General features: G+C 68.0%; 50 protein-coding genes and 3 pseudogenes (2 of these 53 only partly in view). 26 read left to right on the top strand and 27 right to left on the bottom strand.

Annotated elements, in window-relative coordinates:
* On the bottom strand, positions 1-1,006 hold the 5' portion of the coding sequence (locus ACQY4O_RS17415) for a carbohydrate porin (RefSeq protein WP_428377614.1). 449 nt of this gene lie to the left of the window's left edge; the window shows 1,006 of its 1,455 coding nt (coding positions 1-1,006); it begins with the start codon at positions 1,004-1,006; its stop codon lies beyond the left edge, outside the window.
* 224 nt (positions 1,007-1,230) lie between these two features.
* Between ACQY4O_RS17415 and ACQY4O_RS17410 the strand changes: the two genes are divergently transcribed.
* A complete protein-coding gene (locus ACQY4O_RS17410) occupies positions 1,231-1,758 on the top strand; it encodes a GNAT family N-acetyltransferase (protein WP_428377613.1) in 528 nt (175 codons plus the stop codon).
* On the opposite strand, the gene gndA is transcribed toward ACQY4O_RS17410, so the two are convergent.
* Positions 1,759-3,192, bottom strand: a complete 1,434-nt coding sequence (gene gndA / locus ACQY4O_RS17405) for an NADP-dependent phosphogluconate dehydrogenase (RefSeq protein WP_428377612.1) — start codon at positions 3,190-3,192, stop codon at positions 1,759-1,761.
* Positions 3,193-3,509: 317 nt separating this feature from the next.
* On the opposite strand from gndA, the gene ACQY4O_RS17400 reads away from it, so the two are divergent.
* On the top strand, positions 3,510-4,595 hold the full coding sequence (locus ACQY4O_RS17400; protein WP_428377610.1) for a glycosyltransferase family 2 protein: 1,086 nt from the start codon (positions 3,510-3,512) through the stop codon (positions 4,593-4,595).
* Complete coding sequence (locus ACQY4O_RS17395) at positions 4,589-5,632, top strand: glycosyltransferase (RefSeq protein ID WP_428377608.1); 1,044 nt, start codon at positions 4,589-4,591, stop codon at positions 5,630-5,632. The genes ACQY4O_RS17400 and ACQY4O_RS17395 overlap by 7 nt, the downstream gene beginning before the upstream one ends.
* Here ACQY4O_RS17395 and ACQY4O_RS17390 read toward each other — a convergent pair.
* The gene (locus ACQY4O_RS17390; RefSeq protein ID WP_428377606.1) at positions 5,602-7,182 is read right to left on the bottom strand and encodes an AAA family ATPase; all 1,581 of its coding nucleotides are present in this window, start codon (positions 7,180-7,182) and stop codon (positions 5,602-5,604) included. The genes ACQY4O_RS17395 and ACQY4O_RS17390 overlap by 31 nt on opposite strands.
* Positions 7,183-7,955: 773 nt before the next feature.
* On the opposite strand from ACQY4O_RS17390, the gene ACQY4O_RS17385 reads away from it, so the two are divergent.
* The 3 genes and pseudogenes from ACQY4O_RS17385 to ACQY4O_RS17375 all read left to right on the top strand — a co-directional run.
* Positions 7,956-9,449 carry an undecaprenyl-phosphate glucose phosphotransferase gene (locus tag ACQY4O_RS17385; RefSeq protein WP_428377605.1) on the top strand — a complete coding sequence of 498 codons (1,494 nt, stop codon included), beginning with the start codon at positions 7,956-7,958 and terminating at the stop codon, positions 9,447-9,449.
* A gap of 197 nt (positions 9,450-9,646) precedes the next feature.
* Complete coding sequence (locus ACQY4O_RS17380; RefSeq protein WP_428377603.1) at positions 9,647-10,063, top strand: transposase; 417 nt, start codon at positions 9,647-9,649, stop codon at positions 10,061-10,063.
* Positions 9,997-10,416: pseudogene (locus ACQY4O_RS17375) on the top strand (transposase); the annotation flags it as partial. The gene ACQY4O_RS17380 and the pseudogene ACQY4O_RS17375, both read left to right, overlap by 67 nt.
* 140 nt (positions 10,417-10,556) lie before the next feature.
* On the opposite strand, the gene ACQY4O_RS17370 reads toward ACQY4O_RS17375, so the two are convergent.
* Complete coding sequence (locus tag ACQY4O_RS17370) at positions 10,557-11,504, bottom strand: glycosyltransferase family 2 protein (protein WP_428377602.1); 948 nt, start codon at positions 11,502-11,504, stop codon at positions 10,557-10,559.
* Positions 11,505-11,613: 109 nt separating this feature from the next.
* Here ACQY4O_RS17370 and ACQY4O_RS17365 point away from each other — a divergent pair, with 109 nt between their 5' ends.
* The 6 genes and pseudogenes from ACQY4O_RS17365 (at position 11,614) to ACQY4O_RS17340 (ending at position 18,121) form a co-directional block, all read left to right on the top strand.
* Complete coding sequence (locus ACQY4O_RS17365; protein WP_428377600.1) at positions 11,614-12,669, top strand: glycosyltransferase family 2 protein; 1,056 nt, start codon at positions 11,614-11,616, stop codon at positions 12,667-12,669.
* Between the two features lie 326 nt (positions 12,670-12,995).
* The gene (locus ACQY4O_RS17360; protein WP_428377598.1) at positions 12,996-13,571 is read left to right on the top strand and encodes a polysaccharide biosynthesis/export family protein; all 576 of its coding nucleotides are present in this window, start codon (positions 12,996-12,998) and stop codon (positions 13,569-13,571) included.
* Between the two features lie 211 nt (positions 13,572-13,782).
* Entirely contained in the window at positions 13,783-14,199 is a 417-nt protein-coding gene (locus ACQY4O_RS17355) for a transposase (protein WP_428377596.1), read from the top strand.
* Positions 14,133-14,552 (top strand): annotated as a pseudogene (locus ACQY4O_RS17350) (transposase); the annotation flags it as partial. The gene ACQY4O_RS17355 and the pseudogene ACQY4O_RS17350, both read left to right, overlap by 67 nt.
* Before the next feature lie 633 nt (positions 14,553-15,185).
* Positions 15,186-16,973 carry a family 16 glycosylhydrolase gene (locus ACQY4O_RS17345; RefSeq protein WP_428377594.1) on the top strand — a complete coding sequence of 596 codons (1,788 nt, stop codon included), beginning with the start codon at positions 15,186-15,188 and terminating at the stop codon, positions 16,971-16,973.
* Between the two features lie 422 nt (positions 16,974-17,395).
* On the top strand, positions 17,396-18,121 hold the full coding sequence (locus ACQY4O_RS17340) for a metallophosphoesterase family protein (protein WP_428377593.1): 726 nt from the start codon (positions 17,396-17,398) through the stop codon (positions 18,119-18,121).
* 153 nt (positions 18,122-18,274) lie between these two features.
* Here ACQY4O_RS17340 and ACQY4O_RS17335 read toward each other — a convergent pair whose 3' ends face one another.
* Positions 18,275-18,871 (bottom strand): phosphatase PAP2 family protein, encoded by a 597-nt coding sequence (locus ACQY4O_RS17335; protein ID WP_428377591.1) that lies wholly within the window; start codon positions 18,869-18,871, stop codon positions 18,275-18,277.
* Positions 18,868-20,343: an oligosaccharide flippase family protein gene (locus ACQY4O_RS17330; protein ID WP_428377590.1), complete on the bottom strand. Its 1,476-nt coding sequence runs from the start codon at positions 20,341-20,343 to the stop codon at positions 18,868-18,870. Before ACQY4O_RS17330 ends, ACQY4O_RS17335 begins: the two co-directional genes overlap by 4 nt.
* A 281-nt stretch (positions 20,344-20,624) precedes the next feature.
* Here ACQY4O_RS17330 and ACQY4O_RS17325 point away from each other — a divergent pair.
* A pseudogene (locus ACQY4O_RS17325) lies at positions 20,625-20,870 on the top strand (glycosyl transferase); the annotation flags it as partial.
* A 621-nt stretch (positions 20,871-21,491) separates the two neighbouring features.
* On the opposite strand, the gene ACQY4O_RS17320 reads toward ACQY4O_RS17325, so the two are convergent.
* The gene (locus tag ACQY4O_RS17320) at positions 21,492-23,759 is read right to left on the bottom strand and encodes a GumC family protein (RefSeq protein WP_428377589.1); all 2,268 of its coding nucleotides are present in this window, start codon (positions 23,757-23,759) and stop codon (positions 21,492-21,494) included.
* 515 nt (positions 23,760-24,274) lie between these two features.
* Positions 24,275-25,108: a WecB/TagA/CpsF family glycosyltransferase gene (locus tag ACQY4O_RS17315; protein ID WP_428377587.1), complete on the bottom strand. Its 834-nt coding sequence runs from the start codon at positions 25,106-25,108 to the stop codon at positions 24,275-24,277.
* 124 nt (positions 25,109-25,232) lie between these two features.
* Between ACQY4O_RS17315 and ACQY4O_RS17310 the strand changes: the two genes are divergently transcribed.
* Positions 25,233-26,795 (top strand): hypothetical protein, encoded by a 1,563-nt coding sequence (locus ACQY4O_RS17310; RefSeq protein ID WP_428377586.1) that lies wholly within the window; start codon positions 25,233-25,235, stop codon positions 26,793-26,795.
* Positions 26,796-26,830: 35 nt separating this feature from the next.
* Positions 26,831-27,826 (top strand): glycosyltransferase family 2 protein, encoded by a 996-nt coding sequence (locus ACQY4O_RS17305; RefSeq protein WP_428377584.1) that lies wholly within the window; start codon positions 26,831-26,833, stop codon positions 27,824-27,826.
* Positions 27,827-27,894: 68 nt separating this feature from the next.
* Here ACQY4O_RS17305 and ACQY4O_RS17300 read toward each other — a convergent pair whose 3' ends face one another.
* A complete protein-coding gene (locus ACQY4O_RS17300; protein WP_428377582.1) occupies positions 27,895-29,103 on the bottom strand; it encodes an outer membrane beta-barrel protein in 1,209 nt (402 codons plus the stop codon).
* A 723-nt stretch (positions 29,104-29,826) separates the two neighbouring features.
* Here ACQY4O_RS17300 and ACQY4O_RS17295 point away from each other — a divergent pair.
* Positions 29,827-32,331 (top strand): TonB-dependent receptor plug domain-containing protein, encoded by a 2,505-nt coding sequence (locus tag ACQY4O_RS17295; protein WP_428377581.1) that lies wholly within the window; start codon positions 29,827-29,829, stop codon positions 32,329-32,331.
* Positions 32,332-32,372: 41 nt separating this feature from the next.
* Here ACQY4O_RS17295 and ACQY4O_RS17290 read toward each other — a convergent pair whose 3' ends face one another.
* From ACQY4O_RS17290 to ACQY4O_RS17265, 6 genes are all read right to left on the bottom strand, one after another.
* Positions 32,373-33,866, bottom strand: coding sequence for a CoA-acylating methylmalonate-semialdehyde dehydrogenase (locus ACQY4O_RS17290; protein ID WP_428377579.1), 1,494 nt, complete (start codon positions 33,864-33,866; stop codon positions 32,373-32,375).
* Positions 33,867-33,905: 39 nt separating this feature from the next.
* Positions 33,906-34,703: a 5-deoxy-glucuronate isomerase gene (iolB, locus tag ACQY4O_RS17285; protein ID WP_428377578.1), complete on the bottom strand. Its 798-nt coding sequence runs from the start codon at positions 34,701-34,703 to the stop codon at positions 33,906-33,908.
* On the bottom strand, positions 34,703-35,587 hold the full coding sequence (gene iolE / locus ACQY4O_RS17280) for a myo-inosose-2 dehydratase (RefSeq protein WP_428377577.1): 885 nt from the start codon (positions 35,585-35,587) through the stop codon (positions 34,703-34,705). The genes iolB and iolE overlap by 1 nt, the downstream gene beginning before the upstream one ends.
* A gap of 10 nt (positions 35,588-35,597) precedes the next feature.
* A complete protein-coding gene (iolD, locus tag ACQY4O_RS17275; protein WP_428377576.1) occupies positions 35,598-37,445 on the bottom strand; it encodes a 3D-(3,5/4)-trihydroxycyclohexane-1,2-dione acylhydrolase (decyclizing) in 1,848 nt (615 codons plus the stop codon).
* A 13-nt stretch (positions 37,446-37,458) separates the two neighbouring features.
* A complete protein-coding gene (locus tag ACQY4O_RS17270; protein ID WP_428377574.1) occupies positions 37,459-39,411 on the bottom strand; it encodes a bifunctional 5-dehydro-2-deoxygluconokinase/5-dehydro-2-deoxyphosphogluconate aldolase in 1,953 nt (650 codons plus the stop codon).
* A gap of 206 nt (positions 39,412-39,617) precedes the next feature.
* The gene (locus ACQY4O_RS17265) at positions 39,618-39,842 is read right to left on the bottom strand and encodes a DUF1127 domain-containing protein (RefSeq protein WP_428377573.1); all 225 of its coding nucleotides are present in this window, start codon (positions 39,840-39,842) and stop codon (positions 39,618-39,620) included.
* A 242-nt stretch (positions 39,843-40,084) separates the two neighbouring features.
* On the opposite strand from ACQY4O_RS17265, the gene ACQY4O_RS17260 reads away from it, so the two are divergent.
* Entirely contained in the window at positions 40,085-40,588 is a 504-nt protein-coding gene (locus tag ACQY4O_RS17260) for a hypothetical protein (protein WP_428377571.1), read from the top strand.
* Entirely contained in the window at positions 40,585-40,836 is a 252-nt protein-coding gene (locus ACQY4O_RS17255) for a hypothetical protein (protein WP_428377569.1), read from the top strand. Before ACQY4O_RS17260 ends, ACQY4O_RS17255 begins: the two co-directional genes overlap by 4 nt.
* Positions 40,837-40,877: 41 nt before the next feature.
* Here the strand turns inward: ACQY4O_RS17255 and ACQY4O_RS17250 are convergent, their stop codons facing one another.
* The 3 genes from ACQY4O_RS17250 to ACQY4O_RS17240 all read right to left on the bottom strand — a co-directional run bounded on the left by ACQY4O_RS17250 (position 40,878) and on the right by ACQY4O_RS17240 (position 43,814).
* The gene (locus ACQY4O_RS17250; RefSeq protein ID WP_428377568.1) at positions 40,878-41,927 is read right to left on the bottom strand and encodes a YeiH family protein; all 1,050 of its coding nucleotides are present in this window, start codon (positions 41,925-41,927) and stop codon (positions 40,878-40,880) included.
* Positions 41,928-42,012: 85 nt separating this feature from the next.
* The gene (locus ACQY4O_RS17245; protein ID WP_428377566.1) at positions 42,013-42,906 is read right to left on the bottom strand and encodes a LysR substrate-binding domain-containing protein; all 894 of its coding nucleotides are present in this window, start codon (positions 42,904-42,906) and stop codon (positions 42,013-42,015) included.
* Positions 42,903-43,814, bottom strand: a complete 912-nt coding sequence (locus ACQY4O_RS17240) for a MurR/RpiR family transcriptional regulator (protein WP_428377564.1) — start codon at positions 43,812-43,814, stop codon at positions 42,903-42,905. The genes ACQY4O_RS17245 and ACQY4O_RS17240 overlap by 4 nt, the downstream gene beginning before the upstream one ends.
* A 150-nt stretch (positions 43,815-43,964) precedes the next feature.
* On the opposite strand from ACQY4O_RS17240, the gene iolG reads away from it, so the two are divergent.
* Both iolG and ACQY4O_RS17230 read left to right on the top strand, forming a co-directional pair.
* A complete protein-coding gene (gene iolG, locus ACQY4O_RS17235) occupies positions 43,965-44,963 on the top strand; it encodes an inositol 2-dehydrogenase (RefSeq protein WP_428377562.1) in 999 nt (332 codons plus the stop codon).
* A gap of 95 nt (positions 44,964-45,058) precedes the next feature.
* A complete protein-coding gene (locus tag ACQY4O_RS17230) occupies positions 45,059-45,517 on the top strand; it encodes a periplasmic heavy metal sensor (protein WP_428377560.1) in 459 nt (152 codons plus the stop codon).
* A 59-nt stretch (positions 45,518-45,576) separates the two neighbouring features.
* Here the strand turns inward: ACQY4O_RS17230 and ACQY4O_RS17225 are convergent, their stop codons facing one another.
* The 4 genes from ACQY4O_RS17225 to ACQY4O_RS17210 all read right to left on the bottom strand — a co-directional run bounded on the left by ACQY4O_RS17225 (position 45,577) and on the right by ACQY4O_RS17210 (position 48,165).
* Positions 45,577-46,074: an FAD-dependent oxidoreductase gene (locus ACQY4O_RS17225; protein WP_428377559.1), complete on the bottom strand. Its 498-nt coding sequence runs from the start codon at positions 46,072-46,074 to the stop codon at positions 45,577-45,579.
* Positions 46,074-46,400: a MocE family 2Fe-2S type ferredoxin gene (locus ACQY4O_RS17220; RefSeq protein WP_428377557.1), complete on the bottom strand. Its 327-nt coding sequence runs from the start codon at positions 46,398-46,400 to the stop codon at positions 46,074-46,076. The genes ACQY4O_RS17225 and ACQY4O_RS17220 overlap by 1 nt, the downstream gene beginning before the upstream one ends.
* On the bottom strand, positions 46,400-47,062 hold the full coding sequence (locus ACQY4O_RS17215; protein WP_428377556.1) for a fatty acid desaturase: 663 nt from the start codon (positions 47,060-47,062) through the stop codon (positions 46,400-46,402). Before ACQY4O_RS17215 ends, ACQY4O_RS17220 begins: the two co-directional genes overlap by 1 nt.
* 257 nt (positions 47,063-47,319) lie before the next feature.
* Positions 47,320-48,165: an oxidoreductase gene (locus ACQY4O_RS17210; protein WP_428377555.1), complete on the bottom strand. Its 846-nt coding sequence runs from the start codon at positions 48,163-48,165 to the stop codon at positions 47,320-47,322.
* Positions 48,166-48,318: 153 nt separating this feature from the next.
* On the opposite strand from ACQY4O_RS17210, the gene ACQY4O_RS17205 reads away from it, so the two are divergent.
* From ACQY4O_RS17205 to ACQY4O_RS17180, 6 genes are all read left to right on the top strand, one after another.
* Positions 48,319-48,792: a molybdopterin-dependent oxidoreductase gene (locus ACQY4O_RS17205; RefSeq protein WP_428377554.1), complete on the top strand. Its 474-nt coding sequence runs from the start codon at positions 48,319-48,321 to the stop codon at positions 48,790-48,792.
* Positions 48,793-48,802: 10 nt separating this feature from the next.
* Positions 48,803-49,654: an extracellular solute-binding protein gene (locus ACQY4O_RS17200; RefSeq protein ID WP_428377552.1), complete on the top strand. Its 852-nt coding sequence runs from the start codon at positions 48,803-48,805 to the stop codon at positions 49,652-49,654.
* Entirely contained in the window at positions 49,581-51,506 is a 1,926-nt protein-coding gene (locus ACQY4O_RS17195) for an ATP-binding cassette domain-containing protein (RefSeq protein WP_428377551.1), read from the top strand. The genes ACQY4O_RS17200 and ACQY4O_RS17195 overlap by 74 nt, the downstream gene beginning before the upstream one ends.
* Before the next feature lie 110 nt (positions 51,507-51,616).
* Entirely contained in the window at positions 51,617-51,862 is a 246-nt protein-coding gene (locus ACQY4O_RS17190) for a ribbon-helix-helix domain-containing protein (protein ID WP_428377550.1), read from the top strand.
* Between the two features lie 3 nt (positions 51,863-51,865).
* Positions 51,866-52,285 (top strand): putative toxin-antitoxin system toxin component, PIN family, encoded by a 420-nt coding sequence (locus ACQY4O_RS17185; RefSeq protein WP_428377549.1) that lies wholly within the window; start codon positions 51,866-51,868, stop codon positions 52,283-52,285.
* Between the two features lie 115 nt (positions 52,286-52,400).
* Positions 52,401-52,607: a TOBE domain-containing protein gene (locus tag ACQY4O_RS17180; RefSeq protein ID WP_428378234.1), complete on the top strand. Its 207-nt coding sequence runs from the start codon at positions 52,401-52,403 to the stop codon at positions 52,605-52,607.
* A gap of 6 nt (positions 52,608-52,613) precedes the next feature.
* On the opposite strand, the gene ACQY4O_RS17175 is transcribed toward ACQY4O_RS17180, so the two are convergent.
* The 5 genes in view from ACQY4O_RS17175 to sthA are tightly spaced (at most 28 nt apart) and all read right to left on the bottom strand, a layout consistent with a single transcriptional unit that may run on beyond the window.
* Positions 52,614-53,174: a PqiC family protein gene (locus tag ACQY4O_RS17175; protein ID WP_428377547.1), complete on the bottom strand. Its 561-nt coding sequence runs from the start codon at positions 53,172-53,174 to the stop codon at positions 52,614-52,616.
* Positions 53,171-54,139, bottom strand: coding sequence for an MlaD family protein (locus ACQY4O_RS17170; RefSeq protein ID WP_428377546.1), 969 nt, complete (start codon positions 54,137-54,139; stop codon positions 53,171-53,173). The genes ACQY4O_RS17175 and ACQY4O_RS17170 overlap by 4 nt, the downstream gene beginning before the upstream one ends.
* 24 nt (positions 54,140-54,163) lie before the next feature.
* Positions 54,164-54,955 carry an ABC transporter ATP-binding protein gene (locus ACQY4O_RS17165; RefSeq protein ID WP_428377544.1) on the bottom strand — a complete coding sequence of 264 codons (792 nt, stop codon included), beginning with the start codon at positions 54,953-54,955 and terminating at the stop codon, positions 54,164-54,166.
* The gene (locus ACQY4O_RS17160) at positions 54,939-56,084 is read right to left on the bottom strand and encodes an MlaE family ABC transporter permease (protein ID WP_428377542.1); all 1,146 of its coding nucleotides are present in this window, start codon (positions 56,082-56,084) and stop codon (positions 54,939-54,941) included. The genes ACQY4O_RS17165 and ACQY4O_RS17160 overlap by 17 nt, the downstream gene beginning before the upstream one ends.
* A gap of 28 nt (positions 56,085-56,112) precedes the next feature.
* Positions 56,113-56,629: the 3' end of a Si-specific NAD(P)(+) transhydrogenase gene (sthA, locus tag ACQY4O_RS17155; protein ID WP_428377541.1), read on the bottom strand. The gene runs 890 nt beyond the window's last position; the window shows 517 of its 1,407 coding nt (coding positions 891-1,407); its start codon lies beyond the right edge, outside the window; it ends in the stop codon at positions 56,113-56,115.

Below are 56,629 nucleotides of genomic sequence, written 5' to 3'. Positions count from 1 at the left end.
TATAGAGGGCGAAGTCGTGCCGCAACAGGCGGGTCTGACCGTCGCCGGACGGATCGGCCAGGGACAGCCCGTCCGCACCAGTGCGCTGGTCGGGAAAGCCGCCGCTGTCGAACCAGGCTCCGATCCGGTAGGTGCCGGGCAGGCCGGCCGGTGGCGTCCCGGGCGCCACGTTCTGCCCCGTCGAGGGCTGGTTCAAGGCGAACTGCACCTCGCCGATGACCAGGGCGCCGGTATTGAAGTTGAAATCCACCCCTTCCCGCTCGGCTCCGCGAAGCTGGTCGTCATCGGAGAAGCTGCCGCCCGGCGGGTTGTCGTCATACACGCCGAGCAGACCGGTGAATGGCCCGCGCGTGCCACGCACCCGGACCCCGAGCGAGGACAGCGGATAGGCCGGGCCGCCGGCATACATGTCGTACGAGGGCAATGCCGGCCAGCCCATCATCGTGTTCATGAACAGCGTGGTGTAGGTGCTGGTGATGAATTCCTGGTCGAGGCTCTGCTGGCCGATCTTGATGTCGGCGTTGCCACTGGAGGTTGCCTGGTCGAACCACGCTTCCCAGAGCCGGAAGCTGCGCTCCGCCTCGATGCCGCTCGGGGTCTGGATGATGCGGCCGTCGGCGACGCCGAGATTATCCAGGCTGAGATTGCGGCCATGGATCCAGAGCGCGCTGACATTGAAGGTGCCGCCGTGCCAGCCGAAGGCCTTGTCGGTGTCGAGCCCCACGCTGAGCAGCGTCAGCCCGTCATAGTCGGGCCCGGTCTTCAGGCCGCCGGTCACGTTGGCGAGGACCTCGCTGGTCTCGTTGATGCCGTAGCTGATGCCGACCGCAGCCAGTCCGGAACGCAGACCGCCCATGTCGCCCAGGAGGTTGTTACGTGTCTCCAGCGCATCCAGCAGCCCGGGCGCCGGATGCGTCGATGCAGTCGAGGTCGATGCAGTCGGGGTCGGTGCGGAGGCGATCGGAGAGGATTGCCCGCCGCCCGAAGCGGGCTGGGCAGCCGGCATTGCGGACTGGGCCCGGCCTGGCGGTGTGGCCGCGAGCCACGCAATGTTGCCGGCGAGCAGGGCAAGACCTACCGCGCTGCCGCCTCGTCCCCCTCCCACTGACCTGAATAGTCGGACCAAATGCATGCGCCACTCCCACGGCTCGACACAGCCTATCGCGATTGCGAAGCGTTCTCAAGTCTTGGTCGTGTCGTGGACCTGTATGCGCGGCTCTGGTTAACGAAATGCTGGAAGAGCTCTCTCATCGCCTGGCGACACCGGACGATCTGGATTCGCTTCGTGGCCTGATGGCGGCGGCCATCGGCAAACTTCAACGCGGCTTCCTGGACGAGCGCCAGATCGCGGCCAGCCGGATGATCATGGGCATGGACCGCCAGCTGATCCTCGACGGCACCTATTTCGTGGCGTTGCGGGACGGTGCGATCGCCGGCTGCGGTGGCTGGAGCCGGCGCGCCACGCTGTTCGGCGGCGACCACAGCGGCGGCCGCAACCCGGCCATGCTCGATCCGGTGACGGATGCCGCGCGAATCCGGGCCATGTACACCCATCCCGATCACGCCCGCCGCGGGGTCGGCCGCTTCATCCTGTCGCTCTGCGAGGCGCAAGCGCGCCAGGCCGGCTTCAGGCGCGTCGAGCTCGCCGGCACACTGGCCGGCGAGCCGCTCTACCACACCTGCGGCTACTCGGTGATCGAACGCTTCACCGCCGGTGACGGCGTGCCGCTGCTGCGCATGGGCAAGCCGCTCGCGTGATCAGCTCTTCACCTCGGTGCCGTCCTGCGACCAGCGGATGTGATAGCTGCCCTCCTTGTCGGTGCGCCGGTAGGTGTGCGCGCCGAAATAGTCGCGCAGGCCCTGCAGCAGGTTGGCCGGTCCGCGGGCGCGCCGCAGCCCGTCATAGTAGGCAAGCGATGAGGCGAAGGCCGGCACCGCGACGCCGCTCTGCACGGCGAGCACCACAACGTCGCGCCAGGCCTGCTCTGCCTTCAGAACGGCATCGCGGAAATAGTCCTGCAGCAGCAGGCTCGGCGCGTCGGGATGGCTCTCGTAGCCTTCACGGATGCGGTCCAGGAAAGCCGCCCGGATGATGCAGCCGCCACGCCAGATGGTGGCGATCAGCCCGGGATCGAGGTTCCAGTCGTACTGCTTGGAGGCCACCGCGAGCTGCTCGAAGCCCTGCGCGTAGGCCACGATCTTCGAGGCGTAGAGGGCGTCGCGTATCTTGTCGATCTCGGCCTGTCCGGCCTGACGCGGCTCGATCTTGATCCCGCCCAGCCCCTGCTCTGCCGCCCGGCGCTGGGCCGGCCGGCCCGACAGGGCGCGCGCGAACACCGCCTCGGTGATCGCGGTGATCGGCACCCCGAGTTCGAGGGCCGACTGCGCCGTCCAGCGCCCGGTGCCCTTCTGTTCGGCCTCGTCGACAATCATGTCGACCAGCGCGGCACGGCTGCCGGGGTCCCGCTTGGCCAGCACGGCGGCGGTGATCTCGATCAGGTAGGAGTCCAGGTCGCCGCTCTTCCAGCCGGCGAAGATCTCGCCGATCTCGGCGGCACTCCGGCCATAGACCGTCCGTAGCAGGTCGTAGGCCTCGGTGATGAGCTGCATGTCGGCATATTCGATCCCGTTATGCACCATCTTGACGTAGTGCCCGGCGCCATCGGGGCCCATGTAGGCGCAGCAGGGGGTGCCATCGACGCTGACCGCCATGCGGGTCACCATCGGCGCGATCCGCTCCCAGGCCTCCTTGGAGCCGCCGGGCATCATCGAGGGGCCTTCGAGCGCCCCCTCCTCGCCGCCGGAGATGCCCATGCCGACGAAGTGCAACTGGCGGGCGGCAAGTGCTGTCGCCCGTCTGCGGGTGTCCTCGAACAGCGAATTGCCGCCATCGACGATGATGTCGCCGGGCTGCATGTGCTGGACCAGGTCGTCGATGACGGCATCCACCGGGCGGCCGGCCTTGACCATGATGATGACCACGCGCGGCGCGGCGAGGCTGGCCACGAAGTCGGCCACGCTGTGCGCCGGGCGGAAATCGCCCTCGTCGCCGTGCTCGGCGACCAGCCGGTCGGTCTTCTCGTCGGTGCGGTTGTGCAGGGCCACGCGCAAGCCCTTGCGCGCCGCGTTGCGCGCCAGATTGGCGCCCATCACCGCAAGGCCGGTGACCCCGAGATCTGCCAGTTCCGTCATGTGTTCCTCCGGTTGCAGCGGTGCGACGCGGGCAGCCCGGCACCCGGGCTGATCGTGCCTCCTGCTGCCTCAATAGGGGCCCGCACGCGGGTTGGCCAGACGGCGGGCGATTGACGAGGTGCCCGACGCCATCGGCAAGAAATCCCACGCGCAGTGCGGGATCTCTATTTTGCTACTGCCGATGTTCTGACAAACTGGCGTGCAACAATATCAATTCGCTCACCATTAACCTCCGACATGTAGTAGCGATGCGATGTTGTTGATGATCATCTGGTCGAAACCTGTCTAAGATGCGACGGGTGAGTGACGGAAGCGACATGGAATCGGAAGCATCCCTGGCCTCGATGGAACCGGAAGCGGGCGCGGGCAAGTCGTCGCCTGGCTCGTTCAGTCTTGACGGCCTGGCTGCGACTGCAACGATACCTCCGAACCGGCCGAGCGTCTCCGTCGTGGTGTGCAGCCATGACCGGCTGGCCTACGTCACAGCATGCATGGAATCGCTGTCGCGGCAGACCGTCGGCAGCGACGGCTTCGAGATCGTGCTGGTCGATAGCGGCTCGCCGCCCGCCGTGGCGGCGCAGATGCGCAGGCTGGCCGAGGCCGCGCCCAATGCCACGCTGATCCGCGTCGATGCGTCCGGCGTGAGCCGGGCGCGCAACGAGGGCGCCCGTGCCGCCGCCGGGGACTACGTCGCCTATATCGACGACGACGCGACCGCGGCGCCGGACTGGATCGAGCAGATCCAGACGGTTGCCGCCGAGAACCAGGGCCAGCCCGCGGTCATCGGCGGCAAGGTGCTGCCGGAATGGGAGGCACCGCTGCCCGACTGGTGGCCGCCTTCGCTGCGCGGCGTGCTGTCGATCATCGAGTACGAGGGCGCCGGGGAGTACCGATCGGGCGAGGTTCCCGACACGCTCGAGCCGTATGGCGTCAACATGATCCTGCGACGGGACGCCATGTTCGAGGTCGGCGGCTTCGAGGAGGCGCTCGGACGGCTCGGCCTGGTGCTGCAGTCCGACGAGGAGGTCCAGCTGGCCTGGCGCCTGCAGGATGCCGGCTACTCCGCCCGCTACGACAGCCGCATCGAGGTCAGGCACTCGATCCAGGCGCGCCGCTTCAACCCGGAATGGCTGCTGGCGCGGCTGTACTGGCAGGGTGCCTCCACGGTCCGGACCCGGCGCTCGCTCGGAAGCCCGGAACTGGTGCGACGCGAGTTCCTGCGCCGCATGGTCGTCGAGGCGATCACGCTGCCCGTCACCTGGCTGCTCCCGCGCGACAGCACCCGGCTGATGGAGCTGCGCTGGCGGCACGCCTACGCCAGCGGGTTCACCCGCGAGGCGACCGGGTGCGGCGCCGGCAAGCGGGCAACCCTGTTCGGACGGGCCAGGCGCCGCCCGTGCTAGGTTCGGACCGGACCCGACGCCGTCTGACCGTGCTGTTCTCGACGCGCAACCGCGGCGGCGCCCTGGCGCCGGTGCTGGACAGCTTCACATCCCTCGAGGCGCCCCCCGAGGGCTGGAAACTGGTCGTTGTCGACAATGGCAGCACCGACAATACCGCCGGACTTCTGCAATCCTATCTGGACCGCCTGCCGCTGACGATCATGCGCGAGCCGCGCCCCGGCAAGAACCGGGCGCTGAACGCGGCCCTGCCGCAGCTCGAGGGCAGCCTCGTCGTCCTGACCGACGACGACGTGCTGCCGCGGCCGGACTGGCTCGTGCAGCTCTGCCGCGCGGCCGAGGAACATCCGGAAGCGGCGCTGTTCGGCGGGTGCGTGCTGCCGCACTGGAGCTGCCCGCGGCCGCCCTGGCTGCTCGAGACCGCGGTGCCGTTCAGCGTGCTATACGCCCAGCAGCGTCGCGACACCGGCCCATGCTCGTATGCGGCGATCTTCGGCCCGAACATGGCGGTTCGGGCGAGCGTCTTTGCCGCCGGGTTCCGCTTCTCCGAATCGGTGGGACCGGACGAGACTCGCCGGATGTATGCCATGGGCGGCGAGACCGAGTTCCTGCGGCGCCTCGATGCGGCCGGCTACAGAGGCCACTTCGTCGCCGACGCGGTGGTCGGTCATATCATCCGGCCGGAACAGCTCGACGAGCAGTGGATCCTGCATCGCGCCTACCGCTACGGCATCGGCGAGGGACGGCATTATGCCTCGCGGGCGATGCAGCTGCATATCCGGTCGCTGGTGTACGGCCTCGCGGCGCGCATCGTGGCGCTGTTGCGGCCCTCGCCGCTTCGCCTGAAGATCCGCTACAAGGCAAGCACCCTGTCGGGAATCATGGCCGGGCTGCGCAACGAAAAGGCGATCGCCGGGGCGCGTTCCGCTCAGGCAGATGCCGCCGCGCGCAAGCTGCAGCGTCTGGCCCTGCAGGGTAGCGGTGACCAGGGCCGGGAGCCGGCCGACGGTCAGGGGGGAGCGAGGCGGATGGCCCCCTGAATCGCTCCGGCGGGCGCCTGCAGGTAGCCCGGTGGCGGCGACTGCGCGTCCGGGGCCGGCGGCGACTGCTCCGGTATCGGCGCCGGTGCGCGCCCGTGGTGCGGCTCCACCGAAACCAGCCGCACTGCATCCAGCCGTCGCCCGCCTGGACCGCCATCAGCCAGCCGGCCGTCCACGATCAGGTCCAGGCTGCCCTCGCGCAGCCGCTGCACGGTCGCCGGCGGCAAGCCGAGACGGGTCGGATTGAAGCCGGCAAAGCTGCGCGACTGCCGGTTCAGGTCCAGCACCGCCCAGCGCGGGCATACGCCGTGATGGCAGGCCCCGACATTGTAGAGCCGATACCGGGTGAGATCGGCCGCGGGCGCTAGCGTCGCAGGACGGGGGGCGACGGAAGGCGGCGCCGGGACAGGTGCCGAGGTCGGCGGCGCGACGGAAGCAACCGCCGGCCCGGGAGGCGGCGCCGGGGGAGCCGCGGCCGGGGGAGCCGGGATTGGGAGAGCCGCCGCCGGGGGAGCCGGCAAGGTCTCGGTCACGATGGCCGGACTATGGTCGGACCCGGGCGGCGCGCCCGGAGCGGGAGCCGTGTCGCGAGGCGGCGTGGCCTGACCTGCCGGGACGGTCACCGGTGCGGGAGCGTTCACAGGTGCGGGAGCCGGTGCGGGCGGCGGAGCTGCCGGTGGGGTCGCCGGGACCGCGCTCGCGACAGTGGCGTCTGGGGCCTGTTCGGGATGTACCGCATCGCCCTCGTGACGAATGACACCGTAGCCCGCGACCAGCACCGCAATCAGCGCGGGCAGCGCCATCCAGGCCTGCAGACGCATGCGCGAGCGGGCCTTTCGCGACTGCGGTCGCGCCCCTGCCGCTACCTGCACCATCTCGAAACTCAGGCGCTTGCGGCCGCTGCGCTGGGCTTCCTCCGCACAGGCGCGGACCAGGCTGTCGATCCTGCGGAGATTGCCCTGCGCGTGCTGGACGATCTCGCGCACCGCATCGTCGGCTGCCGGCAAGCTCTGCGCCGCCAGCATGCGCTCCACCGTCTGCCGCGCCGCGTCGGGATGCATCGCATCGAGGGTCGCCTGCACCGTGATCGGCTGGCGCAGGGTGAACCCCGGCCGGCCGGCCAGCACGATCCTGAACAAGGGAAGACCGCCATCCCGCAGGCCGGCCAGCAGGCACAGATACCGCAAGGTCTCGGGCAGCAGGGACTGCGCGTCATCGATTGCCAGGACCGGCGGCTCCTGGCGCCCGGTCGCGGCGAGTGCCTTGCGGAGCACGGGTTCGAGTTCGTCGACGGAGAGTCCGCCGGCATCTGCCACCCCGAGGGAATGGGCGATCACCCGATGCAGGCTGAGCGGACCGGCCACGAAATTGCTGATGCGGATGACCCGGTCGCCGAGGCTTTCTCGCTGCGACAGTGCCGCCGCCAGCGTGACGCTCTTCCCAGTGCCGGCCGCGCCGGAAAGTGCTGCGATCGGGGCCATGTCCCGGCAGCAGGCATCGATGAAGGCAAGGGCCTCCACCTGCGTCGGCGCCAGGAGGCCGTTGGACATCCCGACGCGACCCGGACTGGCTCCGGTGCGGTCCTGTTGATCGACGTGAATGTCCACCCTCCCGTGGTGACGCGAGCCGCAGATCAAAATAAAGCCGATGCGCGTGCGCCGCAACCACACACCCGTAGGCGCTTGACAACAGAATAATAAACCAACCGAGGAGGCGTGATGTCGCTGTTGCAACGACGCCATCGCCGGTGAGCGAAAGGTCACTGCAGGCGGGACGGGCAACCGAAACAAAGTGTCATGAACAACATCTAAGACATCTTGTTCTAGACCCTGCAACAGGGAGCAACTTCTTCCGGTCTTGTGCCCTTAGCCTACCGCCTGGAGGGGGTTTAGCGAAGCACATCCAGCGCGAAGCGGGCTGGTGCGGGGCTGCCGGTTCAAGATTGTGTTAATATGAACCTCGGTAAAGGTACGTTAGCACGCGTTCGTGTATGGCTTTACCTGTTCGGAACCAACAGATTGTTTGCAGATCGCGACCGAGTGAGAGACCGTTTGAGACTGCGCTACGCCGAGCATGAGTGACGCGCAGCGGCACGCTGGGCGTGGCCTTCGAGACCCGGAGCGGAGCCGCCGTCCGGCGGTGAGCGCCGGAAGCGCGGAAGGCCGCGACGGATTGCCGGTGAAGTAGCATTCTCAACCGGTCTCTGACGACCTGCCTTGGGATTTGCGTTGCTACTATATCGGGTGACGCCTCTTGGATATCAAGCCGGCGTCGTGCTTCCTGACTGACGCTTTGCGGCTGCCTTGATTTGGAGTTGACTGGAATGATGACTGCAGAGGCAGGCGTGGTGCCGGCGGTCGGCGTCTCAGCCGACACGCATGAACGGGCCCACCGGATCGTGCGTCGGGGGCGGCGCGCGGCACGGGTGCCCCTGACGGTCTTCAGCGGTGCCGGCCGGCTGATCGATCTGCTGGTGTTGCTCGTGTCCGGGTTTGCCGCATGCGCGGTGATCGGTCTGGTGCGGCTGCATTACGGTGCTCACCTCCTGTCGGTCTTCGTCGGCGACTGGATGACGATCACCGCCCTCACCTATTCCGGTGCCTACAAGATCACGCGCCTGCGCCAGCCGGTGCCGCAACTGTTCTGCATCCTGCTGGCGGTGATGCTCGGCATGGCCGCGGTCGATCTGTGCCTGTTCCTCGAGAACAACATGACCCTGCCGCTGGAGCCGTTCCCGGAGATCTGGGCGGCCTGCACCGCGACACTGCTCTGCCTCTCGCACGGCATCGGCGGCTGGCTGGTGGTCCGGTGGTCCGCGAGCGGCAGGCTACGCCGCAACGTCGCCATCATCGGCGTCTCGGAGCTGAGCCGCCGGCTGATCGAGGGCGTGCGACGCGCCCAGAACACGGACATGCACCTGGTCGGGATCTATGACGACATCATCCCCGCCAACAGCGTCCATGCCGGAGTGCCGGTGCTCGGCCGTGTGTCGGACCTCCTGGAGCATGGCAGGGAGAACTCGTTCGACACCATCGTCGTCGCCGGGTCGGTGCAGGAAGCCAGTCACCTGCAGAATGTCTGCTCGCAGCTCAGCAGCGCGATTGCCGACGTCTATCTGATGACCGACGTTGCCGGCCACAATCTCGGATCGCCGATCTTCGGGGCGGTCTGTGACCGGGTGGTCGTGCAGATCCGCCGGCGTCCGCTCGATGACTGGCAGATCGTGCAGAAGCTGCTGTTTGACCGCCTGGGAAGCCTGCTGGCGATCGCAGCTCTGTCGCCGGTGCTGCTCGGGATCGCCCTGCTGGTCCGGATCAGCGGTCCCGGCCCGATCGTCTTTCGCCAGGTTCGCGTCGGCTTCAACAACAAGACCTTCATCTGCTTCAAGTTCCGGACGATGCACGACAACCGGTGCGACGAGGGCGAGATCTCGCAGGCAACCCGGCACGATCCGAGGGTCACCTGGATCGGACGTTGGCTGCGCAAGCTCAGCCTCGACGAGCTGCCGCAGCTGTTCAACGTGCTGCGTGGCGACATGTCGCTGGTCGGGCCGCGGCCACACGCGCCCGCGACCAAGGCGGGCGATCGCTACTTCCAGGATGTCGTGGCCGACTACGCGGTGCGCCACCGGGTCAAGCCGGGCATTACCGGCTGGGCCCAGGTCAACGGATGGCGCGGCGAGACCCGCACCGTGGAGCAGCTGCAGTCGCGCATCGACCACGATTTCCACTACATCGAGAACTGGTCGATGTTCCTCGACCTCAAGATCCTGCTCCTGACCGTCGCTCGCGAACTGAAGAGCAAGACCGCCTACTAGAGCAAGACCGGCTCAAGTTGAGCCGGTAAACTTGCTCTACCAGATCGATCTAGAGACTGATTCACGTCTCAGGCTGGTTCAGCCTAAGACGATCAGGCTCTAGGTCATGTGGACGGAATCGGCCAGGGATTCACAAGACGGTCGATCAGTGATTCATAGCGGGTCGGCAGAAGTGGACCTGTTTGATGCTGACGCGGATGAGCGAGGAGGATTGGGAGATCGTTCTGGAGGTCTTCCGGGGCTGTCTTCCGAGGCGGGGCGACAAGGCTCGTGATGACAGACGCTTTCTCGAGGCGCTGCATTTCTTCACGCTGCAGAACGTCTCGTGGCGGGCGCTGCCAGCCGAATACGGGCTCTGGAACACGGTCTGGAAGCGGTTCTCGCGGCTGAGCAACAGCGGTATCTTCGAGGCATTCTTTCAGTCGCTGGCCGAACTCAGCCCCAGAGCGCACCTCGTGCGGATGTTCGACAGCACTACGGTTCGCGCTCATGTCTCGGCCGCAGGTGCAAAAGGGGGCAGCAAAATCAGGCGCTTGGCCGGTCGCGCGGCGGCTTCTCGACCAAAATCCACCTCAAGACCGACTTCGATGGGCAGCCACTCGCCTTCCATCTGACCGGCGGCGAGGCCAACGACAGCCCGCAGTTCCCCCTGTTGCTCGGCATCGGTCCCGACATCAAGCCGCGTGCCGTGCTGACTGACAAAGGCTACGACGCCAAGAGCAACCGAAGCGCAGCACGAGAGCTTGGCATCGTCCCACTGATTCCGGTCCGCAAGATCACCGTCCACAGCCCCAGGCACTTCCCGAGGCTGCTCTACAAAACTCGCGCCCGTATCGAGCAGGCAGTCGGCAAGCTCAAGCGCTTCAAGCGAGTAACATTGCGATGCGAGAAAACCCGGCAGAACTACGAGTCAATCGTGGCCTTCGCCTGCGGCCTCATCTTGTCCAAATCCGTCCACATGACCTAGAGCAGCATCCGATCAGTTTGAAATCGCTTCGCGATGCCAAGTGTCGGATAAAGCTGCTCTCTCAAACGACAAGCTGAGTATGATCGATCGGATCATGCTCTGGTCCGGGTCATGCGCCGGCTTCCGAGGGTCGGACCGGCTCAACCGGCATACGGCCTGAAGGGTCCGGCGATGCGCCGGGCTGCGATCGGCGGCAGCAGCGGCAGCAGATGCGCGATCAGCAGCAGGACGGCACGCCTGGCCAGCGGGCGGCGGCCGAACGAGCGCCGCAGCGCCCGCAGGCCGGGATGGCGCCTGCCATGCCGGATCAGTTCGCGGCCCACGATCCAGCCATTTTCGGCATCGGTCCGGCGGCGCAGCGCCGGCACCCTGGCTGTGCCGAAGCGGGCTACCAGCGCCGGGTTGCCGAAGATCGCGGCGGTGCACGGGCCGAAGGCATCGGGATCGGTCGCCATGCGCAGATAGGCACCGGTCCCACGCTGGCGCACAAAGAGCAGAGGCTCTGCGCCCGGAACGGTGGCGATAGGGCCGGAGGCAGCCAGGCGACACCAGTATTCCCAGTCCTCGCCGAAGCGCAGGTCGGCCCTGAACAAGCCGACCTGGCGGATCGCGCTGGCGCGTATCAGCAGGTGCCCGCCATTCGCGAACAGGTTCTCCACCAGCAGTCTCTCGATGATGTCGCCGGCCGGGAACGGTCCCGGCTTCGTCGCCACGACCCGGCTGCCATCCTCGGTGACGAAGCAGAAAGCGCCATAGGCGGCCTGCGCGGAGCCTGTCTCGAGACAGGCGGTCATGCGCGCGAGCGCATCCGCAGCCAGCCAGTCGTCCGCGTCGAGGAACAGGATTGCCTCGCCGCCGGCCAGGGCGATGCCATGGTTGCGGGCCGCGGAGACCCCCTGGTTGGCCTGGCGGACAAGCCTTATTCTTGGGTCCATATAGTCGCGGACCAGGTCGGCGGTGCCGTCCGTGGAGCCGTCATCGATGACGATGGCGGTCCAGAGCGGATGCGTCTGCGCCAGCAGCGAGTTCAGCGTGGCGCCGACATAGTCACGCACGTTGTGGCACGGGATGATGACGGAGACGGTCATGTCACCTGTAAGCCTCATGACGAGATCGTTTCCATCCTGAACTGTTCCAATGCAACCAGACCGGGTATATCCTCTTCATCGACCGCAAGGCCACAGGAAGCGAGCCGAGATGACCAGCGTGCTGATTGCCGGCTCGTTACCGCCCGGATCAGGGGGGCCGACCGGGCCACAGGCCGACGCCGCTCCGGCCGCCTACGATGCCGACATCATCATTCTCTCGATGGACCGCATCGAGGAGACGCTGGAAGCCGTCGCGTCGGCGCTGTCCCAGGACAGCATCAGGCGGCATGTGTTCGTGTTCGACCAGGGCTCCTCGCCGGACAACCTGGAGCGGCTGGCCGAGGCGGCACGCGGCCGCACGGATATCGCGATCCTCCGCGCGGAACGCAATTTCGGCGTCGCCGGCGGCCGCAACCGGGCGAGCGCGCTCGGGCAGGGCCGCGTCATCGTGGCACTCGACAACGACGCGGAGTTTGCCGACAGCCACACGGTGGCCGATGCGGTGACCCATCTGGACCAGCATGCGGACCTCGCGGCGGTCGGCTTCCGGGTCGTCATCCACTCGAGCGGCGAGGACGACCTATCGTCGTGGGGCTATCCCGTCTCGCTGCTGCCGCGGGCTGGTGCCGGCTTCGAGACGATCACCTTCGTGGGCGCCGGCCACGCCATCAGCAGGCAGGCCTGGGACGCCTGCGGCGGCTACGACGACCGGCTGTTCTTCTGTTGGGAGGAGTTCGACTTCTGCCTCTCCGCGATCGCGCGCGGCTGGCGCATGGAATATGCCGGCGACCTGGTGGTGCGGCACAAGGTCAGCCCCGACCGGCGCTTCAACTGGACCGGCACCCGCTGGTTCTACTACGTGCGGAACCGCCTCTATATCGAGCGCAAGTGGCGGCAGAGCTGGCTGCCGGTGGCGCCGCGCGCCATCGGCTACGTGCTCAAGGGCATCCGGAACGGGCTGTGGCGGCAGACGGCGCGTGCGATCCCGGCAGCGTGGCGGCTGGCAAAGGGGGTCGAGGCTGCACGGATACCCGCGGCCGGACGCGCGTACATCGCGCGCAACGACGCCGCCCACCGGGGCAAAATTCGCACCCGCATCAGGAAGGAGATCCTTTCGGCGCTGCCCGGGCACGGCATGAAGGATGCCCGATCGACCGTGTCCTGACGGCTCACCCCACCACGCGGGTGGGCTGCACAAGGCGCCGTGTTGACGGGTCTGCCGGCAACCGCCACCTTCGCCTAGAGCCTGATCCGATCGATCAGGCTCAGCTTGTCGTTTGATAGAGCAGCTTTATCCGACACTTGGCATCGCGAAGCGATTCCAAGTGATCGGATGCTGCTCTAGTGTGATGCCTGTGCAATCAGCATGCGAATTGCGGAGCTGAGCAGGCCACTATCTTGTTGATAAGGCTAGTGTCCCGGGCCATAAGTCCCTACGAACTTCTGGTTCGGGACACTGGGTCCATAACGCAATAATCAAGAGGAAATTCCGTGCGCCGCAGAACCACCTTCACCGGGCCGACGACGATCGCCCTGGCCGCCTTGCTCGCCGTTGCCGGCTGCTCGCCCGGCGCGAACCTCCCGCCGCTCCCGGACGAGGCCAGCTCGGCCTACAGTCTGGGCCCCGGGGATGAGGTGCGCGTCATCACGGTCGGCGAAGACTCCCTGAGCGGCGACTTCCACGTGAGCGATGCCGGCAACGTCGCCATGCCGATGCTCGGCACGGTCAAGGCCGCGGGCATGACCACCTCGCAGCTCAGCGACGAGATCGAGTCGGAGGCCAAGACACGCAGCATCCTGCGTGATCCGCAGGTCTCGGTCGAGGTCACCAACTACCGCCCGATCTTCGTGCTGGGCGAGGTTTCCAAGCCCGGCCAGTTTCCGTACCAGCCGGGCATGACGGTCCTGACCGCGGTGACGGTGGCCGGCGGCTTCACCTACCGGGCGATCGAGGACTACGCCTCCATCGTTCGCAGCAACGGCAAGACCTCGGTTGAAGGCAAGGTGGAGCGGCAGAGCTTCGTCAGGCCGGGCGACGTCATCACCATCTACGAGCGCCATTTCTAGTGCAGCAATCCAAACAGACCGAACCGGTCTGTTTGGATTAAAGCTGCACTATCTCAATGTTTCTAGGGCACCTTTAACCCAGACAAAGCGGCTCGCTTTGTCTGGGTTGTGCACTAGGTCATGTGGACGGAATCGGCCAGGGATTCACAAGACGGTCGATCAGTGATTCATAGCGGGTCGGCAGAAGTGGACCTGTTTGATGCTGACGCGGATGAGCGAGGAGGATTGGGAGATCGTTCTGGAGGTCTTCCGGGGCTGTCTTCCGAGGCGGGGCGACAAGGCTCGTGATGACAGACGCTTTCTCGAGGCGCTGCATTTCTTCACGCTGCAGAACGTCTCGTGGCGGGCGCTGCCAGCCGAATACGGGCTCTGGAACACGGTCTGGAAGCGGTTCTCGCGGCTGAGCAACAGCGGTGTCTTCGAGGCATTCTTTCAGTCGCTGGCCGAACTCAGCCCCAGAGCGCACCTCGTGCGGATGTTCGACAGCACTACGGTTCGCGCTCATGTCTCGGCCGCAGGTGCAAAAGGGGGCAGCAAAATCAGGCGCTTGGCCGGTCGCGCGGCGGCTTCTCGACCAAAATCCACCTCAAGACCGACTTCGATGGGCAGCCACTCGCCTTCCATCTGACCGGCGGCGAGGCCAACGACAGCCCGCAGTTCCCCCTGTTGCTCGGCATCGGTCCCGACATCAAGCCGCGTGCCGTGCTGACTGACAAAGGCTACGACGCCAAGAGCAACCGAAGCGCAGCACGAAAGCTTGGCATCGTCCCACTGATTCCGGTCCGCAAGATCACCGTCCACAGCCCCAGGCACTTCCCGAGGCTGCTCTACAAAACTCGCGCCCGTATCGAGCAGGCAGTCGGCAAGCTCAAGCGCTTCAAGCGGGTAACATTGCGATGCGAGAAAACCCGGCAGAACTACGAGTCAATCGTGGCCTTCGCCTGCGGCCTCATCTTGTCCAAATCCGTCCACATGACCTAGAGCAGCATTCGCCTTTCAAGGTTTGCGTGCCTGCAGAAACACCCCGGTTCGCGCCGGGGTGTTTCTCGTTGTCCTGGCTGTCATGACACGCAATCGGGTTATCGCAAAATAACCCCATTACAAGAAGAATTTTTCCGTTCTCAAAATGAGCGGCACCATCGATCTGACCGTAGCTTGGCCCGGCGGCGAAGCCGGTCGCCAAAGACGGCGCATTCCGCAATTTGTACGCGTGCTGGCCATGCGTTGACGTCCGCCGGTCGAGACTTGTGGCGTGGCGCTCAGCGCGTCCAAAAGCCAGCGAAGCGGGCAAACTATTGCGACGTTGACCCGAAATCCCCGCACGGAAAAAAGCTATTGATCACGTAATCGTGATTATCCTAAGTCTGTGTCCAGCCGGAACGGCCACCCTCGATGGCGAGAGGATCGTGGCCTAACCAAGCGTTGACCTTGATGGACTTCGAATTCGTCGCCAGCCGGCAGATGCTTTCGAAGCATAGATCAATACTGCCTTTTCCTGATCAAGGCGAAAGCCGCAGGTCGGGCTGCAGAACTACATCTATTCAGGATTCATTTTCGGGATCATCCCGACAGCGCCGAATGGCGCTCCAAGCACCAAATTTCGAGAGCAAAGTCATGTCAGACGGTTCATTCGACGTCAATTTCACCACGGTGACCAACATCTACAACACGCCGTTCACGAACTTCTGGGGCAACAACAGTCAGATGTCCCTCAGCAGTGAGGGGCTGTTGCTGGGTAGCGGCGCCAACAACGATTACAACGCAATGGGCCTCATGCAGACGCCGTCAGGGAACAATGCCGGCGAAGGCTACGGCGTTTACAGCTACACGGCACGCTACGAATATGCCAACCAGCCTGGCGGCGACTATCTGCTGCTGTGGCGAGCCGACAATACCTGGCTCGACAGTTCCAAGCCCGGCGTGCTCACCGAGATGGACATGCTGGAGACCTGGGACAATTCCAAGACCGAGCAGAGCACCCTGCACTACTACAACACCGCCAGCGACAATAACGGCCAGATCTTCCACGGCACCACCGGGATCGACCTCACCAAGCTGCATGTCTATTCGATGGACTGGGAGGCGAACTCGCTGACCTTCTATATCGACGGCAAGCAGATCTACCAGATCACCGGCTCGTCGGTGCCGAAGGACACTGCCGATGGCGGCAACAACCAGGTCATGGGCATGGGCGCCGAGACCGAGACCAGCCGGGTCGGCATGTATGTCACCGAGGCACAATATACCTCGAGCCCCGACATCGCAGCGCAGGGCGGGGTGGCCAAGGTGATGGCCGCGCAGATGGCGCGCGAGACGGGATCGTCGGGCACCGTCGCGCCGCCGGTCACGCCGGTCCTGACCTCGATCTCGGTCTCGGCGCCGGGAAGCGTCATGGAGACGGCGCCAGGCGCCGGCGTGACCGTGAAGGAGACCATCACGGCTCCGGGCGCCACCACGCTGTATGAGGCAACCTTCACCTCGGCGAACGTGGCCGAAGCCAACTGGCAGGCCGTCGCCATCAACTCCAGCGGCGTCGGCACCTTCCAGGCCGCCTTCCGGCACAGCGGCGACTATGTGGTCGTCGTGGACAACACGACTGCCGCCACCGTGAAGGGCTACTCCTCGGGCATCACGATCACCGACCCGCCCGTCTCGCCTCCGCCCGTCGTCTCGCCGCCGCCCGTTGTCTTGCCGCCACCTGTCGTCGCACCCGTCAACGGCACGCCCTCCTTCACCATCAGCTCGATCACCGAAGTTGCCGGTCAACTCGTCGTCGTCGGCGACAAGGAAAGCGGATCACCGGCCACGATCCGCGAGACCATCGACGGGCATTATCTCGGCGTCATCGAGGATCACGCGCCCGACGGCAAGTTCGACTTCAGCCTCGCCGACGTGAGCGCGGGCAGTCATACGATGGTGCTGACCCTGGACGGCTCCAGCCTGCAGGCAACGATGAAGTTCGTCACCGGCTCCGCGGTCCCCCCGGTCGCACCGGTCACCCCCGTCACCCCAGTCACCCCAGTCACACCGGTCCCACCGGTCACGCCCGTCGTGCCCGTCCCGCCGGCGGCCGGCTTCTCGATCACGTCACTGACCGAGAGCAACGGACATCTGATCCTGGCCGGCGACAAGGAGATCGCAACCCCGGCCACGATGCGCGAGACGATGGACGGGACCTATCTCGGCACGCTCTGGGACCATATGCCGAATGGCGCCTTCAGCATGCAGATCGCCGACGTGACTGCCGGCGCGCATGTGCTCAGCCTGTCGCTCGACGGATCCCCGGCGACCGCGACCTGGGACTTCACCAAGCTCGCGAGCGGCAGCATCCTGCATGCCGTCGTCGCAACCACAGCCGCCGCCAGCGCCTCCAGCCTGATCGTGGTCGCGCATCACGCCTGATCAACGCGCCCCGCGCCGTGCGGGGTTCGGAGCGGCTGATCGCCCCGCCAGGCCATGCCTGGCGGGGCGTCTTGCTTTTTCGAAGGCGTAACGAGCTTTGCTTGCGTTGGGGACTCGCATCCCCTGTTCGATTTCGCCACATTGCCTTCCCGGCATCACGCCGGCTTGCGACCGCAACACGTTGGACCTGGAGGCTAGAGCCTTGTCCGTTCACACCGGTTCACAGACAAGGCTCCAGCTCTTTGTCTTGGCGAGCCTCTCAATCCGGTCAGCCGGTTCCGGCTGATCGGATGATGCTCTAGACTGCTATCGTGCCTGGTCGCGACCTTGGTACCGGCCGCCGCTCCGCTACCCGGCGCAACGCCCGGGACAGCAGATCCGCCGAGCGCTTCCCGCTCCCCCGCCCGGACAGGATGCAGGTCATGTCCTGGCCGCTGACCTTCGCGCCGGCCCCGGGCGTGCTGTCGCCGGGCCGGCGCGCCTACGTGATCGGCGATATCCATGGCTGCTCCGAGCGACTCGGCCTGCTGTACCGCCAGATCAAGCTGGACCTGCGCGACCGCCCCGCCGAGGACGTGACCCTGATCCATCTGGGCGACTATATCGATCGCGGCCCGGACAGCGCTGGTGTGCTGACCATGCTCGCGGCGGAGCCGGACTTCCCGGTCACCCGGGTCGTCAACCTGATGGGAAACCACGAGGAGATGGCCCTGCAGGCGCTGGCCTTCGGCAATCCGCGTCAGGCCGAGGACTGGATCGCGAGCGGCGGCGCCGCGGCGCTGGCGAGCTGGGGCATACCGCGCCAGGCATCGCTGGCGGAATGGCCCTCGCTGCTGCCGCGCTCGCACCTGCGCTTCATGAGCCGGCTCTCCCTGCAATACCGGATCGATGGCTACCTGTTCGCCCATGCCGGGGTGCGACCCGGCGTGGCGCTCAACCAGCTCAGCCGGCGCGACCTGCTCTGGATACGCGAGCCGTTCCTGTCGTCGCGCGCGGATTTCGGGGCGGTGATCGTGCATGGCCACACGCCGACCTCCGACCCGGTCCTGCGCCCGAACCGCATCGGCCTAGACACCGGCGCCGGCCGAGGCGGCCGCCTCACCTGCGCCGTCCTCGAAGCCGGACGGGTCGCTTTTTTCGCCGCGTAGTGGCAGCAGGGGTAGAAAACGCCTGATGCTGGATGAGAGCGGGCCGCAGGCCCGCGGCCGGCGTGACGTTTAGAGCACCGGAGCGGAGCGGCCTCCTGGCCGTGAGCACCGGAGCGGAAAAACGGCGCGTCGGATCGCCAGCAGCAGGCGTTTTCAAGAACGGTGGCAGGAGGAGATGAAGGGCCACCAATACACAATCGCCATGCGCTGGATCGCCTCCTCGGCATTCAGCTCACGGCCATGGAACACCAGGGCCACCACCACCACCACCACGCCGAGGATCCAGCGCCGGAAGCCTGCCGGGCGGGGTCCCGCGAGCAGTGTGAACATCAGCGCGCCGAGGATGCCGACCGCGCCCCCCATGAGCACATCCGGGATCGTGTGCACGCCAAGATCGACCCGGGAGAACCCGAACACCAGGGCGAGCAGCACCGCCGCGGCCGCGATCAGCAACAGGTGGCGGGCGGCCCCGGGGACACCGTTCTGGCCCAGCAGCGCGAGCAGCGCGCCATAGACGACGGTGGCACTCGCGGTATGGCCGCTCGGGCTGCGTATGCCGAAGTCCGGCAGGTCGGATTGGCAGGCGTAGAAGATGATCTTCAACGACAGCACGACCCCCAGGGTGCCCGAGACGGCCAGCGCCCAGCCGATCGCACCGCGCCACCAGCCGAGCAGCAGCAGGGCGATGGCGATGGCGGCCGCCATCGGCAGGACGACAGCCTGATCGCCGAAGTCCGTCAGGAACTTCATGCGGCGTGGGCACTCGCGGCGGCAGCGGCGCCATGCTGGTCGATCGGGTGGTCATGCGCCCTGAGGGCACGCGGCATGCTGCGCCCGAGGGCAAGCCAGGCCACCAGCGCGAACACGACGGCGCCGAGCGTCGCCTGGCACAGCAGCGCCAGCAGCGGCTGCGCCGGCAGCAGCGGCGCCTCCGCAAGCACCGCGAGCGACATGGCAGCGGTCGCGACGCCGGCAGGCCAGAGCCGGGCCAGCAGCCAGAACGGCGAGCGCTGCAGCCTGCGGGTCACCAGCGCCATGTTGATCGGCGCGAGCACGAGGGCGGTGGCACCCCAGCAGAGCGCGGCGCTCGCCGGGGTCTGCGGGTGCAGCAGCAGCAAGCCGATGATCGGGGTTACGAACGCCAGCACCGAGGTGACGAGATTGATCCGCGTCCTGTTGATGGCAACCCACATGCTGCCGGCATCGCCATAGGTGTAGGCGATCATCGAGGCGCAGGCGGTGATGCGGGTGCCGGACGCGGCCCCTGCCCATTGCGGACCCATCAGGCCGGCGATCAGGTGGCCGGCCGTCAACGCCACCCCGGCCGCGATCGGCCAGCCGAGCAGCGCCTGAAATTGCGCCGTCTCCCCGTAGGCTTCGGCGAAGGCGCCGGGATTGTCCTGCAAGGCTGAAAGCCGCGGCAGCGTGATGCGCAAGGTCGAGCCGGACACCACGCTCAGCACGGCGTCGAGCAGCCGGAAGCCGACATTGCAGATCGCCACCATGCTGCCGCTGGCGATCATGCCGAGCACGATGATGAACACCCGGTAGCGGCCGGCCAGCATCACCACCGCGACAAGTTGCGGTCCGGCCACCGACCAGAGGTCGCGCAGCGCCTCGCGGTCGAGCCGGGGGCGCGTCGGGGTGGAGCGCGACAGCAGCAGCAGCAGGCAGACCGACAGGGTATTGCCACCTTGGAGCGCGATCATCGCCCAGGCGCCGCCATGGTGCCAGGCGACCAGCAGCCCCAGCGCCAGGCCCACCGGCTGGCCGATGAACACACGCAGCGCGAGCAGGCGGTAGCGCTGGTCGCGCAGCACGAGGCCCGACCCGACGCCGGAGAACGCGGACAGCGGCAGCAGCGGCGCCAGCGCCAGCGTCAGAATCGGGATCTGGGGATGGCCGGTGGTATGGCCGATGACGAAGCCCGACAGCACCAGCACGAGTGCGGCCACCAGGCCCACGAGGACAGTCAGCGTGGTGGCGCTGTGGGCGTGGCGCGGCTCGAGGTCACGGCGCTGGATGACCGCATCGGTCATCATCGAGCTGCCGAACAGGTCGAGCAGCAGGAAGGCTGCGATCGCGACCGCTCCCACCCCGGCGGCGGCCGGCCCGATCGTCCGGCTGACCACCAGCATCGAGAGCAGCGAGAAGACCGACGCGACGCCGGTCTCCGCCAGCACCCAGGACGGGGAGCGTGCGGACGGAATCGGCCACCTCACGTGGGCGGGACCACCGTGGGGAGGGCCGGGTCAGGCGCTAGGATCAAGCAGGCGCTCCGCATTGTCGGACGTGGTCGTGCAGGGTCCTATACGATGATCGCCGGTGTTTTGCATCCATGACGAGCGGCCATACAGGACCTGTGCGTTGCGGTTGTGCATCAAATTCCGGGCAAAGCGGATACCGGCCGTCTCATGGCGCGAGGCGGATCGGATCCGTGCGTGTCATTTCTGGTTCGACCAGCAAGATCGGCTCCGACAGAGCCGATTAACTTGCTCTATCCTATGTGCTTGTCGATGGCGACGACACCGACGATGCCGCCGATGCTCCGGCGATGGTGCGCCTGCTGGCGGACGAGACGCTGGACATGGTGACCGCCAACCGCGTCACCGAAATGCGCTCCGGCTACCGCGTCTTCTCTCGGCGCTTCGTGAAGGCGTTCCCGGCGCTGGCTCTTGGTTTTGAAACCGGAACCGGATTCACCATGCAAGCGCTGGACCTGCGCATGCCCGCGGGCGAAGTCGCCACCATGCGGCGGCGCGCCCGGACCCGATGCCGGTTCGCCAGGTCTGGGTCCTGTCCGGGTTTCTGGCGCGGCTCCATCAAAATGTCCCAATCCTGGTGGATGAACCCGCCTCGGCGTGTACATCACCCGATCCGAACGAGGACGACCGCAATGCTGCGACCTATCCTGCTGACCCTGGCCACCGTCGCCACGGCGCTGACCTGGAGCGCCCCGCCGACGAGCGCCGCGGACCCGCCGGGGGCAACCGACAACGGCCTGCCACCGAACGCCTCGATGACGCCGAACTCGATGTCCGACATCCACGTGCAGGGGAAGTACAACCACAGCGGCATCTATGTGCCGCCGCATTACGAACCGAAGCCGAAGCCGATCTTCCGCGGCTACTTCGACCAGAAGAAAACGACGGTGAAGCACGGCTATTTCGACACGCCGAAGCCGGTGATACCGAAGACGGACCAGGACGACGCGGACCAGCCCGGCCGTCGCTGATCGCCGGCCATCGCTGATCGGCAGGAGAGCAGCAGTTCCAGAAGCTCGGGCGGAGACCGGGTTTCCCCGGCCTCCGCCCGAAATCGACGCTCACCCTGCCGATCGAGACGCGATGCGCTTCAGTCCTGCTACAGCTCAGTGCTGGTAGTATGGGGCATAGCGGGAATGATAGGCCTCCGCATCCGTGTGGCCCGAGCGGGCATGTGCGCGCATGTTGACACGGGTCAGCGCGGCGCCCACGACATTGGCGCCGGCATCCTGCAGCATCTCGTAGCAATGTTTTGCAACCGCCCGCGGCGTCGTCTGCCAGCGCACGCAGAGCAGGGTGGATTCCGCGAGGCTGGCCACGATGCGCGCGTCCGTCATGGCGATCACCGGCGGCAGATCCAGCACTACCAGGTCGTAGTCACGACGCAGACGCTCGAGCAGCATCACCATGTTCTCGGACATGAACAACGAGTGTGAATTGCTGCGCCCGGCGACACCGGCCGCGATGTAGTCGAAGTTGGTGAGCTTGTCGGTATGGATGACGTCCTCGAGGGTCGCGGTGCCGCTGAGGAACTCGAGCAGCCCGGTCTTCTCCTTGACGCCCATGAGCTTGGCGAAGCTCGGCTTGCGGGTGTCGCATTCGACCACCACGATACGCTCGCCGGCCAGGCTGGCGGAGCGGGCGAGGCAGATCGAGGTCGTCGTCTTGCCTTCGCCGGGGCGCGCGGCAGCGATCGCCACCACCTTCGGCCGGCTGGTGCCGAGCCAGAGGGCAGCACGCAGGGAGCGTACCTGCTCGGCGCCGAGCGAGAACGGCTTCTGGACGAGATACTCCTCCATGCCGGACACGCCTTCCTTGTCGCGGTCGATCTGCGGGATCTGCGCCAGGCAGTTCAGGCCGAGCACGCTGCGTATGTCATGCCCGCTGCGGAACTTGCTCTGCGTCAGTTCGAGCAGATAGACCAGCAGGAAGCCGATGCAGAAGCCGAGCAGCATCGCGGCCGGAAGCAGGATCTTGGTCTTCGGGTAGGAGGGCTCGCCAGGCGGCAGCGCCAGCGACACGATCCGTGCATCCGATTGCTCGATGGCGGCCTGCTGCGCAAGACGCTGCATCGAGCCGAGTACCGTCGAGAGCAGGTTGCGCGAGGCATCGGCTTCGCGCTGCATCGCCTCGAGCGGGATCTCCGCCTGGCCCGCCGTCGCCACCTGCCCGCGGGCGTCGCGCAGCTCCTGCTCCAGGCCGGCAACCTTCGCGCGCGCCGAGCGGACCGCCGCATCGGAGGCGGCCATCACCTGGCCGGTCTCGGCATTCACCTCGCTCGACAGCACGCCGAGCTGCTGGCGCATGGCCAGTACCGTCGGATGGTTCGGACCGAGATGGGCGAGCAGCGACTGCAGCTGCGCGCTGAGCGCGTCGCGCTGGGCACGCAGCGCAATCACGCTGGGCGACACCGCCGCCTGCGCCGACGTGCCGAGACGGCCATGCGCCGCGCTGACCGTGCCTTCGGCCTGCGCCAGTTCGTTACGGGCGGAAACCAGGCTGTCGCTGAGGCGGCTGACCTCCTCGGTCGCGAGGCCTGCCTGCACGCCCTGGGTCAGGCCCTGGCTGGAGCGGTAGTTGGCGATCTTGTTCTCGTCCGCCTGCACCTGCTGCTGCAGCTCGTGCACCTGGCCCTCGAGCCACTTGTTGGCGTTGCTGACCGCATCGAACTTCATCTGCAGCTGGTCGGAGATATACATGTTGGCAAGGTCGTTCGCGACCTGCGACGCCAGCATGCGGCTGCGCGATGTGAACGAGACATCGATCACGTGCGACTGGCGCACCGCCTCGGCGGTGATGGACAGCTGGACCATGGTGACGACGAGGCGACGGGTCTCATCCTCGGTGGCCGGCGGACGGCTGTCCTCGATCAGGCTGTCGGCCGCTGCCGGGAACACCGGGCGGATCAGGAATGCGATGCCGCCCTTCACGCCGCCGCTGACGCCTTCGATGATCGCGCTCGCGGTGGATTTCGGGCGCAGCGTCGGATTGAACTCGGGGTTCTCCATCAGGTCGAACTTCTCGGCAATGCGCTGCGCCGAGTGCAGACCCTGGATCACCTCCACCTGGCTGGCGATCACCTCGTCGCTCGTGGTGTCGGCGCGCAGGATGCTCTGCAGCTCCTGCTGCTGGTAGGTCGCCGGCTCATAGATGACCGAGGCGGTCGCGGTGAACAGCGGCGTGAGCTGCTTGAGTCCGGCCCAGGCAACCGCCGGCACCAGCAGCACGCATAGCAGCATCACCCAGCGATGCCGCCACAAGCTCCAGGCCGCATTCGAAAGCAGCTGGCCGGCCGCCTCGCGGGGGTTGGCCCCCGGTTGCCCGCCCCGGTAAAATCGTTCGGCACCCGATCCGGACTGAGAGCCCGGCGCCACGTTCAGCATGTCTTGGCCCCTTTCGGACGCGCGCTTAGAATGACAAGCGTCCCGGCGCCTTGGCCCGGAACATTTGACATAAAGTTAGTTCAGCCTCTAAAGCAAGTGGAGCTTCTATCGACCTGCTCCTGGCCTGGGAAGGCGGTATCGCAACGGGGCGGACGATAATACATTGCCTTGCGTTGTGCACCGTCTTTATCTTTGAAGGGTTGCACATCGTTGCATAGTCACGACGGTGTTGCTGCACTGCCGCAGACCAGAGCCGCACTGGGTAGTCGAGACGCTCTTGGCCGGATCCGGATCGGATAGATGAGCGCGGCATCGCCGGTTTCGGCCTCAGCGCGACCTCCCGAACGCGATTCCTCGCATTTCGTTACGGCTGGGAGCCGCCTGGTCGTGTTCGGCCACCTGGTGTTGCGGCAGTCGGGCAAGTCCCGCCGCCAGCCCTGGCTGGCCGGTGTCCCCAGGCGAGCTCTGAGAGGGTGTTTACAAACACACTGTCCGGCTTCCGCTGGCTAGATGCTGCGGCCCCGTCGACGCTCGCGCCAGAGTAGCCAGAAGATCGGGGGATTATCCAGCAGGTAGCGCCGAGCCAGGCGGCGCGGATCGGACAGCATGCGATGCAGCCACTCGATCCCCATGCGCTGCATGAACCCGGGCGCGCGCGGCATCGCGCCGGCGACGAAGTCGAGGCTGGCGCCGATGCACAGGCCGGTGCCGGTGGCCCTCCCGCTGGCCGCGATGGCGTCGGCGAGCCGCTCCTGGCGCGGCGATCCGACGGCCAGGAAGACGTAGCGCGCCGGATTGTCAATCACGAACCGCACGGCGCGCTCGAGTTCGACCGGGTCCTGGTCGAAGCCTATCGGCGGATCGTAATGCGCCGGCGCGGCCATGCCGGTGCGTGCCACCAGCGCCGCCAGATGCTGCCGGCGCAGGCCGATGATCGTGACCCGTTCTCCGGCAACGAGGTGCTCCCTGAGCAGATGCTCGGTGAGGTCGCTGCCAGGGGTGACGCAGGGGGCAGGCAGACCCAGGATGCGCGACACGCGCGCCACGACGCGGCTGTCCAGCAGGCACATCGAGGCGGCGCGATACAGCGGCAGCAGCGCCGGGACACGCGACAGCCTGACCAGGTGATCCGCATTCGGCGTGACCACATAGCCGAAGGACGCGCCCTGCGGACGCCGTGCTATCCAGCTTGCGGCCTGCGTCACCGCGAGATCGGCGAAATCCAGTCCGAGCAGACGCCGCGTCGGGACCTCAGGCGCGACAGCCACCGGCATGGCACCTGACACCGCACCCGGCGCTTCCTGCCCCAGCGCTTCATACAACGTCGAGACGTTGTTCACCGTTTCACCTCCGTCACGTCCTGCCTCGGTCAAGCTCGCGCCTCGAGCGATGCATGTGGGCGTTTAACACGTCTTTACCGCATGCTACACAGAAGAAGAGGTTTGGCAGAGGATCGGATACAGAATGCTGTCGACGCATGATCGGCGTGCCGGCGGCATCGTCATCGCCTTGTTGCTGGCCACGATAATTCTCGTCGCCTCCGCCTGGTCGCGTGGCACCGAATATGACGAGGACTACAGCGTGTTCCTCGCCGCGGGAGTTCCTCGGCCGGTTTGGCCCGCCGGCGTCTTCTCGCCATCCGACGTGCAACATCTCTTTGCCGGCCACAGCACGATGGGCAGCATCGCGACCGACCTGCGCAGGACCGACGTGCATCCGCCGCTCTATTTTTGGACGGTTGCGGCCTGGCGCGGCGTCGTCGGCACCGGCCTGTTCGAGACCCGGCTGCTCTCCGTGCTGTACAGCGTCGCAGCGTTGCTCGGCGTCGCAAAATTGGCGCGACTCTGCGGGGTTCCGCCGGTGGCGTCGGTCCTGATCACGATCGGCTGCTACGGATTTGCCTATACCGGCTCTATCGCGCGTGGTTTCGCGCTCGCGCAGCTCTGCGTGATCTGGGGTACCGTGCTGACGCTGCTGGCGGTCCGGCAGGAGCACGCGGTCGCCGGGCCCGCGGCGCGACCGGCGGCACGACCCAGGGATGTCGCAATCGCCTGCGCCGGCGGCGTCGTGCTCGGGCTCGCGAGCTTCACCAACTACCTTGCCGCCTTCGGAGGCGTCGGCGCCCTGTGCTGGCTGCTGCTGACGCAGTGGCGGCGCTATCCGGTCTGGCTCGCCGCGGGCATCGGCTTTGCCGCCATCCTGCCGCTCGACCTGTATTTCTTCGCTGCCCAGCGCGGCAGCCGCACCGGGCAGTTCCCGCCATTCCACCTGCTGCCCAGCCTGGGCCGCCTCGGCAAATATACCGCTGCCAACATCTTCGGCGGCCTGCCGCTCTATGTCGGCCATGCGGGCGGCATCGTGCTGGGCGGCCTGCTGGTGCTCGGCATGGCCGGCCTGCTGGCGCTGGTCGCGCTGCGCTGGCGGCGCATCGGCATCGGCCGCGCGAGGCTGCTGCTGGCGATGGCGGCGCTGGCGACACCGGTCGGGCTGCTGCTGCTCGGCTTCGTCTTCAACAACACCCCGATAGAGTTGCGGTACGTCGCCTTCGCGATGCCGTTCCTGGCCCTGCTGGTGGCCGGCAGCCTGGCCTCGCTGCCGCCGCCCGCCGGATACCGCGTGCTGATCGCCCTGCTCTGCCTGCAGGCGCTCTCGCTCCTCGGCATGATGACCCGCCCCGAGACGATGCAGCCGCAGGCGCAAACGGCGCGCGCCGCCGCCGGGCTCGAGAGGCCGGGGGCGCTGGTCCTGGTGCCGTACGGCAACGATGGCGTCGGCGTGCTGGCCGCCTTCGTGCGCGAGGCGCCCGCGTCGATGCGCCTGCTCAGCGTGGCTCTCAACACCGACCCCGCAGCGCTCCGGCGCCGTGCGGGACCTGCCTCGCGGGTCATCCTGGTCCTGCTCGGCCTGGACGGCGACAGCAAGGCCACCCTGCCGCAGATGCTCAGGGCGTTCCGGGGCGTGCCCTGCTGGACACAGGGGCCGACCGGATTCGATACGATCGCCTTCGATCGGTCGCGAGCGTGCTAACTCTGGATGGAACCGTTGAAGGACGAGCGAGCGAGATGTTCCACGACACGCAGGCTGCCGGTCGCCCGGTCTTTTCGGTCGTCGTCCCCTGCTATAACGAGGAGCTGGGCATCGACGAGTTCCACCGCCGCATCAGCGACGTGATGAACGGCCTCGGGCGCAGCTGGGAAGTCGTCTATGTCAATGACGGCAGCGTCGACCGCACCCTGATCCGGCTGGAGGCGCTCAGGGCAGTCGACCCTGCGGTCGGGCTGGTCAACCTGTCGCGCAACTTCGGCAAAGAGATCGCGCTCACCGCCGGCCTCGACCATGCGCTGGGCGAGGCGATCATCGTGATCGACGCCGACCTGCAGGACCCGCCGGAGGTCATCCCGGAGCTCGTGGCAGGCTGGGAGACCGGCTACGACATGGTGTACGCCCAGCGCCGCGCGCGCGAAGGCGAGACCTGGCTGAAGAAGTTCACGTCCAACCAGTTCTACCGCCTCATGCAGCGCGTCGGTGGCGTGCGGCTGCCGCGCAATACCGGGGATTTCAGGCTGCTGAGCAGGCGCGCCCTCGACGCGCTGCTGCTGCTGCGCGAGCACCACCGCTTCATGAAGGGACTGTTCGCCTGGGTCGGGTTTCCGAGCCAGGCGGTGCTCTACGACCGCGCGCCGCGCCATGCCGGCAGCAGCAGCTGGAACTACTGGCGGCTGTGGAACCTGGCCGTCGAGGGCATCACCGGCTTCACCCTGATGCCGCTCAAGATCGCGACCTATCTCGGGCTAGGGGTGGCGATATTCTCGCTGATCTTCGGGGGCCAGCTGGTGGTGCGCACCTTGCTGTTCGGCAACGGTGTGCCCGGCTATCCCAGCCTGATGGCCGTCGTGCTGTTCCTCGGCGGCGTCCAGCTGATGACCCTCGGCGTGATCGGCGAGTATCTGGGCCGGGTGTTCAACGAGACCAAGAAGCGGCCGCTCTACCTGCTGGAACGGGCAATCCCGAGCGAAGTCGGCGCGCAAGCCCAGATCCAGCCGTCCCGCGTTGCCTGAAACGAAGGAATGGGGGTGACCGCGGTCACCCCCATTCCTTCCGACCCCGGCCCGATCCAAGCCGGCGATCAGATGCCGAACTTGACGTGCAGGAAGATCTCGTGCCGTCCGAACGAGCCGCCGCCGAGCCCGGTCGAGTCCTGCTCGGTGAAGTCGTAGCTGAGCGAGAGCTGGACGTTGCGGTTCATCAGGTAGGTGGCGCCGGCGCCGGCGCCATAGTTGGTCTGCGTGCTGTTCGAGCCCTGGTAGTCCGCCTTTTCGACGTGCACGTTGCCCTGCAGCAGGATGTTGCGGTACAGCTCGTGGTCGACGATGCCGCTGAAGCGGTCGTACGTGTAGCCCGTCACGGAGTCCGTCGTCGCATCCTCGATGGTTCGCGAGTAGGCCAGTCGCAGCGTCGTCAGGCCGGTGGGGTTCCAGGTGATATCGGCCTCGCCAATCGGTGCCCCCTGGCTGGCGTACTGGTTGCCGTTATAGAAGCGCTCCTGGTAGCCGACGAGGGCGCGCACGGTGATCAGGCCGTTCACCTGGTAGTCGATACCGGCCAGTGCCGTGGCACCCGTATTATCGACCGCGCCGATGTTGCTCGGCGGATTGTTGCTGTAGTGGTCGTAGTTGCCGTTGACCACCACGACCACGTCGCGGCCGGGCGAGAACTCGTAGCGCCCAATGAAGCCGCCCTGCAGGACGTTGCGATCGCGCAGCCGCTGGTCGAGGGCTCCGCCACTGAGGTTGCTGGTGATAAAGCCGTCGTTGTAGGTCTCGAAGTCGCCAGAGGCGAAGCGGATCAACTGGTAGTCGACGTTGGGCGTGATGGTGAAGCGGCCGAACGTCGTGTCGTAGGAAACCCGGAAATCCGTATCGCTGAAGTTCAGCGGCGTGTTCAGCTGGGTCTGCGTGCCCTGGCCGAAGGCGCCGATATCGTACGGGTTCTCGTAGGCATTCAGGTAGCTGATCGAGCCGTTGAGCGTGTCGCGGCCGAGACTGAGCCCGCCGCCGATGGAGGCGTTGTAGCTCGTCTGGTTGAAGCGCGGCAGGTCGAAGTAGGTGTCGTTGGTGACGCCGGCGCTGATCCCGATATTGTTCCGGCTGAAGTCCGAGTTGACAGTGACGCCGGCGGAGCTTTCCAGCTCGCTGCTGCCCTTGGCATCGAACAGGCCGCCGACCACGTTGCTGTTATAGCCGGCCTGCTCGTCTTCGGTGGGCCTGATCATGAAGGCGCCCTCCCGGATCCCCAGCGGATCGTAGTCGGGACGCGCGCGGGTCAACACCGTCACGCCGGGCTCATCGGCCTGACCGGGAATGCCGTCCGGAAAATAGTCGTTCAGCGGCAGGCCCGGCCCGAGATAGGTATTGAGCGGGGTGACGGCGAGGGCCGGCCCGCTCGCAAGCCACAGACCGGAGGCAATCCAAAGACCGGACCGGGCCAGGACGCCGGCACGGCACGCGGACGCACGTGCGCCTCCCGCTGTGCGAGGCGACGCGCCCCGAACGGGTCTTCCAACGTGCTTTGGCATTATCTCGCTGTCCCTACCCCAGAGCCGTTTCAGGTAACAAATTTCCGTTCCCTTGCAAAGCAAGCCCAAGGGCTGCGGCCATTGCCCCCGGTCACCGCGGCATTCCCGCCACAACCGGCAGTCCAGGCCCAACCCAGGTGCCGCGCGGGCGCCGGACGCGAGCCGCACGCTGGGCACCTGCGGCGGCTCCGCATCCAGAGATTGCATCATTTGTCAGCACCGTAACGATGCAGATGCATTTTATCTAGTCATTTGCTTACTTTAAATGCCTACAGTTTGTGAGTTTGTTGTCGCTTATATGTCAAACAGGCTGGCTTTGTCTCAATTTGTGCTTGATTTCGAACTCTTTTAGCGGTCGAGTTCATCCCGACGAGAGAATGGATCGCCACCGGCATGACATCGCCTGGCGGCGGGTGAGACCTGGCTGCCGAAACCTTCTCGTCGATGCCGCCGCGCTGACATGGAGATCGATGGATGACGAGCATGACGCCACGCAGCCTCCGGTGCCTGCTGCTGCTGACAGCGTGTCCGCTTGCAGTGGCTGCGGGCGCCGTACCCACCCTGGCCCAGACGGCGCAGGTCGATCCGAACGGCGGCCGCGCGACCTCCGCATCGGCGCCGCCTGCGACACGCGCGGCGCAGGCGCACAAGGCCGGCACGCATCCGCCGCGGCAGACCGGGGCCGGCACCGCCGCCGGAGCGGGTGCCGGAGCCGGAGCCGGCGAGAGCGTCATCGTCACCGGCACGCGCAGCCTCGGTCGCAAGGCGCGTGACAGCACCAGCCCGATTGACGTCATCACATCAGCGACCCTGCGTCGGTCCGGGCAGCTCAACCTGAGCGACGCGCTGACCAAGACCGACCCGTCGATCAACGTCAACGCGATGGGCGCCGACACCGCGGACCTGACGGCGGCGATCGTGCTGCGCGGCCTCAATCCCGACGACACGCTGGTGCTGATCGACGGCAAGCGCCGCAACGGCACCGCCAACATCACCGCGGATGCCGGCCCGCAGCAGGGTGCGACACCGGTCGACCTCAACATGATTCCGGCGGCGGCCATCGACCATATCGAGGTCCTGCGCGACGGGGCCGCCGCGCAGTACGGCTCGGATGCGGTCGCCGGCGTGGTCAACATCATCATGAAGAAGACCGACCACGGCACCAGCGGCAGTGCCACGACCGGCGCCGACGCCTATAACGGCGATGGCTGGCAGTACCAACTCGATGCCGACCAGGGTGCCGCGTTCGGCGACGACGGCTACGTCCATATCGGCGGCCAGATGTATCACACCGACCATTTCACCGCGCCGGCGACCGATGATCGCACCGGCCAGGACGACAATCACATCAACGGGCTGCCGGAAGAAACCCGCGAGACGCTGAGCCTGGATTTCGGCAAGACGCTGGTGGAGGGTGTGCAGGGCTACGGGCTCATCACCTACGGTCACCGGCACGCCGAGGGCTACGAGAACTACCGCCTGCCGAGCGTGCTGCCGGAAGTGTTTCCCGCCGGTTTCTCGCCGCTCGAGACCGACGAGGAAAACGAATACTCGGCCACCCTGGGCATCAAGGGCGATGACTTCCTGGGATTCCGCTGGGACCTGAGCACGACCTACGGCGCCGACGAGCTCGACATCGGCAATAAGAATACCGCGAACCCGCTGCTCTACACCGAGACCGGCAGCACGCCCACGAAATCGCTGGCGCAGAGCCTGCGCAACGCGCAATGGACCAACAACCTCGACTTCTCCAAGCCGCTCAGCGTTCTGCATGTGCCGGTAACGCTGGCCTTCGGCGCCGAGCAGCGGGTCGAGGACTACACCATCGGCGCCGGCCATCCCGCCTCCTACGAGCTCGGTGGAACCCAGGGCTTCGGAGGTCTGCTGCCGCAGAACGCGGGCGCGTGGAACCGCGACGTGTGGGCGGGCTATATCGATGCCGACGTCCACCCGTTGCCGAAATGGGACGTCGACCTTGCCGGCCGCTTCGAGCACTACACCGATTCCGGCGACACCGAGAACGGCAAGCTGTCGAGCCGCTATGACTTCACCCGGAAGCTCGCGGTCCGCGGCACGATCAGCACCGGCTTTCGCGCGCCGACGCTGGCGGAGGAGCATTTCAGCGCGCTGAACGTCTCGCCGACCGGTGCGAGCGGCGATCTCGCGGTGGATTCAGCCGCCGCCAAGTCGATCGGCGCGGTACCACTCAAGCCCGAACGCTCCACCAACGCGAGTGCGGGCATCGTGCTCCAGCCGGTCAGCAACCTCAGCGTCACGCTCGACGTCTATCAGATCAACATCCGTGACCGCATCATCGGCGGCGGCGACTATAGCGGCACGGCTGCCGAGAACGCGATCGCCCTGACCGGCGCCACGCTTCCGGCCGGAATCGGATCGAACGACATCTCCGCGTTCTATTTCTCGAACGGCGCCAGCACCCGCACCCAGGGCGCCGACCTCAACATCAACTATCTGACCCACTTCGGCGAGTGGGGCACCGTCGACTGGACCGCGGGCCTGGATCTCAACCGGACCCGGATCCATCATGTCGGGCTCGATACCAATGGCAATCCGCTGCTGAATGCCGAAGGCATCGGCTACCTGACCACCGCGTTCCCGCGCAGCAAGCTGATCCTCGACGCCTTCTGGCGGGTCGAGAAGTGGGACGTCAACCTGCGCTGGACGCGCTGGGGCGAGACCACCAACGACTTGCAATACGAGGATTCCGCCCCGGCCGCGCTGCAGTTCTCGACGACGCAATTCTACCAGTTCAAAAACGAGCCACGCTGGCTGACCGATCTCGAGGTCGGCTACAATATCAGCCCGCACTGGCACGCGGCAATCGGCGGCAACAACCTGTTCAACATCCGCCCGCAGCGCACGCCCCCCGACGTCGCCTATCTCGGGGTGCAGTACTACGACCAGAACTCCGACCAGGTTCCGATCAATGGCGGCTTCTATTACGGCCGCCTGAACTTCAGCTTCTGAGGCCACGCGGGCGTGGACCACGTCCACGCCCGCACCATATCTCAGCCCAGCGTCGGCATCACGAAATCCGCGCCCGCGCGGATGCCGGTCGGCCAGCGCGACGTCACCGTCTTCAGCTTGGTGAAGAAGCGCACGCCCTCGGGGCCATGCATGTGGTGGTCGCCGAACAGCGACGACTTCCAGCCCCCGAACGAGTGGAACGCCATCGGCACCGGGATCGGCACGTTCACGCCCACCATGCCGGCCTGCACGCCATGCACGAAGGCGCGCGCGCTGTCGCCGTCACGGGTGAAGATCGCAGTGCCGTTGCCGAATTCGTGCTCGTTGACCAGCTTCAACCCTTGCTCGAAATCCGGCGCGCGCACCACGGACAGCACCGGCCCGAAGATCTCCTCGCGGTAGATGCGCATGTCCGGCGTCACGTCGTCGAACAGCGTGCCGCCGATGAAGAAGCCGCCCTCGTAGCCCTGCAGATGCAGGTTGCGGCCATCCACCACCAGCTTCGCACCCGCGGCGATGCCGGCATCGATGTAGCCGGCCACCCGGTCCAGGTGGATGCCGGTCACCAACGGCCCCATCTCGCTCTCGCTGTCGGTGCCCGGCCCGATCTTCAACGCCCGCACCTTTGGTGCCAGCGCCGCCACGAGCCGGTCGCCGACATTGCCGACCGCGACCGCCACCGAGATCGCCATGCAACGCTCGCCGGCCGAGCCGTAGGCCGCACCCATCAGCGCATCCACCGTCTTGTCGAGGTCGCAATCGGGCATCACCACGGCGTGGTTCTTGGCCCCGCCGAGTGCCTGCACGCGCTTGCCGTGGGCCACGCCGGTCTGCTGGATGTAGCGGGCGATCGGCGTCGAGCCGACGAAGCTGACCGCCTCGATGCCGGGATGCTGCAGGATCGCATCGACCACGACCTTGTCGCCCTGCACGACCTGGAACACCCCCTCGGGCAGCCCGGCCTGGTGCAGCAGCTCGGCGAGCTTGAGGGACGCCGACGGATCGCGCTCGGACGGCTTGAGGATGAAGCAGTTGCCGCTGGCGATCGCCATCGGCAGCATCCAGAGCGGCACCATGACCGGGAAATTGAACGGCGTGATGCCGGCCACCACGCCGAGCGGCTGGCGCATCGAGTAGGCATCGATGTCGCGGCCGGCATTCTCGGTGAAGTCGCCCTTCAGCAGCTCCGGGATCGCGGTCGCGTATTCCACCACCTCCATGCCGCGCGTCACCTCGCCGAGCGCATCCGACAACACCTTGCCGTGCTCGCTGGTGATGATCGCCGCCAGCTCCTTGCCGTGCTTCTCGATCAGGTCGCGGAACCGGAACATCACCCGAGCACGCGCCAGCGGCGTGGTCGCCGCCCATTTCGGGAATGCCGCGCGGGCCGCGCGCACCGCATCGTCGACATCCTCCGACGTGCCGAGAGCCACATGGCGCGCGACGCGGCCGGTAGTCGGATCGAACACGTCCGACCGACGCTCGCCATGCCCGACGGTGAGGACGCCGCCGATGGAGTGCTGGATGGTGTGCATGGTCGCTACTTCCCTGATCGGTTCATGGGGGGCAGGTGGTCAATAAGGAAGGTGGGCCTGGTCTGGGTCCATGGTGAACTTCCACTGGCGGCGCGGACCGGCCATCACGTTCAGGTACCACAGGTCGAAGCCGTGCGGCGCGCCGACCGGATGGTAGCCCTTCGGCACCAGCACCACGTCGCGGTCGGCGATCGCCATCGTCTCGTCGAGCGAGCCGTCCTTGGTATAGACGCGCTGCAGCGCGAAGCCGGAGCCGCGCTTCAGCCGGTGGTAGTAGGTCTCCTCGAGATAGGTCTCGTGCGGGAAGTCGTCGGTGTCGTGCTTGTGCGGCGGATAGCTCGACCAGTGGCCGCCCGGCGTCACCACCTCGACCACCAGCAGCGTCTCGGCGGCGGCGGTGTCCGGCAGGATGTTGCGCACATGGCGGGTGTTGGTGCCGCTGCCGCGGGTGATTTCGCCGGCTTCCTCGGGAGTGATGACCCGAACCGGCAGGCCGCCCTTGGCCGGCGAGGCGCAGATCGCGAGTTCCACCGGGCCAACCGCCGCCACTGTCCACGGCGTGCGCGGCGGCACATAGACCGAGAACGGGCCGCCCTCGAACGGGCTCAGGCGCGCACCCAGCACGCCGAGATCCTGGCCCCCGGCGGTGATGCGGGCGCGACCAGACACCAGCACCAGGCAAAGCTCGTTGGCGGCATCCTCGCCGGACGCCATCGCTCCGGGCGCGAGGTCACGCGCCTCGAAGCCGACATAGCCCCAGCCGGCACTCTTAGGCGTGATCCGATGCACCAGGCCCTGGGCGTCGGGCCCGAAGGGGTGCACCAGCAGGCGCTGCATCAGCGCAGCCCCGCTTCGGCGAGGTAGCCGCTCAAATTGCGATAGCCGAGGGTTGCGTACTGCAGCGGGTTGGCCTTGGCCGGATCCTGCTCGGCTTCGATCACCACCCAGCCCGCATAGTCCGGCAAGTTCCTCAGCACGCGCACGAAGTCGATGCTGCCATCGCCGGGCACGGTATAGACCCCGGCGATCACGCTATCGAGGAAGCTCCAGCCCGCGGCATCAGAACGCGCGCGCACGTCCGCGCGGATATCCTTGGTGTGCACGTGGCCGATGCGCTCGCGATAGTGCAGCGCGAGCGTGGCCGGGTCCGAGCCGCCCCAGACCGCGTGCCCGGTATCGAGCAGCAGATGCACGGACGGCCCGGTGCTGGCCATCAGCGCGTCGATATCGGCCTCGCTCTGCACCACCGTGCCCATGTGGTGGTGATAGACCAGCCGAACACCCTCGGCGAGCACGGCGTCGGCGACCTGGGTCATGCGACGGCCGAATTCCGGCCAGCGGGCCGCCTCCAGCACCGGGCGCTGCGACAGCGGCCTGCTTTGGTCGCCATGAATCGCGTTCGAGGTCTCCGCGAACACCATCACCTTGCAGCCCATCGCGCGCAGCAGGTCGAGATGCGGTCGCATGGCGGCGAGTTCCGCTGTCGCATCCCGCTGCAGCAGCGCCGCCGAATACCAACCGGAGATGAAGTCGAGCCCGGACGGCGCCAGCGCCGCGCGCAGTGCTGCCGGCTCGCGCGGGAACTTGTGGCCCTGTTCGATGCCCTCGAAGCCGGCCTGCCGCGCCTCGGCGAGACAGGTTGCGAGCGGCGTGTCGCCGCCGAGGCTGGGCAGGTCGTCGTTCGACCAGCCGATCGGATTGGTGCCAATGCGAATCGTCATCGGTCTGGCCCTAGCCCGCCCGCTGCCGTTCGCGCTTGGCGATGTAGTCCGCCCGCGCGGCCTGCACGCCGGGACGCACCGACACTTCCGGCACCGCCACATCCCACCAGGCGCCACCGGCATCGGTTATGATGAGCGGGTCGGTGTCGATCACCAGGACGGTGGTGCGCTCGGCGGCACGCGCGCGTTGCAAGGCGTCGGCAAGGCCGCCGAGGCCCTCGATTTTTTCCGACAGCGCCCCGAGGCTGCGTGCATGCAGCGCGAAGTCGATCTCCGGCAGCGTCTCGTGCAGCGTGTCCGCCAGCAGGTTGTTGAACGACGCGCCACCGGTCGCCCGCTGCAGGCGGTTGATGCAGCCATAGCCACGATTATCCAGCACCACGATCACCAGCTTGCGGTCCAGCATCACCGAGGTCGCGATCTCGGAATTCAGCATCAGGTAGGAACCGTCGCCGACCATGACGATGACCTCGCGCGACGGGTCCGCGAGCTTGACGCCGAGGCCGCCGGCGATCTCGTAGCCCATGCAGGAGAAGCCGTATTCCATGTGGTAGCCACCGGGGGCGCCCGGCTGCCAGTGCTTGTGCAGCTCGCCCGGCAGGCCGCCGGCGGCGCACACCATCACGTCGCTGGGCCGTGCCGCACGCTGCACCACGCCGATCACCTGCGCATCCGAGGGCAGGGCGTCACTACGCGGCAGGCTCAAATAGGCCTGTGCCGTGTCCAGCCACGCGCCGCGCGCGGCTTCCGCCCGACGCGTCCATTCGGCGGGAGCGCGCCAGTCGCCAAGACCGGACTCCAGCGCTGCGAGCCCCGCCCGGGCGTCGGCCACCAGCGGCAGCGCCTGGTGCTTGGCGGCATCGAACGGCTGGCTGTTCAGGCCGATCAGCCGCACGCCGGCATCCTGGAACAGCGCCCGGGAGCCGGTGGTGAAGTCGGCCAGCCGCGTGCCGACCGCCAGCACCAGGTCGGCTTGCTCGGCCAGTGCGTTGGCGGCGCCGGTGCCGGTGACGCCGATGCTGCCCATAGTCATCGAGCACCCGACCGGCATCGACGACTTGCCGGCCTGGGTCTCGCCGACCGGAATGCCGCGGCGGGTGCAGAAATCGGCAAGCTGGGTCTCGGCGCGCGAGTACAGCACACCGCCGCCGGCGACCACGAACGGACGCTGCGCGCGGCGCAGCAGCGCCACCGCCGCCGCCAGCTCGACCTCGTCCGGCCGCGGGCGCCGCTGCCGGTGGATGCGTTGCTCGAACAGGCTGGCCGGATAGTCATAGGCCTCCGCCTGCACGTCCTGGCACAGCGACAGCGTCACCGGGCCGCACTCGGCCGGATCGCTCAGCACCGCCATCGCGCGCGCAAACGCGGCGATCAGCTGCTCGGGCCGGGTCAGCCGGTCGAAATAGCGCGAGACCGGCCGGAACGCGTCGTTAGCGGTCATCGTGCCGTCGCCGAAATCCTCGATCTGCTGCAGCACCGGGTCCGGCCGGCGCGACGCGAACACGTCGCCCGGCAGCAGCAGCACCGGCAGCCGGTTGACGTGGGCGACCGCCGCCGCGGTCACCATGTTCAGCGCACCCGGGCCGATCGAGCTGGTGCAGGCCATCGCCCGCTGCCGCCGCGACGCCTTGGCGTAGGCAACCGCGGCATGCACCATCGCCTGCTCGTTATGCGCGCGCAGCGTCGGCAGGCTGTCGCGGGCGCCATGCAGCGCCTCGCCCATGCCGGCGACGTTGCCGTGCCCGAAGATCGCCCAGACGCCGCCGAAGAACGGCACCACCGCGCCGTCGAGCTCGACCTTCTGGGCCACCATGGCACGCACCAGCGCCTGGGCCATGGTGAGGCGGATGGTCTGCATGGGATGCTTCCCCTTATTTCTGCTCAGGCTGTTCGCGTGCCTGCCAGGCCGCGACGAGGGCGGCGAAGCGACGCGCCATCTCGTCGACCGCCGCATCGTCGGTGATCTCGTTGGCGAGCCACTGCCGGGCGGGATCCATGAAGATGGTGCGCCCGATGGCGAACCCCTTGACCCAGGGCGTCGCCGCCGAGGCATGGAATGCCTCGATCAATTGCTCGGCCGGCGCCTCCAGCCCGAGCAGCACGATGCCACGACACAGCGCATCACGCGCTTCGATCACCGCGCCGATCGCCTGCCAGGTGGCGCCGTCGCGCTGCGGCTCGAGCTTCCACCAGTCGGGGCGGATGCCGATATCGTACAGCCGGTGCATTACCCGGGGCAGGGTGTCGTGGGTGAGCGGGCCGTGCTTGCCGGCGATGATCTCGACCAGCAGGTCGCGGTTCTGGCGGCGGCAGGCATCCTGCGCGCGCAGCAGCTCGCGCTCCTGGCGCAGCCGCAAGGGCTCGGCATCGTCGGGATGATAGAAGCACAGGCACTTCACCACCTGGTCCAGCGGCCACTCGGCCAGCTGCGCGCCGAGCGAGCCGCCATTCTCGAAATCGAGCGGCCGCGAGCCGGTCTGCTCGATCGGGCGCGCCACCCACAGCCCGGCATGCGAGGCGGCGAACAGCGCCTCGCGGCCGTAGCGGCCATCGAGGAACATCCCAAAGCCGGGCCGGCCCTCCGCCACCCGGGCGGCGGCGCGCACGGCGAGCCGCTTGAAGTCGGCGATGCGGGAGAACGGTGCGTCGACCGAGCGGGCGATATCCTCCAGCTGCACGCGATGATCGCAGGCCAGTGCCATGATCGGCGTCGGCTGCACACGCCGGGTCGTCGCCCAGTGGATATGGTTGAGCGCCGCGTCGTGGCGCAGCGCGTGCTGCTCGGACCCGTGCTGCAGGAAATGCCGCAGCTCGGGAAAGGTCGGGATCTCCGGCGAGCACAGCAGGCGCGACACCGCGAAGGCGCCGCTGGCATTGGCATAGGCGCAGCAGGTCTCCAGCGGCTCGTGGCGCAGCCAGCCGCGCAGGAAGCCGGACATGAAGGCGTCGCCGGCGCCGAGCGTGTTGTACACCTCGACCGGAAAGCCCGGGCCCTTGATGCCGTCCTCGATGCTGTCCGGGATGGTGCCCGCAAACACCACGCAGCCCATCGGGCCGCGCTTGCAGACGATGGTCGCCGCCGGGGCGGCGGCGCGCACGGCGCGGATTGCCGCCAGCGTCTCCTCGTGGCCGCCCGCGATATGCAGCTCCTCCTCGGTGCCGACGATCAGGTCGCACTCCGGCAGGATGTCCTTCAGGTGCGCGGTGACGGTCTCCGAGCGGATGTAGCGGCTCTCGCCGGCGCCGTGTCCGGCCAGCCCCCACAGGTTCGGCCGGTAGTCGACATCGAACACCACGCGGCCGCCTGCATCGCGCACCAGGCGCATGGCCAGGCGCTGGGCGGCGGCGGAGTGCGGCTTGGAGAAGTGGGTGCCGGTGACGACGACGGACTTCGTGCGCGCCAGCAGGCCAGGGTCAATGTCGGTCTCGTCGAGGGCTGCATCGGCGCAGTCGGTGCGATAGAAGATGATCGGAAAGCTGCTGCTGTCGCGCACACCGAGGATGGCGAGCGCGGTCAGCCGGTCGGGATCGGTATGCACGCCGGCGACATCGACGCCTTCGCGCTGCATCTGCTCGCGGATGAAGCGGCCGAGATGCTCGTCGCCGACGCGGGTGATGATGCCGGAGCGCAGGCCGAGGCGGGCGGTGCCGATGGCGATGTTGGCGGGGCAGCCGCCGACCGCCTTGCTGAAGCTCGCCATGTCCTCCAGCCGCGCGCCGATCTGCTGACCATACAGATCGACGGACGAGCGCCCTATGGTGACGAGGTCAAGCGTCTCCGCGGGGGAGCGCCCCGAATTCTCCCCTGGGTCCCCTGGGCTCATGGCGGCCTCCATTGCTTGCCACCATGATTGTCCTATTCCATATTTTGGTCAATATGGAACGTCAGTTCCCGTGTCCCTGGTCGTCTCGACGAATTGAATCGCAAACGCCGGCCCGGATCCCCCGCGAAAGGATCCGGCACCGGCGTCAGCAAGATATCAACGGCAGAGCAGCGTTGCGGGGGAGAGGCCTCCGCTCGGACCGAGTGTTAGCGGGCGTACTCGCCGGCGGCCACCGACGCGATGTCGGCGCGGCTGATGCCGAGGTCGAGCAGCTGGCGATCCGAGTAGCTGTCGAGCTCGCGGCGGATGCGGGCGCGCTCGGTCTGCTGGATGCGGAAAGCGCGGTAGCGCTGCATCAGGAACGCCAGGGCACTGGTGCCGGAGACCGGCGTGCCGAAGGACGCCATCGAATGGGCATGTGAGTTGGTCATCGTCTTAACTCCGTTGCGGTCAATCTTGTGCAACGCAACATCGCAGTCTCGATCGGGTTTTGCAAGGGGATTGTGCGTCGCACAAAAAGTTCATGTGGACGTCATTTTACCGTAGCGAGGGAGCCTGAGCGTGCGCCGCCCGACCATCACCGATCTCGCCCGCGAGGCCGAAATCTCCATCTCCACGGTCGACCGGGTGCTGAACGGACGCTTGCCGGTGCATCCCCAGACCGCAAGCCCGGGTGCTGGCCGCCGCCGACCGCATCGGCTTCTACGCCGCCGGGCTCATCCGCCAGCGGCTCGAGGCGCAGGCTCCGGTCCGGCGCCTCGGCTTCGTGCTGCAGCAGCGCAGCGCGCCGTTCTACCAGGCGCTCGGGGCGGCGCTGCGCGACGCGGTGCTGGACAACCGCGCCATACGCGGCCAGCCGGTGATCGAGTATCTCGATGACCTCACGCCCGCCGCCGTGGCGGCTTGCCTCCGGCGCATCGGCAGCCAGGCCGACGCCCTGGCGCTGGTCGCGGCCGACCACGCCCATGTCACCCGGGCCATCGACGACCTGCATGGACGCGGCATCCCGGTCTTCGCCCTGCTGTCGGACCTGACGGCGGTGGCGGCTTCCATGTGCCCGAGGCCCTGGTCAGCCTCGAGGAGCCTCGCCTTGCCTACGAGGCCACCGCCGACCTGCTGCGACGCACGCCGGACCTTGCCGGGCTCTACGTCGCCGGTGGCGGGATCGGGGGCGTGATCGGGTTGCTGCGCGACCGCGCGCAAGCCGGCGACGGCCATCCGATCGTCACCATCTGCAACGAGCTGACCGAGGTGACGCGCGCGGCCCTGATCGACGGCATCGTGGACATGGCCATCGCGCACCCGCTCGAGCGCATCGCCGGCGGCCTGGTCGAGGCGATGATCCGGTCGATCGGCCGGCCGCCGCCGGACACGCCGGTGCAGGTCATGCTGCCGTTCGAGCTGTACACGCCGGAGAACCTGTAGCGCGCCATTCGATACGGGCGATGGCAGACAGCCAAACGACTTCAGGCGAGCCCCAGCAGCCGGATCAGGCCGAGGCCGATCACCGCCAGCACGACCAGCGACGCCGTGACGACCACGGCCACACGGGCGCCGGCGCCGGCCACCGCGCGCAGGTCGGTGCTCAGGCCGAGGGCGGCCATCGACACCACGGTCAGCGCGTTGGCGATGCCGGTGACGTCCGGCAGCACCGCCGCCGGCAACATGCCTCCGGCGCGGGCGGCGGCAAGGGCGACGAAGCCGATGATGAACCAGGGCAGCAGCCGGTGCAGGGGAGGCCTGCCGCCGCTGCCGCCCAGCGCGGCAAGGCCGAGCACGACCGGACCCAGCATCAGCACGCGGACCAGCTTGACCAGCGTGCCGAGCTGCACCGCGGCGGTCCCCATCGGCGCGGTGGCGGCAAGCACCTGCGGCACCGCATAGACGGTCAGGCCCGCAAGCGCGCCATACTGGGTGGCGCTCAGGTGCAGCAGCGGCATCGCCAGCGGCAGCGCCAGCACCACCGCCACGCCGAGCACGGCGGTAAAGGCGATCGCGGCCGCGACATCGCGGCCGTCCGCGCCGATCACCGGAGCCACCGCGGCAATCGCCGAGTTGCCGCAGATCGAGTTGCCGCAGGCGATCAGCGTCGCCATCCGGTGCGGCAACCCGAACAGCCGGCCGAGGCCGTAGCTGGCGCCGATGGCAAGCGCCACCACGGCGCCGATGCCGAGCGGCAGCGCCGGACCGGCGGCGAGGATCGCCCCGACATCGAGGGATGCGCCCAGCAGCATGACTGCGACTTCGAGCAGGATCCTGGCGCTGAAATCGATGCCGGGAGCCCAGGCGGCTGCGGGCATCCAGGCCGTCCGGAGTGCGGTGCCGAGCAGGATCGCCAGCACCAGCGCCTCCAGCCAAGGCCGAACCAGGAGAGCGACTTCGACACGCTGCAGCAGGACCGCCGCCAGCGCGACCGCCATGCAAAGCAGCAACCCGGGCGCGATGCGGGTTGCCAAGGCCAGCCGGCGCGGCTGCGGCCTGTTGCGGGCCTCGCTCAGGATGGTCGGGTTGGGCATGGCGACGGGCCTCGTTGAACCGAGCCAAACCCTGAGCCGGCGTGATCAATCTATCCAACAGTATGTTTCGATATAATTGATCTAACTATTCGATTGTTTGCCCGGCGGCAATCACGGCGAGCAGGGCCTCGGTCGCGCGCGCACGGTAACGCTCGACATGCTGCACGACGCTGAAATCGCGTTCCGGCAGATCCAGCGGCACCTTGTGCAGGAGGCCGGCCTCGAGGCTGGACGCGGCAACCGAGGCGGACAGCGCGGTGGCGCCCAGGCCGGCCTCGACCGCGGCGCGCACGCTCTCGTTCGAAGGCAGTTCCATCGCCACCCTGAGCTGGTCCGCCGGAACCCCGAGCCCCGCCAGGGCCGCCTCGAACACCGTGCGTGTGCCCGAGCCAGGCTCGCGCAACACCCACTCGGCCCGGGTGAGCTCCGCCGGCCGGACCTCGCATGCGGCTGCCCAGGGGTGCCCTGCACCGACAACGATCACGAGCCGGTCGCGGGCGACCGGCCGGCTGCTCAGCAGCGGATCGTCGATGCGGCCTTCGATGAAGCCGATATCGGCGTCGCCCCGGTGCACGCTGGCCGCCACCTGCAGCGTGTTGCCGACGGCCAGCTGGATCTCGATCCCGGGATGCGCCCGCCGGTAGGCAACCAGGTGGCGCGGCAGCCAGTAGCCGGCGATGGTCTGGCTGGCCTGCACTCGCAGGGTGCCGCGGCTGAGGTCGCCGAGTTCGGCCAGCACGCGTTCGGCCGCCTCCGCCCGCGTCAGCACCGCCTTCGCCTCGACCAGGAACAGCGATCCCGCCTCGGTCAGCGCGATCCCGCGCCCGACGCGGTGGAACAGCCGGGTCGCGTGGCGCACCTCCAGCCCGGCGATGGCGGCGCTGACGGCGGACTGGGCAAGGTTGAGCGCCTCGGCAGCCCGCGTCACATGCTGCCGCTCGGCGACGGCCACGAACACCCGGAGCTGCTCCAGGGTCATGGTCTTTGCAAGGCCGCGCGTTGCTCCATCAGGGCCACCGACAGCGCGGTCGCCAGCGCCAGGGTCGCGGACAGCGACCGGAAGCCGCCGAGGTCGGTCTCGGCCACTTCCACCCAGACCCGGGCCAGCTGTGCGAGAGGCGAGAACGGGGAATCGGTGATCGCCACGACCGGGACGCCAGCCGACGTCGCGGCCTGCACCAGGCCCAGGGTCTCGCTGGCGTAGGGCGTGAAGCTCACCGCCAGCACGGCATCGTCGGTGCCGAGCAGCTCGACCTGGCGCCGCGCCATGCCGCCGGCATGATCGGCGAGTTCGCAGCGCGCGCCGAGGGTCCGCAAGGCGTAGTTGAGGTACACCACCACCGGATAGACCCGGCGCACGCCGAGCAGGCAGATCGTGCGCGCGCCGGCCAGCACATCGACCGCCTGGGCCAGCGCCGCCTGATCGATGGTCTGCTCCAGATGATCGATCGACACCCGCGCCGCATGCAAGAAGCCATGCAGCAAGGTGCTGGGATCGGCGGCCGAAGCGTCCTGCCCTGCCGGATCGCCCGCGAGCGCCTGCAGCCGCTCGCGATAGTCGGGCCAGCGCTGGCGGGCATGCGCCCGGAACACCGCCTGCAGATCGGAGAACCCGGCATAGCCCAGTGTCTGCGCGAAGCGGACCAGCGTCGAAGGCTGCACGCCGGCCTGCGCGGCCAGGTCGGCGACACGGCCGAAGGCGATCTCCTGCGGATGCTCGACCGCGAAGTCGGCAACCTGGATCAGCCGCTTCGGCAACAGCTCGCGCCGGGCCACGATCAGCGCGCGCAGGCTCTTGAAGTCGCGCGGGATCAGGCTGTCGGCCTGATCCGGGGCGGCCGCCTCCGGCACGATTTTCGCGTCCTCGCCGGCGATTCCCTGGGACATCGTTGACAACCCTCCGACGCGGTGGAATAGAATTTCCATAAAGCAAAGATCCGGTTAGATCCATTCCGCCGCGTTTCCGGTGGCGGTGCAGGTAGAGCGACCGGAGGAACGCCAGCACCAGGAAACCCCGCGCCCAGGGAAACCCCGTTCATGGTCCGCTTCGCCGTCCTCGGATGTGGCCGCATCGGTCGCATGCACGCCGCCAACGTGGCGCGCCATCCCGATGCCACGCTGGTCTCGGTCTTCGACGTGACATTGGACGCTGCTGCCGAGGTTGCAGGCCGCCTCGGGGTCAGGCAGGCCGCCTCGGTCGAGGAGGTCATGGCCGACGCCGGCATCGACGCCGTGCTGATCGCGACCTCCACCGACAGCCATGTCGAGCTGATCATCGCCGCCGCCCGCGCCGGCAAGGCGGCACTGTGCGAAAAGCCGATCGACCTCGACATGGCCCGGGTGACGCGCTGCTGGAACGAAATCGGCAGCCTGAACCCGACCGTGATGATCGGCTTCAACCGCCGCTTCGACCCTTCCTTCGCTGCCCTTCGCCGGCGCGCGCACGCGGGCGAGATCGGCCGCATCGAACAGGTGGTGATCACCTCGCGCGATCCCGGGCCGCCGCCGATCGCCTATATCAAGGGCTCGGGCGGCCTGTTCCGCGACATGACGATCCATGATTTCGACATGGCGCGCTCCCTGGTCGGCGACATCGTCGAGGTGTCGGCGTTCGGCGCCTCGCTGGTCGATCCGGCGATCGGCGAGGCCGGCGACATCGACGCCGCGATGGTCACGATGCGGGCTGCGTCGGGCGCGCTGGTGCATATCAACAACAGCCGGCGCTGCAGCTACGGCTACGACCAGCGCCTGGAGGTGTTCGGCGAGACCGGCATGCTGGTGGCCGGCAACCGGCGCGAGACCAGCGTCGAGATGTTCAATGCGAAGAGTACCCAGGCGGCCGATCCGGTGCTGCATTTCTTCATCCAGCGCTATGCCGACGCCTATGCCGCCGAGATCGCGCACTTCGTCGGCTGCGTGCAGGACAAGGCCACGCCGACCCCGAGCTTTGGCGACGGCATGGCGGCCTTGCTGCTGGCGGACGCCGCGAACGAGAGCCTGCGGACGGGCCGCAGCGTCACGCTCGAGATACACTGATCGTTACACTTGGTCGCGTGCCCGCCCGACTGCCGTTACAGGTTGCTGTCATTCTCCGGCAGAGTTCGAGGCTCAAACAGCGGGGAAGAGACGTCATGCTGATGAGGAATTTGCTGACAGCCGGTGCGGTCGTCGCGGCCATGGCCGGCACGGCCCTGGCGCAGGGCTGGGGCGGCCATGCCGCCGGCGCGCGCGGTGCGTTCGCCGGCGCGCAGTTCACCGCTTCGCAGCAGACGCAGGTGCATTCGATCATGCAGGCGGCCCACCAGCAGACCGCGAGCGCCCGCACGCAGATCCAGAGCCTGCAGCAGCAGATCGACACCCTGCTGCTCTCCTCCGGCAGCGTCACCGAGGCGCAGATCACGCCGCTGGTGCAGCAGCAGGAGACGCTGCGCCAGCAACTCGATGCGTCGCGCATCTCGACCGAGATCGCGGTGCGCAACCTGCTGACCAGCTCGCAGCTCGCGGCCGCGGCCAGCACGCATGCCCAGCTCTCTGCCCTGCACCAGCAGGAGCACGCGGTGATGCAGGCGGCAGCACCCGCCACGCCCTGACCAGGACGCCCCGGTGCATCGCTGACCGGCGAGATCACGCAGCAGCGGCGTCTCGCCCGTCAGGCGGCGCGCAGCATCGCCTTGAGCCTGTGCTCGCTGGATGACAGCGCGTCCGGGTCGGGATGTGCACGCGCCGCGATCAGCCGCTCGGCCAGCCGGATTTCGCGGGCGACCTTGCCGATCGGACCGACCCCGGTTGCCGATAGCAGCCGGCCCTGCCCGTCCAGATGGAACCAGAGCGCGGCAGCAGCCGCGCAGCAGCGCGCGTAGTCGAGCACCACCCCGTCCGACAACTGGACCCGATGCGCCGTGCGATCGATCCGCCGGGCGCTGCGGCCGGCAAGCAGCGTGATGTCGAGCTCGCGCAGCCGCTGCGGGCCCAGGATGGTGGTGGGCCCGGGGTCCGCCGCGTCCTGCATGACCGCCTTGGACAGCGGCGGCCGCTCATAGGGCGGGTGCGCCTCGTCGCCGACCAGGGTGATGCGGCCGTTCCAGCCGGCCTCGCGCAGGGCGATGGCGGCCCGGGCACCCGCCTCGCCGGCGCCCGCGATCAGCATCAGGCGAGAGCGATCAGCACGCTGTCGCCTTCGACCTTGACCGGGTAGGTGGCGAGGTTGACGCAGACCGGCGCGCCCTTGGCCTCGCCGGTGCGGTAGTCGAAGCGGCCATTATGCTTGGGACACTCGATGATGTGGCCCAGCACCAGGCCGTCGGCGAGATGCACCCGCTCATGCGTGCACAGCCCGTCGGTGGCGAAGAAGTCGCCGTCGGGCGAGCGGTAGATCGCGAACGTGCGGCCCTCGTGATCGAAGCGGAACACGTCCTCCTCGTCGATGTCATCGCGCGTGCAGGCGATGATCCAGGTGCTGACCGTGGCGTCCATCACGCGGCAACCGCTTCGGGCAGCGCGCCGGCGGGCAGCGTGCGCACGACATGCCATTGCGGATCGCGCACCTGGCGCAGCAGGCCCGGGATGATCTCGCGATAGGCCGCGAGCAGGCTCGGATACGGCGCCGGGCAATCCGCCTTGATCGCCTCGTGCAGCGCCGGCAGCGCGTGGTACGGCACCATCGGGAACATGTGGTGTTCGACGTGGTAGTTCATGTTCCAGTACAGGAACCGGAACACAGGGTTCATCATCACGGTGCGGCTGTTCAGCCGGTGGTCGAGCGTGTCCTCGGCGAGGGCCGCGTGCTGCGTGGTGCCGAACACCACCATCAGCCACGCCCCGTAGAAGCTCGGCAGGCCGACCAGCATCGCCGGGATGATGCTGTGCGTCGCGATGCAGGTGGCGATCACTGCCGCGAACAGCGCGACATAGGTCCGCGCGACCCGGACCACCTTGGGCTGTTCCATCCCGGGGATGAAGCTCCGCTCCGCCGCGGTCAGCCGGCCGGTCGCATGCAGCGCCATGCGGTACAGCGCGGTCGGCCCGCTCTTGAGCTGGAACATGTTGAGCAGGATGCCGAACAGGTCCGGCGGCCGCTTGACCGAGATCTCCTCAGCGCCTTGAGCTGCTTGCGCGGCACCATGCAGCTGTACCACTGCGCCGAGGCAAGCCCCTGCTCGACGGCGCGGGCGCTGTCGGCGCCGACGAGGCTGTAGTCGCGGGTCCTGACGGCAAGCTGTTCTGACAACGGGCGTCTCCTTCGCCGGCGAGCCGCCTTGCTGGACGCCTCGCCGGTCGGAGGCAACGCTATCGGGGCGCCGGCGGACGAACAACGCCGACATGCGGCCGCTGAAAGGATTCTTTCACGATCTTCCAGAATAGGCGCGACGATCGATGAAAGAATCTCTCATCCTCAGCTCGGGAAGTCGGCGCTCAGGCTGGCCTGCTGCCAGCGCTCGATCTGCGCCAGCCGCTCCCTGAGCTTCGCGGTGACGCCGTCATAGGCGACCTTGCCCAGCACCAGGTGCCGCGGCGGCTCGGCGCTCTCCACCACGCGGATCATCGCCTCGCCGGCGCGCACCGGGTCGCCGGCCTGCTTGCCGCTGATGCCGGCGGTGCTCTTCATGCGGGCGCCGGCGGTCTCGGCATAGTCCGCGATCCGGTTCGGGGTCTGCTTGAGCGAGCGGCCGGCCCAGTCGGTGCGGAACGGTCCCGGCTCGACGCAGGTCACCTTGATCCCGAGCGGCGCGCCCTCGGCCGCCAGCGCATCCGAGAAGCCCTCCACCGCGTGCTTGCTGGCCGCGTAGTAGCCCGACCCCGGAAAGCCGATGAAGCCGGCCATCGAGGTGATGTTCAGGATGTGGCCGTGCCGGCGGCTCCGCATGCCGGGCAGCACCGCGCGGGTCAGCGCGAACAGGCCGAACACGTTGGCCTCGAACTGCGCGCGGATCTCCTCGTCGACGCCCTCCTCGAGGGCTGCCTGGTAGCCATAGCCGGCATTGTTCACCAGCACGTCGATCGACCCGAAGCGGGCCTCGGCCTCGGCCACCGCGCCCCTGATCTGCCCGGCATCGGTGACGTCTAGGCTGAGTGCGAGCACCCGGTCCTCGGCGCCGCGCCCGAGATCGGCGACCCGGGCGGCATCGCGCGCCGTCACCACCGCGCGCCAGCCGCGATCGAGCACCAGTTGCGCAAGGTCGCGCCCGAAGCCGGTGGAGCAGCCGGTGATGAACCAGACCGGACTTGTCTGCTCTGCCATGTGCCTATTCCTCTGCAGGGTGAGCCCCAAACGCAGCGGTCCCCACCGGGATGCGGGGACCGCTTTACGCGATATCCGGCGGACCATAACGTAGCCGGGCAAGGACGCGGGGACGAGACCGGTATGCGGTTGGCCAGGCTACTGCCCGCGGCAATGGCATTGCTTCTCGGATTGCTGCAGGCCGCCGGCGCGGGTGCGGCCGCGGCCGACGCGACGACGTTGCAGCGGCTTGAAATCCAGGGTCGCGTCGCCCATCCGCAGGTCCTCACGGTCACCGATCTGAAACATCTCTCGCCGACCACCGTCACGCTGACCCAGGTCGCCGAACACGGTCCGCAGACTGCGACCTATACCGGCGTGCTGCTCTGGACCCTGCTCGATCGGGCGTCCCTGGTCGACGAGCCGGGCCAAAAGACGCATCTGCGGCACACGATCCTGGCGCGTGGCACGGACGACTACGCGGTGGCGTTCGGGCTCGGCGAGGTCGATCCGAAGTTCGAGGGCAAGCCGGTCATCGTGGCGCTGGCCCGGAACGGCAGGCCGATGCACGGCCTGGAGCTCATCGTGCCCGGCGACAAGCATGCCGGACGCGACGTGCATGACCTCGATGCGATCACGGTGAACTAGGATGCAGCCGATGGTCACAGCCGCCGCCGCCGCACTCGCCCTGGGCGGCGTCATGCTCGCGTCCCAGGCGCGCGCGGCCGATGTCAGCGTGCTCTATGCCGGATCGCTGGTGAACCTGATGGAGCACGGCATCGGCGCCGCCTTCGACGCCAGCAGCGGCGACCACTTCGTCGGCTATGCCGGCGGCTCCAACGCGCTGGCCAACCAGATAAAGGGCAGGCTGCGGCGCGCCGACGTGTTCGTCAGCGCCAGCCCGAAGGTCAACGACGCGCTCACCGGTGCCGCGAACGGCAACTGGGTGTCCTGGTATGTGACCTTCGCCAAGTCGCCGCTGCTGATCGCCTACAACCCGCGAGGGCGGTTCGCCGCCGAGCTGAGATCGAAGCCCTGGTACGAGGTGCTGCGCGAGCCCGGCATCCGGATCGGCCGCACCGATCCGGCGCTCGACCCCAAGGGACGCCTGACCCTGCAGCTGCTCCAGCGCGCCGAGCAGGTCTATCACCAGCCGGGCCTGGCGCAGGCCGTACTCGGCGCTCCGAATAATCCGGCGCAAGTACGGCCGGAGGAAAGCCTGGCCGGCCGGATGCAGTCCGGGCAGCTCGATGTCGGCTTCTTCTATTCGACGGAAGCGACCGACCTGAAGCTGCCGTCGATCAAGCCGGCCCCGGAGGTGGCAACGGGCGCCATCTATACCGCGACCATTCTGCGCGATGCCGCCGATCCGGCAGGCGCCGCCCGCTACGTGAACTTCCTGCTCGGCGAGCCGGGCCAGGCGGTCCTGCACCGGCATGGGCTGCAGACGGTGGCCCCGGTCCTCGCCGGCGACAAGGCCACCGTGCCCGCCGCCGTTCATTTCAGGTAGTAGCCTGCGCCTGAACCTGCCGCCCGCGCTGCCGCTGCTGGCGGCGCTGCTGTCGCTCTACCTGATCGCGCCGTTCCTGGCCGGCCTCGGCCAGTCGGGACACGCGGACTGGCGCGGTGTCGATCTCGCGACGCTGGCGCAGGCCGGCCTCATCTCGATCGCCAGCGCCACGCTGGCCAGCCTGCTGGTCGGGGTCTGCGGCATCCCGCTCGGCTACCTGCTGGCGCGCGTGCCGGGGCCGGGCATGGCGTTGCTCGGCTTCGTGGTGCAGTTGCCGCTGGCGTTGCCGCCGCTCGCCAGCGGCATCCTGCTGCTGTTCCTGCTCGGCTATGCGAGCCCGCTCGGACGCCTGACCGGCGGCGCCTTCACCGACAGCTTCGCCGGCATCGTGCTGGCGCAGGCGTTCGTGGCCGCGCCCTTCCTGATCGTGGCCGCACGCTCGGCCTTTGCCGCGGTCGATCCCGCCCTTGAGGATGTCGCGGCGACGCTCGGGCATCGGCCGGGGAGCGTGTTCCGGCGCGTCAGCCTCGCGCTCTCGCTGCGCGGCATCTGGGCCGGGCTGCTGCTCACCTGGCTGCGCGCCTTCGGCGAGTTCGGCGCCACCGTGATGGTCGCCTACCACCCGTACTCGTTGCCGGTGTACACCTACGTGGCGTTCGGCAGCGAGGGCCTGCCGGCGATGCCGCCGATCCTGCTGCCGACCGTGCTGATCGCGATGCTCGTCATGGCGATCAGCCTGCGCATCGGCGCGCCGTCCAGGGCGAGACCTCTCGCCGCGGCACGGCCCGCAGGCGCGATCCCGCTGACTGCCGCCACCCGACCGGTCGCGCATCCGGCCGGCGGCCCGCTGCAGTTCGCCTTCACCTGGCACCGGCCCGGCTTCGACCTCGACATTGCCTGGCATACACGCGCGCGGCGGCTCTGCATCCTGGGAGCCTCCGGATCGGGCAAGTCGGCGACCCTGCGCCTGCTGGCCGGTCTCGACCGCGCCGATAGCGCCCGCGTGCTGCTCGACGGCCACGATCTCGGCGGCCTGCCGCCGCATGCGCGCGGGATCGCCTATGTGCCGCAGGTCTATGGCCTGCTGCCGCACCTGCCGGTCGAGCGGCAGGTCCGCTTCGGCGTCGATTGCGATCCGGCGCGTGCCCGGCACTGGACCGACCGGCTCGGCCTCGCCACGTTGCAGCACCGGCTGCCCGCCGAGCTGTCGCTGGGTCAGCAGCAGCGGGTGGCGCTGGCCCGCGCCTTGTCGCGCCGCGGAAAGCTGCTGCTGCTGGACGAGCCGTTCGCCGCCCTGGACGCCACCCTGCGCGCGCAGCTTCGCGACGAGCTGGCGGCGCTGCAGCACGAGATCGACATGACCAGCATCCTGGTCACCCACGATCCGGAGGAGGCCTTGCTGCTCGCCGACGAGCTGCTGCTGCTGGATGCGGGCCGCGTGCTGCAGTCCGGGCCGGCCGAGACCCTGTTCCGACGGCCGGTGAACGAGGCGGCCGCGCGCCTGCTGGGAGCCCGTGCGTCCGCGGCCGGACATGCGGTGGCGCCGCAACGAATCGATGTCGGCGGCGGCGTCCGCCTGCAGGTCGCGGGCGCGGCGCTGGCGAGCGGCCCGGTCGGCTGGGCGGTACGGCCCGGCCGCATCAGGATCACCGACGGTGACGGCTATCCGGCAGCAGTGATCAAGGCCGGACCGGTTCGCGGCGGCCAGCGGCGATTGCTGGTGCGCCTGGGCAGCACCGAGCTGCCGGTCGAGGCCGATCCAGGCTTTTCCGCCCAGACCCGGAATGTGCAGCTGTCGATCGATCCCGCGGCGCTGCAGGTGTGGCCTCTCGACAGCACCAATGTCCCCTGAGCGCCGGCAGCCGACAATGCTGCTGTCGCATCTGAAGATGGAGGCCGCTCCCTTGGCGTTAGACGCCTATCATGCTAAGCACATAAACTTCCGTCCTGGTGGAGGGCTGTATGGCTGACGACACCACGCGCTGGACCGTTTCGGTTTCCCGCGACACCGACATCAGCTTGCGCAGCTTCCTGGCCCGGCGCGGCATGAAGAAGGGCGACCTGTCGAAGTTCATCGAAGACGCTGTCCGCTGGCGCGTGCTCGACCAAACTTTGACCGAGGTGCGGGGGGCCTTTACCGACCTGCCGCCCGACGAGCTGCAGGCAATGATCGACGACGCGGTAGCGGCCATCCGTCCCGCCCGGTGATCCGTGCGGCTGGTCGTCGACACCAACATCCTGGTCAGCGCCCTGCTTGCCGGCAACTCGCTGCCGGCGCAGCTGATCGTGCTCTGGCGCCAGGGGCGGTTCGACCTGCTGACCGCGCCGGTGCAGCTCGATGAGCTGCGCCGTGTGACACGATACCCGAGGATCCGCGAGCGCCTGGCGCCTGCCCTCGCCGGTCGCCTAGTCAACGATTTGCGCACGCTCGCCGTCCATGTCGATCCGCTGCCTGTGGTTGACGTGTCACCGGACCCCGACGACAATTACCTGCTCGCGATGGCCACTGCAGGATCGGCGGCCTTCCTGCTGACCGGCGACAAGCGCCACGTGCTTGGGATCGGGACCTATGGCGGCACCAGGATCCTGCGGGTACGGGATTTCCTCGCCTTGCAAGGAGTGCGGCCATGAGTTGCCGGCGCCGGCAGCACTGCTTGCAAAGACTGCTTCGCAACGGAGGCCGTCCCTGGGCATCCGCAAAGGCCAGCGGTAGAAACCTGCATCTCTCTCAGGAGCCATGCCGATGATGAAGCTGAGCGCCCGCAACCAGGTGAAGGGCAGGATCACCTCCGTCACCCGCGGCCAGACCACCGGCCACGTGCATATCGACATCGGCAACGGCGTCACCATCCACTCCTCCATCACCAACGAGGCGATCGACGACCTGGACCTCAAGCTCGGCGATGACGCGATCGCGGTGATCAAGGCATCCGACGTGATGATCGCAAGATAGGATGGTTCAGCCGGCCGGAAGACTGATCCGGCCGGCAAGCTGCGATGCCACCCGACGCAAGGTGTTGAGCACGCCGGCATCGTCGGCGCCGTTGCCGTGCAGCGACAGGTGCGACTGCATGACCAAGTCCGGCCGGCCAGGGCGCACGATCGACCAGCTTGCCCGCGCGGTCGCGGTGCCGTCGCGGTCCAGTTCCAGCACGTCCAGATCGACCAACAGGCGTTGCGCGCCGGCGGCGGCGAGCTCGCTGCGCGTGACCTGCAGCTCCGGATGCAGGCGCTGGAGGTCGGCCACCAGCGTGTCGGTCAGCTGGTCCGACAGCCGGCTGGCCCAGCGTCCGGTCCGGCTCGCAGCCAGCACGCTGCCGGCACCTCGGACCTGGATGTCGCGTGTGTCGAGATAGTCCGGGATGCGAATCCGCGGCACCTGCAGCACCGTCGCCCCCTCCGATGCCGGGGCCGCCGAGGCGGGCGGCGCCAGCACGTAGATCCTCGGCGCCGGCGGCGCGCAGCCGGCGAGCCAGGCGGCCAGGCATCCGGCCAGCAGCAGGAACCGGCAGCCCCTCACCGTCCGCGTCCCGTGAGCAGCAGCTGCGGATTGCGGTCGAGGTCCTCGGCCAGGCCACGCAGCGAGGACGCCGCCGCCGACAGGTCGCGCAGGCTCGCCTCGACGTCCGCACGCGGCGCCGAGCGCGGCGCCGCCAGCGCGTTGATCCGGGTCAGCAGCGCCTGCGCCTGGCCGACGCTGCGGTTCGAGGCCCGCAGCAGGGCGCTCAGCTCCGCGCCACGGCCGGCCAGCTGGCGGTCGCCGTCCGTCGACAGCCGGTCGATCGCCCGCAGCGTCCGGCCGGCGCGCGCCTGCAGGTCGGCGATGGCGGCGGTCGCGGTTGCCAGCGCCAGCTGCGACTGGTCCGAGGTCCTGGTCAGGCTGCCGACCAGCGGCGGCAGCAATCGGTCGATATGCTCGCTCAGCACCTGCAGCGAGACCAGCGTGTGCTCGGCATCCTCGGCGAGATCGTGCAGCGGCAGGTTGGCGATCTGGTCGCGCAGCTGCTGCAGCTGCCCCGGCAACGTCGGGATCTCGGGCAGCTCCGGCACCCGGTTGTACAGCGTCGCCGGCGTGTCGGGGCGGAAGTCGAGATCGATCTCCGCCTGGCCGGTGACGAAGCTCTGTATGTTGAGCTGGCCGCGCAGGCCGTCGGCCACCATGCGCGGCAGCCCGACGGTACGCACCGAGTCGGCACTCCTGCCGATGGTGACCCGGTTCGGCTCGAGCTGCACGATCACCGGGATGTAGGCGCGGCGGCTGCCGGGATCGAACTGCACCCGGATATGCCGCACCACGCCGACGCGCACGCCACGGAACGTCACCGGGCTGCCGACGATCAGGCCGTTCACCGAGCCCTCGAACACCAGCACCGCGCGCGTGACCGGCTCGAACGGACGCAGCCGGCTGAACAGCACCAGCACGCCCAGGGCGAGCAGGATGCCGCCGAGCACGAAGCCGCCCACGATGGTCTGCCGGTTCACCATGTCGCTGCTCCCGTCATCCGAGGCCTATCCCTCCTGGCCGACCCGTTCGCGGCGCATGAAGGCCTGCACCTGCGGGTTCGTACTGCTGTCGCGCAACGCCGCCGGCGCCCCATGCGCGATCGCCGTGCGCGTTGCGGCATCGAGGAACACGCCGTCATCGGCGATCGAGAACAGGCTCGGCAGCTCGTGGCTGACCAGCACGATGGTCTGCCCGAAGCCGTCCCGGAGCTGCAGGATCAGGTCGTCGAGACGGCGCGAGGTGACCGGATCGAGGCCGGCGGAGGGCTCGTCGAAGAACAGGATCTCCGGATCGAGTGCCAGTGCACGCGCGAGCCCGGCGCGCTTGCGCATGCCGCCGCTCAGCTCCGATGGTGACAGTGCCGCCGCGTGTTCCATGCCGACCAGCGCCAGCTTCAGCCGGACCAGGCTCTCGATGGCGGCATTGTCCAGACGGGTGAACATGCGCAGCGGCAGTGCCACGTTCTCGGCCACCGACAGCGAGCTCCAGAGCGCGCCGTTCTGAAACAGCACGCCGAAGCGGCGGCCGATCGCCTCGCGCCGCGCCGCGTCGCTGTTCCAGTAATCCTCGCCGCCCACCAGCACCCGCCCGGCCGACGGACGCAGCAGCCCGACGAGCGATTTCAGCACCGTGCTCTTGCCGCAGCCGCTGCCGCCCATCACCGCAAAGATGCTGCCGCGCCGCACGCTGAAATCGAGATCGCGCTGGATCACGCGGGCGCCATAGGCGAGTTCGAGGCCCTGCACCTGCAGGATCGCGTCGCCCGGGTCAGCCGGGGCGTCAGTGTCCGACGGCATTGGCCACCACCGCGAACACCGCATCGAGCGCGATGGTGCCGACGATGCCGACCACCACCGCCGAGGTCGCGGCACTGCCGACATCGGCGGCGCTGCGCCCTGCCTGCATGCCGATCCGGCAGCTCGTCACCGCGATCATCAGGCCGAAGGCGATGCTTTTCGCGAAACCGAACACGAACTCGCCGACCGGCAGCGCGGCCCGCGTCTGCTGCAGGTAGGCGAGCGGGGTGATGTCCAGCATCGAGATCGCCACCACGAAGCCGCCGGCGATCCCGACCATGCAGCCATAGAGATAGAGCACCGGCATCATCGCGGTCAGCGACAGCACCGCCGGCAGCACGATGTAGTCGCCGACCGGAATGCCGGTGGCGGCAAGCGCGTCGATCTCCTCGTTGCCCTGCATGGTGGCGATGCGGGCGGCATACGCGCCGCCGGTGCGCCCGGCCATGATGATCGCGGTCATCACCGGCACCATCTCGCGCACCAGGGCAAGCCCGACCAGGTTGGCGACGAAGCTGTCGGCCGCGAGCCGGCGCAACTGCACCACGCCGACAAAAGCGAGGATGGCGCCGACCAGGACGTTGACCACGGTGATGATGAGCAGCGCCGCCGGACCGGCGTCGTAGAGATTGTCGAGCAGGTCGTGGGTCCGCATCTTGGCGCGGCCCAGGCTCGCCGCGCCGGCGCGCAGCGTCGTGCTGCCGAGCAGGGAGCTGAGCTCGCCGGTCCCGGTCAGGGCGCCGATCGAAGCGGCCCCGAGGCGGCCCAGCAGCGGCGACCGGCGCTGGGCCGGCAGCGGCGGGGGCGGCGCATCGTCGAGCAGAGCCAGCAGCCGCCGGCTGGGCTCGGGCAGGCCGCGCTCGTCGAACGCGATGCGCCGCTCCGAGGCGCGCCGGCGCAACTGCCACAGGAAGGCGATCAGCCCGCTATCCCAGCGCCCCAGCCCGCTGGTGTCGAAGCCGATACTCCTGAGGTCGGGGCTGCCGAGGCCGCCGGTGGGTTCCAAAAGCACGCGCTCGGCAAGGTGCGGCGTCTGTCCTGACTGGCCGACCCATTCGCCCGACAGCCGCATGGTCGCGTGCGTCCCATCCTGCAGCAGCGCGAATTCGGCAGGCCGGGGATCAGTCACGTGCGCGGCGGGGGGCGGGCAGGCGCCGTCAGACCATGCGGTTGAAGGCATCGAGGGCGGCGATCTTGTATGCCTCCGCAAGGGTCGGATAGTTGAAGGTGTTCTCGATGAAATAGTCGATGGTGCCGTGCAGGTTGAGCACCGCCTGGCCGATATGCACCAGCTCGGTGGCGCCCTCGCCGATGATGTGCACGCCCAGCAGGCGCCGGTCGTCGGTCGCGAAGATCATCTTCATCATGCCGCCGCGCAGCCCCATGATATGCCCGCGCGAGGTCTCGCGCAGCCGCGCAATGCCGCATTCGTACGGGATACGCTTTTCGCGCACCTCCTCCTCGGTCATGCCGATGGTGGAGATCTCCGGCACCGCATAGATCCCGTACGGGAAGAATTTCGGCGCCGGCGGCATGCGCTGCTCGAAGGCGTGGCAGGCGGCGATGCGGCCCTGCTCCAGCGAGGTCGAGGCAAGGCTGGGAAAGCCGATCGCGTCGCCCGCGGCATAGATGTGCGACACCTCGGTCTGCAGCGTGTCCGGATCGACGGCGATG

This window comes from Lichenicoccus sp., assembly GCF_965277665.1.
Classification (GTDB): domain Bacteria; phylum Pseudomonadota; class Alphaproteobacteria; order Acetobacterales; family Acetobacteraceae; genus Lichenicoccus.
Note: the sequence above shows the minus strand (reverse complement) of the source record. Positions and strands in the feature narration are given on the sequence as shown.

Coding starts and splice junctions, on each gene's coding strand:
- iolE (WP_428377577.1), bottom strand. CDS start 35,587: ATGACGATTCGCATTGGCACCAATCCGATCGGCTGGTCGAACGACGAC.
- gndA (WP_428377612.1), bottom strand. CDS start 3,192: ATGACGGAACTGGCAGATCTCGGGGTCACCGGCCTTGCGGTGATGGGC.
- ACQY4O_RS17225 (WP_428377559.1), bottom strand. CDS start 46,074: ATGCTGATCGCGGGCGCCGGCGAGGCGGGTGCCCGGGCCGCCATCGCC.
- ACQY4O_RS17270 (WP_428377574.1), bottom strand. CDS start 39,411: ATGAGCCCAGGGGACCCAGGGGAGAATTCGGGGCGCTCCCCCGCGGAG.
- ACQY4O_RS17230 (WP_428377560.1), top strand. CDS start 45,059: ATGCTGATGAGGAATTTGCTGACAGCCGGTGCGGTCGTCGCGGCCATG.
- ACQY4O_RS17205 (WP_428377554.1), top strand. CDS start 48,319: ATGGCATTGCTTCTCGGATTGCTGCAGGCCGCCGGCGCGGGTGCGGCC.
- ACQY4O_RS17400 (WP_428377610.1), top strand. CDS start 3,510: ATGGAATCGGAAGCATCCCTGGCCTCGATGGAACCGGAAGCGGGCGCG.
- ACQY4O_RS17370 (WP_428377602.1), bottom strand. CDS start 11,504: ATGACCGTCTCCGTCATCATCCCGTGCCACAACGTGCGTGACTATGTC.
- ACQY4O_RS17380 (WP_428377603.1), top strand. CDS start 9,647: ATGAGCGAGGAGGATTGGGAGATCGTTCTGGAGGTCTTCCGGGGCTGT.
- ACQY4O_RS17295 (WP_428377581.1), top strand. CDS start 29,827: ATGACGCCACGCAGCCTCCGGTGCCTGCTGCTGCTGACAGCGTGTCCG.
- ACQY4O_RS17180 (WP_428378234.1), top strand. CDS start 52,401: ATGAAGCTGAGCGCCCGCAACCAGGTGAAGGGCAGGATCACCTCCGTC.
- ACQY4O_RS17210 (WP_428377555.1), bottom strand. CDS start 48,165: ATGGCAGAGCAGACAAGTCCGGTCTGGTTCATCACCGGCTGCTCCACC.
- iolG (WP_428377562.1), top strand. CDS start 43,965: ATGGTCCGCTTCGCCGTCCTCGGATGTGGCCGCATCGGTCGCATGCAC.
- ACQY4O_RS17250 (WP_428377568.1), bottom strand. CDS start 41,927: ATGCCCAACCCGACCATCCTGAGCGAGGCCCGCAACAGGCCGCAGCCG.
- iolB (WP_428377578.1), bottom strand. CDS start 34,703: ATGCAGCGCCTGCTGGTGCACCCCTTCGGGCCCGACGCCCAGGGCCTG.
- iolD (WP_428377576.1), bottom strand. CDS start 37,445: ATGCAGACCATCCGCCTCACCATGGCCCAGGCGCTGGTGCGTGCCATG.
- ACQY4O_RS17245 (WP_428377566.1), bottom strand. CDS start 42,906: ATGACCCTGGAGCAGCTCCGGGTGTTCGTGGCCGTCGCCGAGCGGCAG.
- ACQY4O_RS17365 (WP_428377600.1), top strand. CDS start 11,614: ATGACCAGCGTGCTGATTGCCGGCTCGTTACCGCCCGGATCAGGGGGG.
- ACQY4O_RS17355 (WP_428377596.1), top strand. CDS start 13,783: ATGAGCGAGGAGGATTGGGAGATCGTTCTGGAGGTCTTCCGGGGCTGT.
- ACQY4O_RS17390 (WP_428377606.1), bottom strand. CDS start 7,182: ATGTCCAACGGCCTCCTGGCGCCGACGCAGGTGGAGGCCCTTGCCTTC.
- ACQY4O_RS17310 (WP_428377586.1), top strand. CDS start 25,233: ATGCTGTCGACGCATGATCGGCGTGCCGGCGGCATCGTCATCGCCTTG.
- ACQY4O_RS17190 (WP_428377550.1), top strand. CDS start 51,617: ATGGCTGACGACACCACGCGCTGGACCGTTTCGGTTTCCCGCGACACC.
- ACQY4O_RS17345 (WP_428377594.1), top strand. CDS start 15,186: ATGTCAGACGGTTCATTCGACGTCAATTTCACCACGGTGACCAACATC.
- ACQY4O_RS17220 (WP_428377557.1), bottom strand. CDS start 46,400: ATGGACGCCACGGTCAGCACCTGGATCATCGCCTGCACGCGCGATGAC.
- ACQY4O_RS17170 (WP_428377546.1), bottom strand. CDS start 54,139: ATGGTGAACCGGCAGACCATCGTGGGCGGCTTCGTGCTCGGCGGCATC.
- ACQY4O_RS17165 (WP_428377544.1), bottom strand. CDS start 54,955: ATGCCGTCGGACACTGACGCCCCGGCTGACCCGGGCGACGCGATCCTG.
- ACQY4O_RS17200 (WP_428377552.1), top strand. CDS start 48,803: ATGGTCACAGCCGCCGCCGCCGCACTCGCCCTGGGCGGCGTCATGCTC.
- ACQY4O_RS17410 (WP_428377613.1), top strand. CDS start 1,231: ATGCTGGAAGAGCTCTCTCATCGCCTGGCGACACCGGACGATCTGGAT.
- ACQY4O_RS17335 (WP_428377591.1), bottom strand. CDS start 18,871: ATGAAGTTCCTGACGGACTTCGGCGATCAGGCTGTCGTCCTGCCGATG.
- ACQY4O_RS17195 (WP_428377551.1), top strand. CDS start 49,581: ATGGGCTGCAGACGGTGGCCCCGGTCCTCGCCGGCGACAAGGCCACCG.
- ACQY4O_RS17290 (WP_428377579.1), bottom strand. CDS start 33,866: ATGCACACCATCCAGCACTCCATCGGCGGCGTCCTCACCGTCGGGCAT.
- ACQY4O_RS17265 (WP_428377573.1), bottom strand. CDS start 39,842: ATGACCAACTCACATGCCCATTCGATGGCGTCCTTCGGCACGCCGGTC.
- ACQY4O_RS17340 (WP_428377593.1), top strand. CDS start 17,396: ATGTCCTGGCCGCTGACCTTCGCGCCGGCCCCGGGCGTGCTGTCGCCG.
- ACQY4O_RS17305 (WP_428377584.1), top strand. CDS start 26,831: ATGTTCCACGACACGCAGGCTGCCGGTCGCCCGGTCTTTTCGGTCGTC.
- ACQY4O_RS17240 (WP_428377564.1), bottom strand. CDS start 43,814: ATGTCCCAGGGAATCGCCGGCGAGGACGCGAAAATCGTGCCGGAGGCG.
- ACQY4O_RS17385 (WP_428377605.1), top strand. CDS start 7,956: ATGATGACTGCAGAGGCAGGCGTGGTGCCGGCGGTCGGCGTCTCAGCC.